This is a genomic window from Cryobacterium breve, from assembly GCF_004402375.1.
GTDB classification, from domain to species: domain Bacteria; phylum Actinomycetota; class Actinomycetes; order Actinomycetales; family Microbacteriaceae; genus Cryobacterium; species Cryobacterium breve.
This window is the reverse complement of the sequence record NZ_SOGJ01000012.1, coordinates 57,672-110,724: the sequence shown is the minus strand read 5'-3', so window position 1 is coordinate 110,724 and position 53,053 is coordinate 57,672. Positions and strand designations below refer to the sequence as shown.

At 67.1% G+C, this 53,053-nt stretch carries 69 protein-coding genes and 2 tRNA genes (2 of these 71 only partly in view); 20 read left to right on the top strand and 51 right to left on the bottom strand.

Annotation, left to right across the window (positions count from 1 at the left end; all coding sequences use genetic code 11):
• The 14 genes from E3O65_RS05475 to E3O65_RS05410 form a co-directional block, all read right to left on the bottom strand.
• Positions 1–55 carry the start of a phage tail family protein gene (locus E3O65_RS05475; protein ID WP_134362729.1) on the bottom strand. The gene continues 809 nt to the left of window position 1, outside the view, so the window shows 55 of its 864 coding nt (coding positions 1–55); it begins with the start codon at positions 53–55; the stop codon falls past the left edge of the window.
• Entirely contained in the window at positions 52–2,970 is a 2,919-nt protein-coding gene (locus E3O65_RS05470) for a phage tail tape measure protein (RefSeq protein WP_134362728.1), read from the bottom strand. Before E3O65_RS05470 ends, E3O65_RS05475 begins: the two co-directional genes overlap by 4 nt.
• Before the next feature lie 192 nt (positions 2,971–3,162).
• Positions 3,163–3,687 carry a hypothetical protein gene (locus tag E3O65_RS05465; RefSeq protein ID WP_134362727.1) on the bottom strand — a complete coding sequence of 175 codons (525 nt, stop codon included), beginning with the start codon at positions 3,685–3,687 and terminating at the stop codon, positions 3,163–3,165.
• Between the two features lie 78 nt (positions 3,688–3,765).
• A complete protein-coding gene (locus E3O65_RS05460; protein ID WP_134362726.1) occupies positions 3,766–4,512 on the bottom strand; it encodes a hypothetical protein in 747 nt (248 codons plus the stop codon).
• Between the two features lie 74 nt (positions 4,513–4,586).
• Complete coding sequence (locus E3O65_RS05455; protein WP_134362725.1) at positions 4,587–5,027, bottom strand: hypothetical protein; 441 nt, start codon at positions 5,025–5,027, stop codon at positions 4,587–4,589.
• On the bottom strand, positions 5,020–5,424 hold the full coding sequence (locus E3O65_RS05450) for a hypothetical protein (protein WP_134362724.1): 405 nt from the start codon (positions 5,422–5,424) through the stop codon (positions 5,020–5,022). The genes E3O65_RS05455 and E3O65_RS05450 overlap by 8 nt, the downstream gene beginning before the upstream one ends.
• A gap of 9 nt (positions 5,425–5,433) precedes the next feature.
• Positions 5,434–5,775: a hypothetical protein gene (locus tag E3O65_RS05445; RefSeq protein ID WP_134362723.1), complete on the bottom strand. Its 342-nt coding sequence runs from the start codon at positions 5,773–5,775 to the stop codon at positions 5,434–5,436.
• 9 nt (positions 5,776–5,784) lie between these two features.
• A complete protein-coding gene (locus tag E3O65_RS05440) occupies positions 5,785–6,204 on the bottom strand; it encodes a hypothetical protein (RefSeq protein WP_134362722.1) in 420 nt (139 codons plus the stop codon).
• A gap of 2 nt (positions 6,205–6,206) precedes the next feature.
• The gene (locus E3O65_RS05435; RefSeq protein WP_134362721.1) at positions 6,207–6,485 is read right to left on the bottom strand and encodes a hypothetical protein; all 279 of its coding nucleotides are present in this window, start codon (positions 6,483–6,485) and stop codon (positions 6,207–6,209) included.
• Positions 6,486–6,487: 2 nt separating this feature from the next.
• Positions 6,488–6,754: a hypothetical protein gene (locus E3O65_RS05430; RefSeq protein ID WP_198411706.1), complete on the bottom strand. Its 267-nt coding sequence runs from the start codon at positions 6,752–6,754 to the stop codon at positions 6,488–6,490.
• A 30-nt stretch (positions 6,755–6,784) separates the two neighbouring features.
• Positions 6,785–6,857, bottom strand: a tRNA-Met gene (locus E3O65_RS05425).
• Between the two features lie 52 nt (positions 6,858–6,909).
• Positions 6,910–7,203: a hypothetical protein gene (locus E3O65_RS05420; protein ID WP_134362720.1), complete on the bottom strand. Its 294-nt coding sequence runs from the start codon at positions 7,201–7,203 to the stop codon at positions 6,910–6,912.
• Positions 7,204–7,211: 8 nt separating this feature from the next.
• Complete coding sequence (locus E3O65_RS05415; RefSeq protein WP_134362719.1) at positions 7,212–8,216, bottom strand: major capsid protein; 1,005 nt, start codon at positions 8,214–8,216, stop codon at positions 7,212–7,214.
• Positions 8,217–8,237: 21 nt separating this feature from the next.
• Positions 8,238–8,879, bottom strand: a complete 642-nt coding sequence (locus tag E3O65_RS05410) for a hypothetical protein (RefSeq protein ID WP_134362718.1) — start codon at positions 8,877–8,879, stop codon at positions 8,238–8,240.
• A gap of 168 nt (positions 8,880–9,047) precedes the next feature.
• On the opposite strand from E3O65_RS05410, the gene E3O65_RS05405 reads away from it, so the two are divergent.
• The gene (locus tag E3O65_RS05405; protein WP_134362717.1) at positions 9,048–9,287 is read left to right on the top strand and encodes a hypothetical protein; all 240 of its coding nucleotides are present in this window, start codon (positions 9,048–9,050) and stop codon (positions 9,285–9,287) included.
• A gap of 37 nt (positions 9,288–9,324) precedes the next feature.
• Here E3O65_RS05405 and E3O65_RS05400 read toward each other — a convergent pair whose 3' ends face one another.
• Genes E3O65_RS05400 through E3O65_RS05385 form a run of 4 tightly spaced genes read right to left on the bottom strand, consistent with a single transcriptional unit; the run spans position 9,325 to position 13,939 of the window.
• Positions 9,325–10,542, bottom strand: a complete 1,218-nt coding sequence (locus E3O65_RS05400) for a phage minor capsid protein (protein WP_134362716.1) — start codon at positions 10,540–10,542, stop codon at positions 9,325–9,327.
• A gap of 10 nt (positions 10,543–10,552) precedes the next feature.
• Positions 10,553–12,151, bottom strand: coding sequence for a capsid protein (locus E3O65_RS05395; RefSeq protein WP_134362715.1), 1,599 nt, complete (start codon positions 12,149–12,151; stop codon positions 10,553–10,555).
• 8 nt (positions 12,152–12,159) lie between these two features.
• Entirely contained in the window at positions 12,160–13,452 is a 1,293-nt protein-coding gene (locus E3O65_RS05390) for a PBSX family phage terminase large subunit (RefSeq protein ID WP_134362714.1), read from the bottom strand.
• Complete coding sequence (locus E3O65_RS05385; protein ID WP_134362713.1) at positions 13,439–13,939, bottom strand: terminase gpP N-terminus-related DNA-binding protein; 501 nt, start codon at positions 13,937–13,939, stop codon at positions 13,439–13,441. Before E3O65_RS05385 ends, E3O65_RS05390 begins: the two co-directional genes overlap by 14 nt.
• Before the next feature lie 145 nt (positions 13,940–14,084).
• Between E3O65_RS05385 and E3O65_RS05380 the strand changes: the two genes are divergently transcribed.
• Positions 14,085–14,588, top strand: coding sequence for a hypothetical protein (locus E3O65_RS05380; protein ID WP_134362712.1), 504 nt, complete (start codon positions 14,085–14,087; stop codon positions 14,586–14,588).
• Between the two features lie 304 nt (positions 14,589–14,892).
• Here the strand turns inward: E3O65_RS05380 and E3O65_RS05375 are convergent, their stop codons facing one another.
• The 3 genes from E3O65_RS05375 to E3O65_RS05365 form a co-directional block, all read right to left on the bottom strand.
• Positions 14,893–15,114 (bottom strand): hypothetical protein, encoded by a 222-nt coding sequence (locus tag E3O65_RS05375; RefSeq protein ID WP_134362711.1) that lies wholly within the window; start codon positions 15,112–15,114, stop codon positions 14,893–14,895.
• Positions 15,111–15,713 carry a hypothetical protein gene (locus E3O65_RS05370; protein WP_134362710.1) on the bottom strand — a complete coding sequence of 201 codons (603 nt, stop codon included), beginning with the start codon at positions 15,711–15,713 and terminating at the stop codon, positions 15,111–15,113. Before E3O65_RS05370 ends, E3O65_RS05375 begins: the two co-directional genes overlap by 4 nt.
• A gap of 143 nt (positions 15,714–15,856) precedes the next feature.
• Positions 15,857–16,312: a hypothetical protein gene (locus E3O65_RS05365; protein WP_134362709.1), complete on the bottom strand. Its 456-nt coding sequence runs from the start codon at positions 16,310–16,312 to the stop codon at positions 15,857–15,859.
• A gap of 152 nt (positions 16,313–16,464) precedes the next feature.
• Here E3O65_RS05365 and E3O65_RS05360 point away from each other — a divergent pair, with 152 nt between their 5' ends.
• Positions 16,465–16,743, top strand: coding sequence for a hypothetical protein (locus E3O65_RS05360; protein WP_134362708.1), 279 nt, complete (start codon positions 16,465–16,467; stop codon positions 16,741–16,743).
• A gap of 5 nt (positions 16,744–16,748) precedes the next feature.
• Here E3O65_RS05360 and E3O65_RS05355 read toward each other — a convergent pair whose 3' ends face one another.
• The 24 genes from E3O65_RS05355 to E3O65_RS05255 form a co-directional block, all read right to left on the bottom strand.
• Positions 16,749–17,357: a DUF6349 family protein gene (locus E3O65_RS05355; RefSeq protein WP_134362707.1), complete on the bottom strand. Its 609-nt coding sequence runs from the start codon at positions 17,355–17,357 to the stop codon at positions 16,749–16,751.
• Complete coding sequence (locus E3O65_RS05350) at positions 17,354–17,830, bottom strand: hypothetical protein (RefSeq protein ID WP_134362706.1); 477 nt, start codon at positions 17,828–17,830, stop codon at positions 17,354–17,356. The genes E3O65_RS05355 and E3O65_RS05350 overlap by 4 nt, the downstream gene beginning before the upstream one ends.
• Positions 17,827–18,690, bottom strand: a complete 864-nt coding sequence (locus tag E3O65_RS05345) for a DNA adenine methylase (RefSeq protein WP_134362705.1) — start codon at positions 18,688–18,690, stop codon at positions 17,827–17,829. The genes E3O65_RS05350 and E3O65_RS05345 overlap by 4 nt, the downstream gene beginning before the upstream one ends.
• Before the next feature lie 63 nt (positions 18,691–18,753).
• Complete coding sequence (locus tag E3O65_RS05340; protein ID WP_134362704.1) at positions 18,754–19,257, bottom strand: single-stranded DNA-binding protein; 504 nt, start codon at positions 19,255–19,257, stop codon at positions 18,754–18,756.
• A gap of 1 nt (position 19,258) precedes the next feature.
• Positions 19,259–19,693, bottom strand: coding sequence for a hypothetical protein (locus E3O65_RS05335; protein ID WP_134362703.1), 435 nt, complete (start codon positions 19,691–19,693; stop codon positions 19,259–19,261).
• 2 nt (positions 19,694–19,695) lie between these two features.
• Positions 19,696–20,010 carry a hypothetical protein gene (locus E3O65_RS05330; RefSeq protein WP_134362702.1) on the bottom strand — a complete coding sequence of 105 codons (315 nt, stop codon included), beginning with the start codon at positions 20,008–20,010 and terminating at the stop codon, positions 19,696–19,698.
• Complete coding sequence (locus E3O65_RS05325) at positions 20,007–20,441, bottom strand: hypothetical protein (protein WP_134362701.1); 435 nt, start codon at positions 20,439–20,441, stop codon at positions 20,007–20,009. Before E3O65_RS05325 ends, E3O65_RS05330 begins: the two co-directional genes overlap by 4 nt.
• Positions 20,438–21,217: a hypothetical protein gene (locus E3O65_RS05320; RefSeq protein WP_134362700.1), complete on the bottom strand. Its 780-nt coding sequence runs from the start codon at positions 21,215–21,217 to the stop codon at positions 20,438–20,440. Before E3O65_RS05320 ends, E3O65_RS05325 begins: the two co-directional genes overlap by 4 nt.
• Positions 21,189–21,359: a hypothetical protein gene (locus E3O65_RS16620; RefSeq protein WP_166785660.1), complete on the bottom strand. Its 171-nt coding sequence runs from the start codon at positions 21,357–21,359 to the stop codon at positions 21,189–21,191. The genes E3O65_RS05320 and E3O65_RS16620 overlap by 29 nt, the downstream gene beginning before the upstream one ends.
• Positions 21,359–21,769: an HNH endonuclease gene (locus E3O65_RS05315; protein WP_134362699.1), complete on the bottom strand. Its 411-nt coding sequence runs from the start codon at positions 21,767–21,769 to the stop codon at positions 21,359–21,361. The genes E3O65_RS16620 and E3O65_RS05315 overlap by 1 nt, the downstream gene beginning before the upstream one ends.
• Positions 21,766–22,209, bottom strand: coding sequence for a hypothetical protein (locus tag E3O65_RS05310; protein WP_134362698.1), 444 nt, complete (start codon positions 22,207–22,209; stop codon positions 21,766–21,768). Before E3O65_RS05310 ends, E3O65_RS05315 begins: the two co-directional genes overlap by 4 nt.
• Entirely contained in the window at positions 22,206–22,625 is a 420-nt protein-coding gene (locus E3O65_RS05305) for a hypothetical protein (RefSeq protein ID WP_134362697.1), read from the bottom strand. The genes E3O65_RS05310 and E3O65_RS05305 overlap by 4 nt, the downstream gene beginning before the upstream one ends.
• Positions 22,618–23,544, bottom strand: a complete 927-nt coding sequence (locus tag E3O65_RS05300) for a hypothetical protein (RefSeq protein WP_134362696.1) — start codon at positions 23,542–23,544, stop codon at positions 22,618–22,620. The genes E3O65_RS05305 and E3O65_RS05300 overlap by 8 nt, the downstream gene beginning before the upstream one ends.
• Entirely contained in the window at positions 23,544–24,134 is a 591-nt protein-coding gene (locus E3O65_RS05295) for a PDDEXK family nuclease (protein WP_134362695.1), read from the bottom strand. The genes E3O65_RS05300 and E3O65_RS05295 overlap by 1 nt, the downstream gene beginning before the upstream one ends.
• Complete coding sequence (locus E3O65_RS05290) at positions 24,131–24,721, bottom strand: crossover junction endodeoxyribonuclease RuvC (RefSeq protein WP_134362694.1); 591 nt, start codon at positions 24,719–24,721, stop codon at positions 24,131–24,133. The genes E3O65_RS05295 and E3O65_RS05290 overlap by 4 nt, the downstream gene beginning before the upstream one ends.
• A complete protein-coding gene (locus E3O65_RS16615; RefSeq protein WP_166785659.1) occupies positions 24,718–24,882 on the bottom strand; it encodes a hypothetical protein in 165 nt (54 codons plus the stop codon). The genes E3O65_RS05290 and E3O65_RS16615 overlap by 4 nt, the downstream gene beginning before the upstream one ends.
• The gene (locus tag E3O65_RS05285; protein ID WP_134362693.1) at positions 24,879–26,135 is read right to left on the bottom strand and encodes an AAA family ATPase; all 1,257 of its coding nucleotides are present in this window, start codon (positions 26,133–26,135) and stop codon (positions 24,879–24,881) included. The genes E3O65_RS16615 and E3O65_RS05285 overlap by 4 nt, the downstream gene beginning before the upstream one ends.
• Positions 26,132–26,377: a hypothetical protein gene (locus E3O65_RS05280; protein WP_134362692.1), complete on the bottom strand. Its 246-nt coding sequence runs from the start codon at positions 26,375–26,377 to the stop codon at positions 26,132–26,134. The genes E3O65_RS05285 and E3O65_RS05280 overlap by 4 nt, the downstream gene beginning before the upstream one ends.
• The gene (locus E3O65_RS05275) at positions 26,371–26,610 is read right to left on the bottom strand and encodes a hypothetical protein (protein WP_134362691.1); all 240 of its coding nucleotides are present in this window, start codon (positions 26,608–26,610) and stop codon (positions 26,371–26,373) included. Before E3O65_RS05275 ends, E3O65_RS05280 begins: the two co-directional genes overlap by 7 nt.
• Positions 26,607–26,759 (bottom strand): hypothetical protein, encoded by a 153-nt coding sequence (locus tag E3O65_RS16610; protein ID WP_166785658.1) that lies wholly within the window; start codon positions 26,757–26,759, stop codon positions 26,607–26,609. Before E3O65_RS16610 ends, E3O65_RS05275 begins: the two co-directional genes overlap by 4 nt.
• The gene (locus E3O65_RS05270) at positions 26,756–26,977 is read right to left on the bottom strand and encodes a hypothetical protein (RefSeq protein WP_134362690.1); all 222 of its coding nucleotides are present in this window, start codon (positions 26,975–26,977) and stop codon (positions 26,756–26,758) included. Before E3O65_RS05270 ends, E3O65_RS16610 begins: the two co-directional genes overlap by 4 nt.
• On the bottom strand, positions 26,974–27,297 hold the full coding sequence (locus E3O65_RS05265) for a hypothetical protein (RefSeq protein ID WP_134362689.1): 324 nt from the start codon (positions 27,295–27,297) through the stop codon (positions 26,974–26,976). The genes E3O65_RS05270 and E3O65_RS05265 overlap by 4 nt, the downstream gene beginning before the upstream one ends.
• A 390-nt stretch (positions 27,298–27,687) precedes the next feature.
• The gene (locus tag E3O65_RS05260; RefSeq protein WP_134362688.1) at positions 27,688–27,888 is read right to left on the bottom strand and encodes a helix-turn-helix domain-containing protein; all 201 of its coding nucleotides are present in this window, start codon (positions 27,886–27,888) and stop codon (positions 27,688–27,690) included.
• On the bottom strand, positions 27,888–28,151 hold the full coding sequence (locus E3O65_RS05255) for a hypothetical protein (protein ID WP_134362687.1): 264 nt from the start codon (positions 28,149–28,151) through the stop codon (positions 27,888–27,890). The genes E3O65_RS05260 and E3O65_RS05255 overlap by 1 nt, the downstream gene beginning before the upstream one ends.
• Positions 28,152–28,295: 144 nt before the next feature.
• On the opposite strand from E3O65_RS05255, the gene E3O65_RS05250 reads away from it, so the two are divergent.
• The 17 genes from E3O65_RS05250 (at position 28,296) to E3O65_RS05170 (ending at position 45,922) form a co-directional block, all read left to right on the top strand.
• Positions 28,296–28,787, top strand: a complete 492-nt coding sequence (locus E3O65_RS05250; protein ID WP_134362686.1) for a helix-turn-helix domain-containing protein — start codon at positions 28,296–28,298, stop codon at positions 28,785–28,787.
• Complete coding sequence (locus E3O65_RS05245) at positions 28,768–29,163, top strand: ImmA/IrrE family metallo-endopeptidase (RefSeq protein WP_134362685.1); 396 nt, start codon at positions 28,768–28,770, stop codon at positions 29,161–29,163. Before E3O65_RS05250 ends, E3O65_RS05245 begins: the two co-directional genes overlap by 20 nt.
• Positions 29,160–30,347, top strand: coding sequence for a tyrosine-type recombinase/integrase (locus E3O65_RS05240; protein ID WP_166785657.1), 1,188 nt, complete (start codon positions 29,160–29,162; stop codon positions 30,345–30,347). The genes E3O65_RS05245 and E3O65_RS05240 overlap by 4 nt, the downstream gene beginning before the upstream one ends.
• 8 nt (positions 30,348–30,355) lie before the next feature.
• A tRNA-Ser gene (locus E3O65_RS16605) sits at positions 30,356–30,445 on the top strand.
• Between the two features lie 334 nt (positions 30,446–30,779).
• Positions 30,780–31,370 carry an ArsR family transcriptional regulator gene (locus tag E3O65_RS05235; RefSeq protein WP_166785656.1) on the top strand — a complete coding sequence of 197 codons (591 nt, stop codon included), beginning with the start codon at positions 30,780–30,782 and terminating at the stop codon, positions 31,368–31,370.
• A gap of 121 nt (positions 31,371–31,491) precedes the next feature.
• The gene (locus E3O65_RS05230) at positions 31,492–31,836 is read left to right on the top strand and encodes a HEPN domain-containing protein (protein ID WP_277870446.1); all 345 of its coding nucleotides are present in this window, start codon (positions 31,492–31,494) and stop codon (positions 31,834–31,836) included.
• Positions 31,837–32,150: 314 nt separating this feature from the next.
• Entirely contained in the window at positions 32,151–33,134 is a 984-nt protein-coding gene (locus E3O65_RS05225; RefSeq protein WP_134362681.1) for a Gfo/Idh/MocA family protein, read from the top strand.
• A 174-nt stretch (positions 33,135–33,308) separates the two neighbouring features.
• A complete protein-coding gene (locus E3O65_RS05220; RefSeq protein WP_134362680.1) occupies positions 33,309–35,600 on the top strand; it encodes a putative bifunctional diguanylate cyclase/phosphodiesterase in 2,292 nt (763 codons plus the stop codon).
• A 93-nt stretch (positions 35,601–35,693) separates the two neighbouring features.
• Positions 35,694–37,976, top strand: coding sequence for a putative bifunctional diguanylate cyclase/phosphodiesterase (locus tag E3O65_RS05215; RefSeq protein WP_134362679.1), 2,283 nt, complete (start codon positions 35,694–35,696; stop codon positions 37,974–37,976).
• 52 nt (positions 37,977–38,028) lie between these two features.
• Positions 38,029–39,441 (top strand): D-alanyl-D-alanine carboxypeptidase/D-alanyl-D-alanine-endopeptidase, encoded by a 1,413-nt coding sequence (locus E3O65_RS05210; RefSeq protein ID WP_241985792.1) that lies wholly within the window; start codon positions 38,029–38,031, stop codon positions 39,439–39,441.
• 28 nt (positions 39,442–39,469) lie between these two features.
• Positions 39,470–40,060 carry an isochorismatase family protein gene (locus E3O65_RS05205; RefSeq protein WP_134362677.1) on the top strand — a complete coding sequence of 197 codons (591 nt, stop codon included), beginning with the start codon at positions 39,470–39,472 and terminating at the stop codon, positions 40,058–40,060.
• A 189-nt stretch (positions 40,061–40,249) separates the two neighbouring features.
• A complete protein-coding gene (locus tag E3O65_RS05200) occupies positions 40,250–40,930 on the top strand; it encodes an alpha/beta fold hydrolase (RefSeq protein ID WP_241985793.1) in 681 nt (226 codons plus the stop codon).
• 428 nt (positions 40,931–41,358) lie between these two features.
• A complete protein-coding gene (locus tag E3O65_RS05190) occupies positions 41,359–42,747 on the top strand; it encodes an MFS transporter (protein WP_198411707.1) in 1,389 nt (462 codons plus the stop codon).
• Between the two features lie 147 nt (positions 42,748–42,894).
• Positions 42,895–43,734: a DUF4397 domain-containing protein gene (locus E3O65_RS05185; RefSeq protein WP_134362674.1), complete on the top strand. Its 840-nt coding sequence runs from the start codon at positions 42,895–42,897 to the stop codon at positions 43,732–43,734.
• A gap of 15 nt (positions 43,735–43,749) precedes the next feature.
• On the top strand, positions 43,750–44,406 hold the full coding sequence (locus E3O65_RS05180; protein ID WP_134362673.1) for a class F sortase: 657 nt from the start codon (positions 43,750–43,752) through the stop codon (positions 44,404–44,406).
• Positions 44,407–44,421: 15 nt separating this feature from the next.
• Complete coding sequence (locus E3O65_RS05175; protein WP_241985794.1) at positions 44,422–45,078, top strand: RNA polymerase sigma factor; 657 nt, start codon at positions 44,422–44,424, stop codon at positions 45,076–45,078.
• Positions 45,065–45,922: an anti-sigma factor domain-containing protein gene (locus tag E3O65_RS05170; RefSeq protein ID WP_134362672.1), complete on the top strand. Its 858-nt coding sequence runs from the start codon at positions 45,065–45,067 to the stop codon at positions 45,920–45,922. Before E3O65_RS05175 ends, E3O65_RS05170 begins: the two co-directional genes overlap by 14 nt.
• Positions 45,923–45,946: 24 nt before the next feature.
• Here E3O65_RS05170 and hpaD read toward each other — a convergent pair whose 3' ends face one another.
• The 6 genes from hpaD to E3O65_RS05140 form a co-directional block, all read right to left on the bottom strand.
• Entirely contained in the window at positions 45,947–47,023 is a 1,077-nt protein-coding gene (hpaD, locus tag E3O65_RS05165) for a 3,4-dihydroxyphenylacetate 2,3-dioxygenase (RefSeq protein ID WP_134362671.1), read from the bottom strand.
• A gap of 40 nt (positions 47,024–47,063) precedes the next feature.
• Positions 47,064–48,587: a 5-carboxymethyl-2-hydroxymuconate semialdehyde dehydrogenase gene (hpaE, locus tag E3O65_RS05160; protein WP_134362670.1), complete on the bottom strand. Its 1,524-nt coding sequence runs from the start codon at positions 48,585–48,587 to the stop codon at positions 47,064–47,066.
• A gap of 2 nt (positions 48,588–48,589) precedes the next feature.
• A complete protein-coding gene (gene dapA, locus E3O65_RS05155) occupies positions 48,590–49,549 on the bottom strand; it encodes a 4-hydroxy-tetrahydrodipicolinate synthase (protein ID WP_134362669.1) in 960 nt (319 codons plus the stop codon).
• A gap of 113 nt (positions 49,550–49,662) precedes the next feature.
• Positions 49,663–50,412: a GntR family transcriptional regulator gene (locus E3O65_RS05150; RefSeq protein ID WP_241985795.1), complete on the bottom strand. Its 750-nt coding sequence runs from the start codon at positions 50,410–50,412 to the stop codon at positions 49,663–49,665.
• Complete coding sequence (locus E3O65_RS05145; protein ID WP_134362755.1) at positions 50,409–51,929, bottom strand: fumarylacetoacetate hydrolase family protein; 1,521 nt, start codon at positions 51,927–51,929, stop codon at positions 50,409–50,411. Before E3O65_RS05145 ends, E3O65_RS05150 begins: the two co-directional genes overlap by 4 nt.
• A gap of 31 nt (positions 51,930–51,960) precedes the next feature.
• On the bottom strand, positions 51,961–53,053 hold the 3' portion of the coding sequence (locus tag E3O65_RS05140) for an MFS transporter (protein WP_134362668.1). It continues 254 nt past the right edge of the window; the window shows 1,093 of its 1,347 coding nt (coding positions 255–1,347); its start codon lies beyond the right edge, outside the window; it ends in the stop codon at positions 51,961–51,963.

Sequence of the window (53,053 nt, the reverse complement as noted above, 5' to 3'; positions counted from 1 at the left end):
ATCTGTCCATTTCGCCGTCTTCGGCGGTGAGCCCGCCGATGGTGAATGTCGTCATCCTGCGACCGCCTTCTTGAACTCGCGCGCTATCTGGGCCGCGAGGATCCGCGGGTCCTCATTCGGTGGGGTGGTGATGTGCTGGATGACGCTCGCCCCCGAGGTGGGCGCCTGGCGGCCGCCGCGCCGACCTCCGTCAGCGAACGACTGCGCGCCGACCGGCACCAGCTGGTAACCGAACTGGTCAGCGACGTCAGCGAGAATCGCTGTGGAGCGGCCCCGCTTCGCGCCGGCGAGGGGGATGTAGGCCTCGCCGCCCGTTTCCGGCTCTGCCCAGACCCGCATTGCGCCGGCCTTTGCGATCTGAGCGACGTGGTGCTCTCCGCCGTTCGCGAAGTAGGACACCACCCCGCCGTCAGCCTGATTGAACGTCTGCCGTGGGATGCCGCCGATGGTTCCCGAGTCGATCGCATACGACGTTGCGACGTTCCGGGGGATGCTATCCAACAGGCGCTTGTACGCCGCGGCCTTTTCCGTCGCCGCCTGAGTGTCGGCGTAGGCCGTGAACTCAGCCTTGGTAGGGATGTGCAGGATCTTGTCGCTGAGGTCCTGTGCCGCCTCGCCCGTGATGCCAAGGTCGGCAATCCGCTGGTCGATCTGTGCCTTGCTGGCTTCCAGTGATGCCCGGTAATCGCCGTACGACCCACCAGAGTCCACAACAGCCTGACCGGCCGCGCTTGCAGCAGCAGCGATCGCGTCGAGTGCGGCTTGGTTCTCCCGGCCCTTCTCAGTCGTCAGGTCGAGGTCGGTCCCGAACTCGTTGAGCGAAGGTCCGTTCTCCTTCAGTGCCGCGTCGAAGTCGTCGTAGGCTGATTCGAGCTGGCGCGCAGCTTCCCGAGCGTCGAGGTTCTTCCCGTTGAGTTCGTCGAGCTCGGCGGCCAAGTCCACGACCGAGGTAATGACAGCGTCCACGGACTCTGTGACTGCATCGTAGGATTCACCGACGCCAGCGTTCCCGTCGATAGTTTCGCCGTCAACGCCCTGCTTCTGCTCGGCGAGACGGATCGCCTCCTCGATGGATTCGTTCTCACCAGTCACTCCGTCGCGCACCTGGATGAGGGCGAGGGCGAAGTCTGATGCGCTCAGGCCTGAGTTCTCGATCGCTTTCTTGTACCGCTTGGAACCGATCTCTCCGACGTCGAGTTCTTCCTGCAGGCTCTTGAGCGCACCGACGTTTCCGGTTGCCGCATCGGTCACCAGGTCGAGGCCGATGCCCAGCTTCTCGGCGGCGTCGTAGGTCGAGTCAGACTTGAGCCACAGGAAACTCTCTTCGGCGGCGAGGTTGGCCTTGGCCATGTCGCGCGTGCTCGAAGTGATCTTCTTGCTGACGGTGTCGAGGGTGTCGCCGTAGGCCTGCGTCTTTGCCGCAGCGTCCGCATTCGCCCCACCAACTGCTGCGAGGACCAGAAGAATCGCTGTCAGTGCGAGACCGATGACGCCGCCGGCGATGGCGGTGCCCTTCATGGTTGTGTTCAGGGTGGTCAATGCAGCGCGGAACGCCACGATCTTCGGGACCGCGAGTAGGAATGTCCCCCCGAGCAGCAGGGCTGCGCCGGTGCCGATACCAAGCCACAGGACGGTGCCCTGCACCCCCTCGTCGAGGTTGCCGTACCAGTCGACGAGTCCGGAAAGGATCTGCACCATCTCGCGCAAAGCCTCGTTCGCCAGGGAGCCGGTCTTGATGAGTGCGGTGTCCATCGATCCGCCGAGGCGTTCGATGTCCCCGGTGAGATTGTCCGTGGCGATTCGTGCCTGTTCGGCGGCGTAGCCCTGATCGTCGACGTTCTCGGTCCACTCCTCGACGCCCTTGGCCCCGGAGGCGTAGAGGATGCCTGCAGCGGATGCCGCTTCAGCGCCGAAGATGGCGCCGAGGGCAGCGGAGCGGGTCTGTTCGTCGAGGCCCCCGAGTCCGGTCTTCAGCTCCTCGGCGACGCCGGCCATGCCGATGAACTTGCCCTGTGCGTCGAAAACGTTGATGCCGTACTGCTTCATCACCTCGGCGCCCTTGGCGACCGGGGCCGTCAGGGAAGATATGACCGAGCGCAGACCGGTGCCTGCCTTCTCGCCGAGCAGGCCATTTGAGGCCAACAGTGCGAGGGTCCCGACGGTGTCCTCGAGGGGGATGTTCAGGCGGGCGAAGGTAACGCCGACGTAGTCGAGGCCGAGCGCGAGGTCATCGACGGAACCCTGAGCTTTGCCCGCGCCCGCAGCGAGCAGGTCGGCGACATGCCCGGCCTGGTCACCCTTGAGCTTGAACACGGTCAGGGTGGTCGCGGCGATCTCCGCCGCCCGGGCCACGCCGAGCTGACCTGCAGCGGCGAGGGCGAGGGAACCGACGAGCGCCCCGCCGAGAATGTCGGACGTTGCCAGTCCAGCTTTGGCAAGTTCCACCTGGGCGTTGGCCGCTTCAGTGGCCGAGAACACCGAGGATGCGCCCGCTTCAAGGGCTGATTCGCCCAGTGCCTTCTGGTCCTCAGCAGACGCCATGGACGCAGCGCCGACCTGTGACATTGCCTGCCCGAATTCGGCGTACTTCTTGACTGAGATGCCAGCCATAGCGACGACAGCCGCGCCAATGCCGACCGCTGCAACACCGATGGTCTGGGCGGCATCGTCAGACTTCCGCTTCAGATCCTCGACGGACTCTGAGGTTTTCTTGACCTTGGGTGCTGCGGTGTCGGCTTCGTCACCGAGCTTCTTCGTGGCCTTGCCGGCGTCCTCGACGGGTGCTTTCGCATCCTTCGCAGCCTTGCCGGTCTTGTCGAGTGCCTCCCCGGTCGGGGCGACCTTCTTTGCGGTCCTCTCGGCAGACTCACCGAGGGCCTTTACAGCGTCATCCGCTGACCTCGCGTCTTTCTTGAAGACCTCCGAGCCGATCATCTGGATGCGGAAGCCGAGTGCGCCTGCTTCGAACATGCGCCATCACCTCTTTCTGTAGCCATGACGCCGTGTCGGCGTCGATGAGGCGGTGGATGGCGGAACGGACGTAATGCCACGTCCTCGTGTCGAGGGCGCGGTCGAGGTCCGTGATGAGGCCGTGCTGTGCGAGATCGAGTTCGACCTCACCGAAAAGCTGCGGGAGCACAAGGCCCCACAGTTCGACGCCGGTTACGCTGCGGGCTTGCCCGTCTTCGGCTTGCGTGGCTGTGAGCGCTTCGCGGCCGGCAGCTTGTCGAGCGTCGTAGTAGCCCTGCCGGTAGGCGGGGTAGGTGCCAGTTTCGGGATCAGGCTCTCCAAGACCCCACTGGGCGCGGTCTGCGTTGGAGAGATCCCCAAAGCCAGGATCAGGAGCTCGAGTGCTTTTTTTGCCCCGGCGAGACCTTCACCTGCGTTCAGGTAGGCGTTGACGCCGTCCATGCCGAGGACCGTCTGCCAGTAGAAGGCTGCGAGGAGCACCGACTCGCCCTCGTGGAGGGTGAGTTCGTCGCGTACCCGGTCGTACATGCCGGGTCCGGCGGCTTCGGCGAGGGCATCGTCCATGCTCATGGGGCTGATCGCACCCATGGCGATGTTTAGGAACGTGGCCGTGAGCGCCTGGCCGCGGCGGCCAGCGAGCGGGACGATGATGAACGGCTCTTCGAGGCCGTCGATGTTCAGCACGAGGTTACGGCCGACGAGGTTTGCGGTGGTCATGATGATGTCTCCCTGCAGAGGTTGGGTAATGAGGTGGTGCCCGGCGGCCAGCGTGGGCCGACCGCCGGGTGGGTGGTGCTACGCGCCGCGGACGTACGGGAAGCTGGCGCTGGCCCCGACCGCGTTGGTGAGGATGAGCGGCGCCGACCCTGCAGCGCCCGCGGGCACCTCAAGCACGACGATGTTCGGCTCGTTCGGGATCTGGCTGATCGACGTGACCGCGACACCGCCGATGGTCGCTGCGGTGATCGCACCCACGTTGTAGCCGCGGACGTAGATGTTCGCCGAGGCGACGGCCCCGCTGGGCAGCGCGGAGTCGAGCACCGGGACGCCCGTGCCGGCAATCGGGGAGGGGATCTCCACGACCGGCCCGTCATTGGTGAGGGTGAACGCCCACACGAACTTGTCCTTGAACCCGGTCGTGGACTTCACCGCGGTCACCGAGTAGGAACCCTCGAGGGCGATCAGGTTCTCGTCCTTCGCGTCGAAGGTCTGCGCGGACACCTTGTTCGCGGCACCGGTGGAGCGGGCGATCTTGAGCAGGGCCACGAGCCACGGCTGCGCGATGCGACCCAGGTTGTCGCGGATGCCTTCAGCGGTGAACGTGATGACCTGGTTGTAGCCGATGACCGAGACTGAGTCGGTGCCCTTCAGCCCGTAGGCCTCGCGGGCGACGGTGATGGGGGCTGGCGTGTTGACGAGGGCGTTGATGTCGCCAGCAACGTTTTCGAAGGACCCGGACCGCTTGATGCGGAGGATCTCTTCATGGGCGAGTGCGATGGTGCCAGCGGTGGGCACCTCGGCGTCAAAAATGGTTGTGGGCATGTGTTGTCTCCAATTGGGGGTGGTGTCGGGCGCGCCGACGAACCCCACGGGCGTGGGGAGTGTGAGGGGGTGGGTTACTGCGGGCGGCGGCCCTGGAACGTGAACGTCTGGAAGGTGCCGCACCGCCCGGAAGTGTCGGCGGTGACGAGCAGTTCCGAGACGAGTTCAACCCAGGCGACGTGCTCGCCGGCGGGGATGTTCGCCTTCTGGTCGAGCGCCTTCGTGATGGCCCCGGCAAGGTTCTCGGCGGCGATGGTGTTGCCCTTGATCCGGGAGTACACCTGCACGCGGTAGAGCATGTTGGCGCGGCCGTCCGGGTCGGGCTTCAGCCAGGTGAGCACGATGCAGTTGTCCGACCCGGTGGCGGTGGGGGTGGTGGGCCCGTTCGTGTAAATGCCGCGCTCGGTGGCCAGGTACACGCTGCCGTCTGACCGGTACGCGCCAAGACCCTGATCTTCGAGGTACTGGGCGAGCACCCGCTTGAACGTGACCGCATAGGATTCGGGGTCAGCCACGCTTCACCCCCGCGGCTACGATCGCGATCAGTTCGGCCTTGTTCTCCCGGGCAGGGTCGACGAGGTAGTGCGACTTCCGGCCGTTCTGGAAGTTCGAGTCGCCCATATAGTGACGGCCGAGGTTGTCGACGAGTTCCTGGTCCTCGTGCCAGCGCGCCGCATAGGGGGTGTCGTAGGTGACGAGGCTGTCGTCACCGACCGCAGCAGCGGGGACGACGGTGCCGGATGCGATCAGGGTGCCGCCACTGTTGCTGTCGAGGGGTGCTTCGGCGGCGGAGAGCGCGAGGAGGCGTTCAGCCGCGAGGTTCTGCCCCTTGACCGCGCCGAGCAGGATCTCCGCGATCGCCCCGTCCATGCCGCGGGCGATGTTGATGGTGGCGCGCATGCTTGTCGCCATGGTGACCTCCTACAGGTAGAGCTCGACGTGCGACGGGGTGCGCGGGTAGTCGAAGAACGCGGAGTCGATGACCTCGGCCTGACGCTCTCGCGCGGTGCCCTTGAACACGGTGATGAGGGAGCCGGGCAGCACGTCGTCATCGGTGAGGATGACGAGGAACGCGCTCGAGGTGACCTCCTGGCCTGCGGTCGGCGAGGTGGAGCGTCGGTCGACGATGAGCTTCGCCTTCTGCTCCACGTACGCGGGCCGCGTCAGGTCAGGAGCGGCCCACGTTGCCCCCTCTGCGCCCTCGCCGGTGAGCCGGGTGATGTCGATGCGGTGGGGAAGGTGTCGGGCGCGCAGGCGGGCCATGGGCGTCTCCTACCGGTGGTTGATGAGCGAGGACCGGATGCCCGCGTTCGTGAGGATGTCGACGGCCTTCTCACCGATGCGCTTGGTCAGTTTCTCCAGCACGGATTCGTTAGCCGCCGACGATGATGTGGTGCCGAGCGACACGGAGCCGATCTTCACCGCCCCCTGCTGGGATTCGGCGCCGGTGGGGTCATCCGTGATTTCCCAGTGCTCGACGATGGCGCACGTGGCTTCGGTGAACGCGTCGGAGACGTCGGCATCCGTGGGGTAGCCGTCCACGTCCGTGGTGTAGACCGCTAGGCGGGTGAGCTTCTCGACCTCGATGGATGCGGAGCGGAGCCGCTTGCCGAGCTTGCCGGCGTCACCCTCGAAAGGGTCCTCGGCGACGGCCGCGTAGTTGATGGCCGTGGCGTAGACGCGCTGGGCCATGGTCAGGACTTCCGGCCGCGCCCGGCGGGGTGGTTGCGCCTGACCCCAGCCGACTCCTGCTCGATGTTGTCGCCCTCGACGGCCAGGGGCAGTGCGCCCGGGGTGCCGTCGACTTCAACGTTGAACACTTCCTCGACCTCGTAGCCGTGCATGAGGTAGGCGTCGCGCAAGTTGGGGTCTTCGGTCAGGTCGACCTCGGCGTACCCGTCACGGAAGACGACACCGCCGATCCGGTCGGTGAACGTGCCCTGCTGCGGGTTCGGGTGCTTGATGCGCGCCATGGTCAGGCCTCCTCGTAGGTCGCAGCGAAGATGTCCGGCTTGCACGGGTAGAACTCGCCCTGGACGCCCTTGATGATGAAGTCGTTCAGGCTCGCCGTAATCGGACCCTCAAGCGTTTCGATGATGATCTTGCGACCGACCGGGGTGAACGTGCACACCCCACCGTGACTGCGAATCCACGCGAGAGTCGATGCAGCACCCTGCACGTCGCAGTTGGTCCATTGCATGGCCTCGATGACGACGGGCTTCTTGCGGTACTTCGGTGCCACGGTGGACCTCCTGGGTTGAGTGTGGGGTTGTCGCTCCCGCAGGGTTCGAACCTGCGACATCGCGGTTATGGGCCGCGCGCTCTGCCGACTGAGCTAGAGAGCGGGGGTGCCGGCCCCGAAGCGGTGGAAGACGCCTCGGGACCAGCGGGTGCGGACTACTCCGCGGGGACCACGACGAGCTTTGCGAGCACGTCGGGCTTGTTCTTCGCGTCGCCCAGGTCGATGTCCTTGCTCACGGCGTAGGCCTTGAGCTGGGCGGCGGTCCATTCGAGCGACGGCTCACCCTCGGGGATGACGACAGCCTCTGCCGCGCCCTCCTCGATGGTGTAGCCCTGACGGCCGAAGTACGCGAGCGCAGCCTCGTCCTTCGTTTCGCCGACGCCATCTGTGAAGACGACCCCGACGACCTTGCCGTTGAACCCCTTGACGGGGGTAGTGATGGTTGCCATGTGTCCTCCTACTGGACCTTGATGTTGCGCCACACGGCGGCGGCCTTGGTTGCCTTCAGCGCGACACCGATCGGGCCGAGCTCGACCTCTCCGCGCTTGACCGCACCGGCGGTCGTGAAGTCGGGCAGCCACACGGAGGCGATGGAGCCGCCGATGGTGGAGATGCCGTGGAAGCCGTCGAGGCCGACACGGTAGGCGTACAGGTCGGTCAGGCCGGTCTGTGCGACGGTGGCGACGGTGGCCGCACGGATGGGGATGATGGGGCTGGAGGTGCCAGCCTTGTCACCTGCGTCAGCGAAGATGATGTCGCCGTACGACTCGCGAACGACCGGGCGGCCGTTCGCGTTGAGGAGCCCCTCGATGGGGTTCTTCGTGTACTGGCCGGCGCGACGGGCCGCAGCACGCACGCGCGCCAGAACCTTCGCATTGCCGATGATGACCGAGGGGGCACCATCGAGCAGGGCCAGGAATTCGTCGATGTCGTCGAGCGCCTTGTGCTCGGCCCGGGCGTTCGTGTCGAAGTCCGTCCAGTTCGTGACCAGTGCCGACCGGAACTCGGTGGAGGATCCCACGAGCGCCTTGTCGAGGCCATCGAAGCCGTTGGCGTCGGTCGCCGTGTCGCCGTTGATGACGAGGTCGGCGAACTTGGCATTCGTCGACTTCACCTTCTGGGCGATGTTCAGCGTGATGCTGCCGGATGCCGCGGCACCGAGCTTCGCAACCACGCGGTCGACGCCGAACGAGCCACCCATGACAGCGAGGCTCGTGACGTACGGTGTGGTGGTCACGTTCTGGTCGGTGTACTCGCTGTTGATCGCGCGAGTGTCGGCGGTCGCCTGGGTGATCAGACGCCGGTAGCCGTAGGCGAGGGTGTCGCCGCCGCCGGCCGGGTTCACGACGTCGTCGAAGATCAGCGAGTCGGGGATGACACCGGTCTTGCGGAACTCGTCGATCACCGACAGGTCGAGGTCAGTGGAGGCGTTGTTCTTGCCCTCAGCAAGGGAAATAGCCATGGTGGCTCCTTAGTAGTTCGGTTACCCGCCGAGCGCTGTTTTCACAGCGGCTTCGAGGGAGGTTGGCGTTGCGGATGGGTGGCCGCCCTGGTGTCCGCCGCCACTCGAGGCGGGGAGTGCAGGTCCGGACCGAAACGCCGAGTTCTTCTCGAGCGCGTCTGTGATCGCTTGGTTCACGGCGGCCTGATCATTCAGGTCGACGGCGGCGAAAGTCTTAGTGAAGCTGGAGGAGTCCAGCAGGAGATCCGCGTTGGCGCCCAGCTTGGGGGCGGCGAGGATCAGGCGGTTCGTGCGGGCGAGTTCGTCCCGGGCCGAGGCGGCAGCGTCACGCTCGGCGTTGGCGGTGGCGAGGGATGCGGCGGCCGTCTCGGATGCGATGCGGTAGCCCTTGGCTTCCTCACGCAGTTCGCGCACGTACTTGTCGGGGTCGCCGTTGTAGTTCACCGGAGCAGGTGCAGCCGGCGCCGGGGTTGCAGGCGGTGCGACAGGTGTGGGCGGGGCCGCGACGGGTGCTGGGGCTGCAACCGGGGGAGCGGCGGGCGGCGGGGTGTTGCCACCCTCGCCCTCGCCGAAGCGGATGCCGCGCAGGTCGTGGAGTGTGCGGCCGATGATGGCCATGCCGTCGCTGTTGCGGGCGGCGGGGTGTGCGAGGTGCTTGAACATGCGGTGAGCCTCCAGCTCGTGGGGTGCTGGCCTCTGCCAGCGGTACGCCCGGCCCTGCGCCGGTCGTTGATCCCCACCCCGCCCTGTACAGGCAGAGCGGGGTGGGTGTGTGGGTGGCGAGCGCGCCAGGCGGAACTTCTGTCGTTTGACGTCGATATGGTGATCGACATGAGCCAATCCATCGAATCCCTGCACGCCATGAGCGATGCAGAAGTTATTGCCGAGCACGATGCCGTCGCGAAGAGCACATCCGTGGGAACGGCTTACTGGATGGATGAGCTGGAGCGCCGTTCGCGAGATCGTTCGACAGCCGCAAGCAACCGCCTCGCAACCGCCTCGTTCTGGCTATCAATCGTGAGCACCGTGATTGCCGTTGTTGCAGTGGCGGTGTCTCTCTCCCGCGGCTGAGGTCCGGTGGGGATTTGGTCAACTCAGCGGATGCGGGCTACTTGCCCTGGGCGAAGTGCAGCTGCTCGCGGAACGATGCCCGCGGGCGGCCAGTGGCGGCGAGGTGCTCGCGTATCTGGCCCTGCTTGGCCTTGATCTTCGCGGTGGCCTTCGCTCGAGCTGCGGCATCCGGGGCGATCGACTGGGCGCGCTTGGCAGCGCGAATGTCACGCTCGATGGAGCGCTGCATCTCGCGGTCTGCTTCGGCCTGCGCGCTGTACTCCTGCCCTGCCTGGGGGATGCTGAGCCCAGGGAGGTACGCGGTGGCCTTGTGCCTGCAGTTGGGGTGCATTAGTCCGGCGCTGCGGGCAGCGTCGAGGGTCGCAGCGATCGTCACGATGACGCGTTCGTCTTTCGTGGCGTGCTGCACCTCGACGTCGTCCCTGGTGCCGTCCGTGGATAGGATCTTCCCCACCCACGGGGCACACTTCGAACAGGAGTCGAGGCCGCCCTGCACGGTGACCAGGTTCACGCCCTGCTGCTGCATGCGCCACACGCCGGCGTCGTTGAATACCCGGTTCACGGCGGTGCGCCCGGCCATCTCGGCGTAGGAGCCGATGCGCCAGTTGCGGCCCGCCTTGTCGGTGAACCCGGTGATGCCCTCGGCGAGGAACTGCTGCACGCTGGCCTGCTGCATGCGCAAGCTCGTCGTCGCCCCGAGGAGAGTGTTCGTCGCCGTGAACGAGATGATGCGCTGGTAGGCGTCCTGTGGGTAGCGGGCGATCCTCAGCGCCATGGCCTCCAGCCGTGAGGTGAGGTCCATGGTCAGCATCGTCGACGCCTGCGAGGAGGTGCCGCTGATCGCTGACGTGGCGGGCAGCCAAGTGGCCATGCCCAGCCGGGCAGCGGCGGCCGCCTCGCCCTCCTGCCAGGCGAGCGTGATGACGTCGAGCGCCATCTGCTTCGTCTTCAGCTTCCCCGCCATCTGCGCCGCCAGGTACTGCAGGTCGCGGATCGTCTGCGCCCGGTGCGCGGCGAGTTCTGCGAGGGCACGGTTCCGGGCGATCGAGCGGGACAATAGCCCGCCCATGTGATCGCTCATCGTCGTGGTGCGCACGATCTCCTGCAGCTCCAAGTCCCGGTACGCGCGGACGGCGACCTGACGGATCAGTTCGTCTTCCGCCCCCGCGAACCGGGCAGCGAGTTCGGCGCCCATCTCCTCAATGAGGTCGTTCGCGGGGAGGCCGGCCGAGTCGGGCAGATACTGCGGGGACATGAGCTACCCCCTACGGTGTCGGCTCTTCCTGGTCGGGCGGGTTGATCGGCTCGAACCCGGTGAACGTTGCCGGGTCAGGGACCGTCCCGCGGTCCGTGCGGATCCGTTCTGTCTCCTCGTCGACCTGGGCGTCAGTCCAGTCCGCGTTCGCCAGCTCCACCTTGCGGCGAGTGGACGCAGCACCAGCAGCATCGAGTAGCTGGATGGTGCGGGCGAGCTTCTCCGGGTCGATCTGCGACACGTCAGGGAAGACCACTGTGGGCCTCTCGAAGTATCCGCCACCCTTCCCAGGGAAGAGGATGCCGTCGAGCTCCAGTGCCACTGCTGACTGTTCAGCGATCGCAACCTTGTCGTACAGGGTCTTCTTGGCCCGGGTGCGCTCAGACGCCTTGTCGCGATCGTTGACCTCGGTAGCTGTCTGCGCAGACCCCGACGAGTAGTCACCCCATGCGGACTGGGAGAACCCAGACGCGCGGAGGATCTCACGGTAGAGGGCGAACGCTGTGGCCTCGTGCTCGTCGACACGGATGTCGAACTGCACCTTCTCCATGGCCAGCTTGCCGACCTCGCCCGGCATGTTCAGCCCGGCGAATGCCTCTTGACCCATGTCGAACGAACCACCAGCGCCGATGCCGTTGGACTGCAGCGCCGCATCGGGGACGAGAATCTTGCCGCCGCCGAGCTTCAGGTCGCGCATCCACGACGACATGCACTCGTCGAGCGCGTCGAACAGGGGGTGCAGGCCTGCGTAGTCGGAACGGCCAGCGAATGCCAGCTCGCCCTTCTTCCGCCACGACCTGGTTGGCATGTTCAGGTTGTACGACGCGGTGAGCCCAGTGATGCCCGTGAGGATAGCCGAGTCACCGTCGACCATCTTGGCGAGGTACGCCGTCTCGGGTCGCTCCTCGAGAGGGATGCGCCGGCCGACGTTGTCCGCGGTGCCCTGATACAGGGCGTGCTCGATCCTGCCGGGCTCGTGCCGCTCCAGGTGACGCCAGAACACGCTCCCGGACTGGTACTCCGTCCACATGGTGCAGGCGATCAGCTTCCCCTTGCGGAACTCGGGGACGACCACGTCGACCGCAGTGCATTCGAGCCACACGTGGTCGGCGACGTCGGTATCCCACGCTGAGGTGATGACCGTGGCCCCGAGCGCTGACTTCAGCTCACCCATGGTGTTGAACATGGCGTGTGCTGCGTCGCTGTTCGCGATCAGGTCGAGGCGCTGCTGCTCCTTCGACGGGCCCGCCACCAGTATTGACGCGGACGCCCCGGAGACCTCGGCGACAGCGAGCTGCACCTCAGGCGGTTCCGAGAACAGCAGGTCAGACGACAAGGTCGACAGGTCAGCGGCCGCGGGAATGTGCAGGCGCGTCCGGGTCTGGCCCGCAGGCACCGGCCGGCCCCAGAACATGCGCGACGCAGTGCCGACGATGCCGCCCCGCATCGGGGTGCCGCGGCGGGAGTAGTCGCCTTGCTCGGCACGCCGGTAGATCTTCTCCAGCGCGTCAGTGTCGCCCAGATACCACGCCTCGTTCTCCGCGTACGCACGGTACGCGAGATCCCAAGGTGCGGGGGGCCATGCGGTGTTGGCTGCAGGAAGCGCCATGATGCCTCCTATGCGGCGTGGGTTGTGACTTGGTGGTGCCAAATGTTTTTGGTCGAATGGACGATGTAGCGGGATCCGTCGAGGTAGTGGTCGTCTTCCTTGACCACTTCGTCTTCGCCCTTGTTCGTGGCCTTCTCGGACCAGCGGTATTCGGTGACTTCGTTCTGCCAGCCCGGGCACCGGTCGGTGACGAGCAGCTGGTCGTTGTCGAGGGCGTTGCCGATGGTGGCGATGCCGGCGAGGACACTGTTGTCAGCGGCCCAGGGTGCAAGTCCCTGACCTTGGAGGTCGTTGTGCAGCTGCACCCGGAAGGATGCGGCAGCCGGGTCGAGCATGATGAACCGCGGCCGGAGAGTCGACGGGTAAGGGGTGTGCGCCTTCGGCAGCCAGGCGCGAAAGCGGCGCGACAGGTCCGCGTCCGTGAGGCGCTGGCCGGTCTGCTTCGAGTCGTAGCCCCACTCGTCCATGAGCACCAGCCGCGGCTTCTGCTCAGCGGTGAGGCCGAGCATCAGCGCCGTGGTGGCGTTCGTGGTTCCGTAGTCCATGCCGATGCCGAGGATGTCCTGCATGGGCGGCATCAGGTCGAAGGGGATGCTGTGGCGTTTCGGGTCCCACATTGGGTAGACAGCGCCGGCGGCGTTCGTCCACTCGCCCTTGATCATCCGGTCGAAGAACACTCCGGAGAACGAGGCGCGCATGTCGGCCTTGTACTCCTCGGACAGGTTTGGGTTATCGTCCATCGTGAAGTGGAACGACACGAGGTTCTTCGTGGCCGCCTCAAGGATCCACTTTTTGCGGATCCAATGGTTCATGCTGGCCGGGTTCATGGTGGCGAGGAGTCGGGCGCCGTCGACACGGAGCCGGCTGATCAGCATGTTCCAGAATTCCTCGGGCAGCAGCGCCGCCTCATCGACGTAGGCGAGAGCCACAGTGGCACCCTGGATGCGTCCGACCGCCTTGGCGTCCTTCGCACCGATGAGCAGCACCTCGCGGCCCAGGATCGTCGCCGACGTCGCGCCCGGGGTGTAGATGACCTGGTTGGCGATGACCGATCCGAAGATGGCCGTGTTCTGAAACAGCACGAACACGTTCTGGTAGATCGTCTGCAGTGACCCACCCACGATGATGATGATGCCGTTTCGCGGGGCCACGACGATCGCCAGCAGGAACGCGAACAGGGACGCTACCGTTTTGCCCGCCGACACCGACCCGAACCAGAGCGCCAACTTCCGGTCCATCGCATCCACGATGGAGAGGATCTGAGCCTTCGACACCAGCCGTTCAATGTCACTCAGGTTCACTGGGCGTCTCGGAACGGTACTTCTCCGCGGCAGCCTTGAAACCGTCCGCGATCTGGTCGAGCACACCGACCGCCTGCTCGAGGCCGCCGTTGTCCTTCTCGACGATGCGGGTGAGCTTGTCGAACGTGATCCCGGCCGTGACGACGATGGAGCGCTTCACCTCGACAGGAGCCGAGGTCAGCGTGTGTTCCTCGTACGTGTTGTCCTTGCCGCCGAAATTGTAGACCAGGTACTCGTCATCGATCTGGTCGAGCATCGTCTCCGAAGCGGAGAGCATCTTCTCAGCGAGGCGGATGCGTGCAGCAGCGAGGTCGATCGTGTGAGCCTTCACGGCTGCCTCGGTCGCGGAGCGGTCGAATTCGAGCCCGGCGGCCTTCGCCCAGCGTGTGATGGTCGCGGGATCAAGGTCGAGCTGCCGGGCGATCTCGTTACGGGACAGACCCGAAACGAACAGCGACCGAGCCAGAGCGCGTGTTTGATCGTTCATTGGTGAACGCGGCACAGGTCATCACCTCGGTTCGCCACCTCTTGTGGCTGCGGGAGAGGCGTAGAGCCTCGGATGTCAGTGGGTACTGGGAAGATGTGATCGGCTCCGTGCGCTGTGCTCGGGTGCCTGCTGAAGGGTGAACTGAATGCTGTATCTCGTCATGCCGAATCGTCGGATGAAGTGGACCGCCAATGTCGGGCAGAACGTCCTGGACCTCGCTGGCACAAACGGGAAGGACCTAGGGCTGCTCGACTGGTGGGAGGACGCTGACAGCAGTGCGGACGACAAGGTTGTCCGTGTGGCGCTGAGGTACGGAATCGCAAGCAGCGTTGGGGTCATCCTTGATGCGGGGCATGTCGTGCAGGTTCGGCGCCCCTCGGAGATGCGGGAGCTCTTTCGAGAGAGCGAGGCCGTGCGCACGAAGGCTTCCCCACAGATGGAAGCAGTGGACCAGTTCATTGAGGAGAACATGTCTCCCGGGTGGATTCAGGCCGGCGTCGAACTCAACGAGCGCGTCGCGGAGAGCATGAAGCAGTCACTGGCTGAGGCGATGGCCGACGCGGATGCGGAGATCTCAGCTCGCGAGCCAATCGACGCTCTGGTGGCTCACTGGGTGTCACTCGGTGGAGCCGTGCCGGATCCCCTGTGATCATGGATCGCTGAGCTACGGGTGCGGTTCCGCACAGGTACGCCTCGTCCGGAAAGGTGCGGCACATCCTGGAACGTTCTTTTCCCGAGGATTGCTTGGGCTAGGCCGCTGAGTGCCTGTTGCTCGTTTCTCGCGCGGTGAGCTACCGCCCCAGAGCTTCCCAACCCTGCAAGCCTCGTTAATGCAGAAAGCCCCGGACCGGTGAGGGTCCGGGGCTCCTTCCACAAAGCAAAAGGCACTCGCCGTGGGGGACGGGGAATGCCTGTAAGGCACAGCCTAGTGCCAAGGGGTGACATCGTGTGAACTATTCTTGCGGCGAGTTGCCGCCGTTCTTGCGGTTCGGGTTAGCCAGGATGCGGGCGCGGAACTCGGTCATCAGGTCAGCGTGGTCGATGACGACAACCCCAGCGACCTCCCGGCACCGGAGGCCGTCGCGCAGCCAACGCTTGACCGTCCGGGTGCTGCGGTTCACCCGGAGGGCGGCGGCCTTGATCGTGTAGTTCGCCTGGTTGACGATCTGCGTCATGCCACCTCCGCGATCGCCTCGAGGTACCTGGCGAACGCCTTGGTGTCCGGCTCGACGACGTGCATGCAGCGGCCGCACATCACGGCCACGTCCTCGTTGAGCAGGTCCGGGGGCTTCACGAATATCTCGTGCTCCCCGCACACCGGGCACTCCCGCTTGTCCGCTTTGCGGATGGGCCGAGCTTCGACGCCGTACATGCTGCAGAGCGACCTCACCCCGCGGGCATCCTCGTGGCCGATCACGATGTCATCGTGAAAGGCCGCCGCCGAGGTGCTGGCCGCGATGACCTCGAGGCGGTCGAGCAGCCAGTCGCCCAACCAGGACGCGTACAGGTGCGCGGCTTCCACCGACACGGGCTTAGACCCTTGCACCTCCCTGCCGTTCGCCCACGAGGGGACTACGACCGGATCGACGTGCAGCTCGTCGGCGAACACGTCACACCAGGACCGCAGCTTGGCGAACAGCGCATCGGACGCGTCGAGCGGGCCCAGGTTGAGCGGCGCCGGCGCTTCACCTCCACCACCGGACACTCTCTCGGAGTAGTCGGCGGCACCGAGGCTGAACAGTTGCGCCCGCATGTTGGCCATGAGGTCGGGCACGAGCTTGAGCGCCCCTGTGAGCCGGTAGAAGCACGAGTTGCACAGATGCCCGTGTTTCGCAGGCTTGGGGCGTGCTGCCTCATCCTCGTCGGCGGGGGGCCATGTGCAGCCTCTCGCGCAAGGGGGCATTTCCTCGGGGTCGATCATTGGTTGCTCCCGTCATCGCTGTACATGGGTTGTGCGGTGTAGTGCTCGGACTGGCGTGCGAGGTCTGCCCGGTGCTCGGCGGCGAGGTCGGGCGGCGGCATGAGGGTTTCGAGCACCCAGAATGCGCTCATGTCGCAGTCGTCGTCGCAGTCGTCCAATCCTTCGCGGGCGGAATCCGCGACCGTCTTGATCACCGCGAGGGCCGCGCCGAGGTCAGCCGTGAGCCGGTGCTGCGCCGCGAGCAGATCCGCGTTGACGGCCCGGGATGCATCCCGCTCGGCGATTGCCCTGGCGAGATCCGTCGTGCACACCTCGTGGTCGTCGACGATGCCGGGCCGCGCATCCCATCCCGCGCCGAAACTGGTGGCCGCCATCGCCATCTGCACCGGGGTCAACAGCCCCGACCAGTCTTCGATCCTCGCCGCGATTGCGGCCTCACGTGTGATTGTCATGCTTTCCTCTCTGAAAATTTGGTGGTCATGCTTGAGGGCGGCGGCCACGTAGACATACGCGCCGCCGACCCTGCGCAGGGATGATGCGGCCGCCGTGATAGTCGGCCAGGTGGGGACGGTCGTCACGCGACCACCACCGATAGAGTGCGGGGATGACCAACTTGAAGATCGTCGAACCCAGTACCGTTCCTGCTGCGGGCATCGTTGACGGGGCACCTCACGCCATCGTCGTCGACTACAGCCATATCGAGACCGCTGCGGCGACAGCTAGGCGCGCATACGAGGGAGCGTCTGACTCGGCGTCGGCGATTCGCGAACTTTCTGACTCGGTGTTCGCGCTGTCGGGGATATTGGCGGAGATCGTCGCCGGCCTCCACAATCGCGAGATCGCCGTCATTAACTACCCGGTTGAGGGCGCCCACCTCGACTAGCCCTCTCACCGGTCGGCACCGAGCGCCGTGAAACTGATGTCGTAACCGCCCCATGGGGAGTAACCGGGCACGTGCCGACTGCCGGGGTATTCGCGTTCGGTGATGACCGGAGCACCCGGAACCATCCACGCTTTCGGATAGTCGACGGCGGTCAGCAGCCGCGGGAACTGATTGTTGCGGTCGCTCGCGGTGTTCGGCGACTGAACAACGGGCAGGTCGCGCCACCCGGGCCAGGCGTGGTCATGCCACTCCTCGACCGCGGGCGACTCGTCCTCACGGATCGTCGACACCCAACCGCACTCGCACACGGCGCGCACCACCCGGGAGCTGACGCACGAGCACGAAATCCGGTAGTGCGCCTCGCAGCCCAGCGCCGCCGCGAACACCGACATGCCGTGATTCGGGGTCGCGCCCAGCCCCTGCCATGTGCCGCTTCGCCACATGTGCGACAGCGCCAGGCAGTTGAAGTTTCCGAAGTCAGCCCGGTATCGCTCGAAAGCTTCGTTGAGCTGGTCGATGCCGAACGCCTCCACCGTGAAGTGCAGCGGGGCGGCCCCGGCATACGCGGGCTTCTCGATCAGATCATCGAAGTCCCACCCGAGTTGGCCGCTCATTCGTAGGTCACCTTCTGATGCCGCGGGGTCACGTCGTGGTCCTGCTGCGCCCGCCAGTACGCTGTCTGCCGTGCTCGCCGCACCGCCTGGCAAGACGGCCCGCCGGCTTCCGCGTTCGGGCAGTCTTCCTTGCACCCCTTGTCGGCCCCGTAGCGGGTGCCGTGTTTGATCGGCTTAGCGATACGGCCACCAGGACGCGCCCGAGACTTGCGCGGCTTCGGCGCCGCTTTCACCTTCACGGGTCGCACCGCCTTCTCCTTCGCCGTCTCCGCGACCAGCCGGGCCACTTTCGGCTTCGCATAGCTGGCCTTCTCCGTCGTCGCCGTGCCGTTGTCGACCGCCCGCATGTACTCCCAGTCACCGGCGTACCGGGTCTTAGCTTCCGTGCACGTCATCAGCGGCGTGTGGTGGTGCGCGCAGTTGGCCCCGCGGCATCCTTCGTCGTAGCCGGTGGGGGTTCCGTGGGGGGTCATGAGGCGATCCCTTCGAGGTCGAATGACTGCTGCGAGTCGAGCATCGGGTCGATTAGCTCGCGGTTTGACCAGAGCACTTCGGTTCTGGCCGATGAGTCGGCGTCGACGTTGCCCTGCCCTGTGTAGGCGGCGATCTTCACCTGGTACCAGTCCGGGAACAGTTCGTCGTAGAGGGGCGATGAGTAGCCGGACAGGATCACCGTGGCGCTGCACTCTCTGAGTGCGTCAGCCATGTCCCGGTGTTCGGTGTCTTTCTTCATCTCGTGCCGATAGGCGTTCGTGGTTCCGCGCACCATCGCTGGGTACGGCGGATCGACGTACAGCAGCGCGCCCTTGAACTTGCCGTAAGCCTCGATCACTTCGAGTGCCGGGCGATTCTCAAGGGTCACGTTCCGCAGCCGCTCGACTGCCGGGGCGATCCGGCGCACGTACCCGTCGAGGTACTTGACCAGCGAGAGTGACGTTCCCTTTGGGTCGATGTTGTAGCGAAAGCCAGTCGGCATCAGTTGTCCGCCGCGCCGCTGTGTGAGCGCCACCCACACGCGGCGGGCCCGCTCGATGTCGTCGAGCCCGTCACGGTCCTTGGACAGCAGCGACTCCGAGCGCGAGTGCGGAGTCAGTGCACACGCCCGCTCCATCTCGTCGGGCCGCTCCCGGAGCACCCTCCAGAACGTCATAATGTCGCCGTCGATGTCGTTGACCGTTTCAAGCATCGAGGCGGGCTTAGCCATCAGCACCGACAGCCCGCCACAGTATGGCTCGACATAGTGCCCGTGCGGCGGGAACAGGGACACGATCTTCTCTGCGATTCGCTGCTTGCCGCCGAAGTACGGGAATGGAGGACGCGGAAGGTCGCTCATAGTGTCTCTTCTCTGTTGAGTTGTTGGGGCGGGGGCGACGTGTGCCGCCCCCGCGGGTGGTGCTTAGAAGGGTGTTTCGTCGCTGAAGTTGCCCGGAGTGTTCCAGACATCGCCGCCCGTGTTCGCAGCCGGAGCCGAGGCCGCCCAAGGCTCATCGTTCCCACCGGCTGCCGGGGGTTGGCCGCCGCGGGGCGAGTTGCCCGAGGTTGCCCGGGTGAGCTGCGCGGTCGCGTACTTGAGCGAGGGGCCGATCTCGTCGATCTCCAGCTCCATCGACGTGCGCTTCTCGCCCTCCTTCGTTTCGTAGGACCGCTGCTTCAGGCGGCCGGTCGCAATGACCCGTGTGCCCTTCGTCAGCGACCCGGCGACGTGCTCGGCGAACTCACGCCAGACCGAGGCCCGGAGGAACAGGCTCTCGCCGTCCTTCCACTCGCTGGTGGCCCGGTCGAAGTTGCGGGGGGTGGAGGCGATCGTGAAGTTCGCCACCGCCAGACCGTTCTGCGTGTACCGCAGCTCCGGGTCCGAGGTGAGGTTTCCGATTACTGTCAAAACCGTCTCGCCGGCCATGTCATGCCTTCCTTGTGCGGATGAGTCCGCGTTCGTGCCGAGCCGCCTTGCGCCGCTCGGACTGCTTCGTGCTGTTGATTCGGCGGCATTCCAGGCACAGCCTCTCGGTGTACCCGTCGTGCCGCAGCTTGATGCGGACGTTGCCATCGACGAGCGCGTGCCCGTTGATGCATTCGGCCTGGTTATAGCGGCCGCCGCGTGTTCGACCGCGCGCCACGGCGTCGGCAACGTTCTCCGCCTGCGTGCCATCGAGCAGGTGGCTCGGCTCGATGCACGGCGGGTTATCGCATGTGTGCCGAGCCATGCCGACAACCGGCCTGCCGAGCTTCTCGGCGAGGGCCGCCCTGTGGGCCAGCCGAGACCCGTTCACCGCCTTGGTCAGAACCCCATAGCCGCCAGCGTTCCGCGTGCCCGTGAACTCATCGCACGCAGTCATGTTCAGTGCGCTTTCTCTTGGGATTTCCGGCCGCGGGGATCGTTGACCGGGAGGTGCATTTGGTTGCGTTGGTAGCTCACTCGGCCCTGCTTCACGCCGAGGTTCTCCGCGATCTGCCGGTCGTTCTTGCCGAGCCCGTGCAACCGCCGAATGTCATCGAGCATCTGCACGATGGTGACCGGCGCCGGGGCGGGCTTCAGCGCGTGCGTGACCAGCTGCTCGACCAGGTGGTGCGCCTGGACGCTTCGCTTGCTGGCGATCTTCAGCAGCGCCCGGTACTGCTCGTCGGTGACGTTCACCGGGAGCTGCACGCTCATGCGCGCCGCCCGACCGTGCCGACGTCGACCGGCGACCCGGGCCCCTGGTCGAGGGCAAACCGTTCAGCAGCAGCCCGGCGCTCGATCTCGCGCAGGTTGAACAGCGCCTCACGTGCCCGCTCAGGCAGGCGCTCCCGTGCCGGCCAGGACTTCTCGATCAGCCCGCGAGCCTTCGCCGAGCGCACGTCAGCCTCGATCGCTGCCGCCGTGTTCCGGCCAGAGTCAGCGACCGACGCCAGAATGTGCCGGACACTGAACGTCTCCTTGGCGAGCGGCCCGACGAAGTGGGCGAGCGTTGCAGCCTTGGCTTCCTCGAAGTCGACCTGCTCGAGGACGAGATGCCACGCGCTCGTGGTCACCCGGTCCACGGTGATGAACCGGTCGAACCCGCTGGCGATTGTCAGGATCTGCCCGACTTGGACGATGTTCATGCTGTGAGTCCTCTCTGCTGCTGCGCCTGCTCGCGGGCCAGTTGCGCCACGAAGTCGAGGTTCTGATCGGTGCGCGTCGGCTTGCGCTCGCCCTGCTGCGCGGAAGGCAGTTCGTCCGTCCATCGCTCGTGACCGATCCACACACCCAGCGCGGGGGTGAATCGCTTATCGGTGGTCGCCGCATAGGCGTCACCGAATCGGACGATATGAGCGGCCAGTGCCTCGGAGTCGATCCGCTTGGCCGCTGCCTTGAACTTCTCGAGGGCCGCTTTCCGCTCGACCTTCTTCGGCCAGTGAAGATAGGCGGCATCGAACACACTCTCCGCGCTCGGCAGAGCGTGTGTTATTACGGTTCTCTTCTCTTCTCTCTGGTTCTCTTCTCTTAACGCTGAGCTCTGGTGAGACTCGGCGTAACTCACCGGAGTTTTAGTGAGTATCAGTGAGTCCTGATGAGCGCAGGCGGGGCAGCGGGTCTTCCATCGCGGGTCTGTTTTCTGCCACGGCCCGAACGACGGCATCCACAGATACGTCTTGCCCTCAGCCTCGACACGGGACACACGCCCGTTGCGCATGACCTCGGCCAGGAGCTCGTCGGCGTCCACCGGGTCGGCAGGCAGGATCTTGAGCTTCAGGCCCAGCGCGTCGTCGGGCAGGTGGCCCTTGTCGCAGTACGCGAAGTTCCACAAACCGATGTAGAACAGCCGCGCAAACGGCGAGAGCCGGATCATATTGCCGTCGGTCCAGAAGTCAGGGGTGATGACTCTGCCTCTTGCCACTTGGTTTTCCTCCTTCCTTCTCGTCGAAGTCGCCCCGCTCGATCGCCGTCGCCAGCCCGGTTAGGACCGCGTAGACGATGAGCTTGGGGTGCTCGGCCTTCTTCTTGATGTGCGCGAGTAGCGCCTTCTTGTCGAGGGCCATCAGTAGATGACCCCGTCGCCGCTGCGCCGCCGTGCCGACTCGGCCTCGGTGATGACCACCCAGCCGCCCACGTCATCCAGCAGCACCCACGACAGGACCCCGGACACCCAGCGGCGAGCCGGCCACTCAGCGGGGACAGCCCAGCCAGGGACCGCCCAGCCCTCTGCGATCGCCTCGGCCGGGTGCGATGTCGCCCAGCCGTGACAGCCGAGCGTCCCGGTGCCCCCGAGGATCTGCAGGTTCGCGGTCGTTGTCTGCCCGCCCTGGGACCGGTTCTTGCGGTGGTCCCGGTTCGACGGGCCGCACCCTGCACGGCAGCGCTGGCACGTGTCGCGGTCGCGGAGCGTGGCGAGCTCGTAGGCGTCGGCCTCGTCAGCCTTGGAGGGCTTCGGGACCTTCGGGCAGATCATGCGTCCACCGTGTAGCCATTGCCTCGGCAGGCCGAGCAGAGAGCAGCCCCGCTATGGCAGTCGACGGCTCGGCATGTTCCGCCGCACCTATGCCCGGTGCCGTTGCACTTGACGCAGGTATCGCCGCGACCACTTCCGTCGCAAGTGGCGCACTTCACGCCACCATCCAGAACGCGCCGCATCTCTGCGTAGGTTCGCGGCGCTCTGCCATTGGTCGCCGTGTCCATCTCGATCTGCAGAAGCGCGACCAGCTTGTCCCACTCGGGCAGCAGGCGATCCCAGGAGATCGACCGGCCAGCCATGCGGGTGCGCAGCTGCTCCGTGGTCAGGCGTCCGGAGCAGTAGTCGATGCATCGGCGCAGGTCGCCCGGGTCCCATGGGTGATCGGTCCCGCTGCCAGCAATGGCCTGAGCGGATAGCCCCAGTGTGTAGTAGCTCACCGCTGGAACCCCCCGGCCATGTACGCGGCCGACTGGACCTTGTTCAGATTCAAGAACCCGTAGAGCTTCGAGGTCAGCGCCTTCTGCAGTTCCTCGGCGGCGTGCAAGATCTCCTTGGCGTCGTCGAAGTCGTTCTTCTGCTGCATGGTGGCAAGGTCAGCTTCCGCCCGCTGCCGGGTGACGCTGCGTTCGCTCGACCGCATGAGCGCCTTGGCCCGCGCCGAGATGAACTCGCGCTCGGCGGCGTACCGTCTGGCCCAGAGTTCCTTGATGATCGGGACGGCGTTCTCGAGGCGGTCGCCCACCTCGCGGATCAGCTGCTCCAGCTCGAGGGGGCCGACCGGCTGATAATTGACCAGGTCAGCGTCGGGGATGGTGGAGACTTCCCCTGACTGCTGGTTCGTGAACTCAACCATCGGTGGCCTGCGCTTCGAACTCGGCGGCGCTCTCGCGCTCGTAACGCTCCGCCTCCGTCTCCTCGGTGGCCGGCTCGTCGTCGACCACCTCGGCGTCGACGATGTTCTCATCCGGCGCCGCTTCGGCGGGGGCCGTTTCCTCGCCCCGGCTGATCTCCCCGCTGCGGGCCAGGAACAGCGCCCGGTTGGCCGCGTACTCGTCGGCGGCGTTGGCCCGGTCCCTGATCTCCTTGAGCTCGGCGAGTGTGGTCACAGCGGCCACGAGTGCCGCCCAGTCCTCGGTTGGCTCGGGCTTGTCGACGGTGGCGACCATCTCGCCGCCCTCGCTGACGAGCGCGCCCATCTCCTCCGGGGTGTACTGGACACCCATCAGACAATCTTCAGCACCCTCCCGGGCAACCTCGCCGATCGCACGCGCCTTGCACAGCGCCTCCGTGTATGACTCCCAGGGGAGCGCACTGCCACTCTTCGAGCGAGCATTGACCGCCCACTTCCCCTGCTGTTGCTCGTACTTGCAGAGGCCAGCGCGGGCGGCGCGGGCGGGAGTCCACGACACCTCGTAGGTGAAGTCGGGGTCATCGGATCGGGTGAGCCGGGCCGTGGCCACGAAGTCGCCGCCCTCGACGGTGCCCGCGGTGGACACGCGCAGCTTGTGTCCCGCCTTGCGGATCAGCCCGGACATCAGCGCCGGGGAGATTGTGGCCCTGCCCTCGATCACGTTGATGCCCGCGATTGCTGCCATCGGGTGAATGCCGAGCATCGCGCCCGTCTCGCAGACGAGCAAAACCTTGCCAGGTGACGGCTTGCCGGCGGCGTGCAAACCCCTGGGGATCAGTTCGCCCGCCGAGGAGAGCGTCTGCACGTAGCGCATCTTCTCGTCGAGGCCCGCGGCCTCGTACTGGGTGATTTCCTTGCTCATCACATACCTCTTTCAAATTCGAGCGCGGCGGTGATCCGCGCGGATAGTTCAATTGCGATCGGCAGCAGCCCGGCGAGCACGTCGGCGACGTCGGCGGGGTAGATGCGCAGGCTCTTGGGATCCTCGGTGCGCATCTCGCCGTTGACGATCTCGGCCCAGATGAAGTCGGTGTACAGGACTTCGGGGCCGACGCAGTACTGCTGGAATGCGACCTGCCTGAGTTCGCCGGGGGTGGGCCCGTAGACGATGCGGTCGTGTTTGGCCTTCACCTCGGCGAGCACGATGCCTGCAGGGGTGACGAGCAGCCCGTCTGGGGTGGCTGCGAGGCCGGGGATACTCTCGGCGTGGATCAGGAGAGTGTTCTGCGGGATGCCCGCCCAGGCGAGCATGAGCGGCTCCCAGAGGTTCCCCGACTCGGTGAACCGGTTGCCGCTGAAGGTGGAGCGTTTGAGCTTGGCCGCCGTGTAGACGTCGATGGACTCGGGACGGGCGAGCTTGGCTGCGTCCGATGCGCCGACGATCGGCTCACGGGCGAGCAGCCACGCCTCCCGGTCTGTCGAGTCTGCGAGGATCCGGTCGAGGTAGGTCACGCGGCCCACCTCACGGCATCCATCGCCGCCCGATTCAGCACCGGCAGCGCCGCCTCCGTGATCACGCCCAGGCTGCGCGCCCCCATCGCGGCGAGCACCACAGCGTCGGCGACGTTGTTGTCTGTCACGTCGGCGTTGGCGTACCGCTTCACGACGGAGGCGAGAACCTGATCCTTCGATGCGTTGCCCTTGCCCGTGGCATACTTCTTGAGCCCGCCCGGTGTGACCTCGACCACGTTGTGCCGGGCTTGCATGGCGTCCTGGACGACCATCCACCAGAGGCCCGAGCGGTCATGGTGCGAACCGCCCGTCTGGGAGTAGGCGGGCTGCTCGATGACGACGAGCGCACCGCGGGGCACGACCTCCATGATTTGCACAGTGATGTCGTAGAGGCGGCACCAGCGCTCGAGGAGGCTGGTACCCTTCTTGCCGGTGGACTTGATGAGGCCGGTCCTGAATCCGTCCGTGCCGTAGATGGCCCAGCCGGTGCCGGTGAGGGACAGGTCGAGGCCGATCACCCAGTCGCGCCGCTCGGGTGCTGCGTGGATTGCAGCGGTGAGCCCGTCGATGCTGCCGAGGGCGCTCACAGCCCGCGCCCCTGGAGCGCTGCGGTGTTCTCGTCGAGGGCTTCCGCGTTGACGAGCAGCGCGTACACCTGAGCCTTGGCGAGGTGCTCGGCCCTGAGTGCGGCGTTGCTGATCTGCTCGGCTTCCCTGAGGTGCTCGATGGCGAGGTCGGTGAAGTTCATGCGGACACCGGAATCTGGACGCTGAAACCGACCGACTCGGACGTACCACTGATGCGCTCCATGACCACGAAGTAGCCGCGCTCCTCCGCGAGCTTCCGAACCTCGGCGAGGCTCACGTCGTCGAGGTCGTTCCCCGACTTCATGACCACGATCTTCAGCTTCGGGTCGCCGCTCGTTGCCAGGTCGAACGCGATCGAGTCCTGACGGGCCGTGTTGAGCTGCTTGAACGGCACCCCATCGAAGAGGATCGAGTCGTCACCGAGGCTCAGCCCTGCGGGGAAGTCAGCGGCGGCAAGACCGTCAGCCTTCGTCTTGTCGATGTCGGCCATGCTCGCGTTCAGCGCGGCCTCCTCGGCGGTGCGGTCGGCGAGCTCTGCGGCAATGGCGGCCCGGGCAGCCTGGGCGCGCACCTTGGCATTTGTCTCGTCGATGCTGGCGAGCTGCTCGGTGACGGCGTCGGGCGACTTGCGCTTGGCGGCCTCGGCTGCATCGGCGAGATCAGCGGCGAGGTCGGCGGCCGTCTTGTAGTCCGCCTTGGCCTGAGCGAGCGCCGCGGCGAGTTCCTTGCCGCGCTCGGTGATCTCGGCAAGGGAGTCGGCGGCGGCAGCGCACGCGGCCGCCTTCTGGTCGACCTCGGCATTGTGCTCGCGGATCGCGTCGAGCTCCTTGACGAGCGCCCCGGCCGACACCTCCTCGGTGGGCACGGTCGCGTCGGCCGGCGCCGCACCTTTGAGTCTCGCGGCTGCCTCGCCCTTCTTGCGCGTGACATCCGTGCGGGAATCAAAGAACCCTTTCCGCTTGGCGTCGATCTCGGCGAGGTCGAACGGGAGCGTCACCTTCGACAGCAGCATCTGGCGCTGCTCCTTGTCGCTGAGCTTCACGAAGTCGTTCGGGTCGAACAGCACGCCGCCCGTGATGTCGGCGACGAACTCTTTCCCGCTGGGGTACTTGGCCCCGTCGAGGGCGTAGGCGCTGAGTACGCCCGGCCCGTCCTTCGGGTACTCGCGGACGATGCGGCCATCGGTGAGCAGGATCTCGACCCGGGCGCGGTTGGCCTTGTTGTTCACCGGGTTCGGGATGAGCCGGGTGCCCTGCGGGTCGAAGCACTCCTCGAGTGCGTGGATGAAGCTGGACTTGCCGGAACCGTTGGGCCCGGCGATGATCTGCAGGCTGCCCGTGGGGAAGAGTTCGATCGTCCCCTCGATGCCCATGAAGTCGGTGACGGTGATCTTCTCGATGTTCTGCTGGGTCATGGTGTGTTGCCTTTCGGGAGTGATACGACGATGACGGCGGGGACGCAGAGGACCAGGCCGAAGAGGGTGAATGGGATGGACCAGAGGAAAGCGGCGCCGGTGAAGACCCACAGGCAGCCGAGGACGAACAGGATGATGACGAGGCGGGCGACCCGCTCGGGGGTGAGCAGACGGCCGATGAGCCTGAACAGGGTGAGCGCGAACCGGGCGGCCAGCATGGCGGCGGTCTTGATGTTCAGCACGGGTGGACCTGCACTTCAGCGAACCGCACCGTCTCGCGGGTCCATTCAGGCAGCGGGTCAGGCCTGCCGTCGTCGGCTTGGACGTGTGCGATCTGAACGCCGCCGTCGAGAATGTGGAGGATCCAGCCGAACCCGTCCGGGCCGATGTCGTGGCGCGGCTTGTAGAGGCGCACTCGGTCGCCGACCTTCAGCGGCGGGCGCGGCTTCGGCTTGCCGGACAGGAGGACGGTCACGAGGTCACCGCCTGGCGGGGGTCGAGGGTTTCGGCGGCCGTCATCGACGGGGCAGCCCCGCTCGGTGCCACCTCGTGGGGCCAGATGCACTCATCGACCAGCGGGTGAACGTTCACGTGGGCGGCGTTCTCGCACCAGACGGCGCTCATGCCCGCCACACACCCAGGATCGAGGCGACCAGGGCCACCGTGATGACGATGACGCACGCGCTCAATGAGGCGGCCATGATGATCGCGGCCGCCCGGAAGTCGGTCTCAGGGATCGGCGCCGACGGGGTGTAGTCAGTGTTGGGCATGTCCCAGTAGTCGAGCTGGGACAGTTCGGGGTTGGGATCTTCTGCGATCCACGTGCTGCGTCGGCGGCTCATGCGGCCACGCCCCAGACGTTGACCTGACGCTTCGTGCGGCCGGCGCGCTTCTCGCCGGTCCACACGATCGCATCGTCCTTGGTCAGTCCAGACCGGCGCTTGCGGGGGCTGTCGAAGTCGGCCACCACGTAGTCGGGCTGCTGGAAGTAGGCGGTGGTCAGTTCGTGATCCGTCATGGGCCGGTCGGTGATGAGTCGGAGCACGATGGCCTTGACCAGGAGGCGGTTCTCGTTGCTGTCTGCTGCGGCGTGAGAGGTGAGCGGGTCGGCGGGTCGGGCTCTCACCGTGTCGTTCCCGGTGATGGTGGGTACAGTTGCCATTGCGTTCCTTTCGTGGTGCGTGGTGTGGGGCCATCCGTTCGTGCGGCTGGCCCCTTTTTCGTGAGTGGTGGTTGAGTGCGACGCCGGGACTGCACACCCGGACGACCCTCGAAGGGCTCGCCGCTGAGTGGTTACGATCAACGCCACTCGCGCCTGCTGGTCCCCGAGGCTTAGTCGGTCCCAGCGCGGGCATCCATTCCCGCTCCCTCCCGCTTTGCTGTGCGGTGGGCACCCCTGCATTTCTTCGGGGTTTCGCTGTGTAGTTGTCAAGGTGCTGCGAGCCCCCATCCCGACACCGCCTCGCGGCAGCATCTGGCATTGGGCAAGCTCAGGGCGCGTTTGGGCACGCCGGTGGATGCCCCTCTGGTCGAGGGGCGAGAATGTGGAGGTTTAGACGGGCCCGAACGTGCGGGCGTCTATGAACTTCTGCAGGTCGTCCGCGCGAATGCGCTGGTGCGGCCTGGTGTCACCAAACTCCACGACGCGGAGCTTGCCTGCTTTGATCTGGTCATAAACCCAGACCCGGGACATGTCGAGCTGCGTAGCAGCGGCGGCAACGGAGTAGAGGCGAACTGCCTCGACTGCGCTCATTACGCGACCTTCTCGGCGCTGACGACCTGGAACAACGAGGCCATAGAGGCGTGCGGGAAAGCCAGCATTACCCGGGCGATGAATCCATTGGACGGATGTACGTCTCCGTTGCTGACCCGCCAGAGAGTGACCGGGTTTACCCCGATGATCCTGGCGAGTTCCACCTCAGAGACGATGCCGTTTGCACGGCGCAATTCGTCCAGCTGGGCCCGGTTGAGCACGAGAGCCGCCTGGGCTCTGGCTGATTTGGTAGCTGATTGCATGTTGGCAAGACTACGGGTGTCTTGCGCTATTGCATGATTATTCCATTCATGCATTGCGCGTGTCGCGGCCACTTCCGCGTGATTCCGGGGGTGCACTTATGCAAACACATTGCACGCGCGCAATGATTGGGATAGTTTGGGGCCATGACCACGAGAGTTGATTGGCCCCAATACCTGCGGACCATCACGGATAACGCCGCTGGCGCCCGAATTGCTGAGCGCGCAGGCATCCCCGAATCCACCATCAGCCGGTGGCTGGCCGGAAAAGTCGAACCGCGGCCCCGCCAGGTGGTCGAAGTGGCCCGCGCCTACGATGTGCACCCACTCCAGGCGCTCATCGCAGCCGGCTACCTCGACGATGGAGACATGGATCTGCCCATGGTTATGGCACCGCAGCTGCAGCTCCGCGAATTCACCGACCTGGAACTGGCCAGGGAGACGATCCGGCGCATAGAGGACCAGGTCTGGAACTCCGCCGTCCTCACCCAGCCTCTCGACGAAAACCACCCGGCCATGCAAGACCGAGGCAATGTCACACGCATGCGCCACACTCCTACCGAGGACGAAGCCGAGCAACTCGGCGCCGTTGCAAAACCGGGGGAGACGGTAATCGAGATTGACGAATTCGACGACTGATGTTTACGACCCGCACGGGCACGCCGACCAGCTTGGCCTCACCGTCGCCTACCAGCACTTGCGGGTCAACTGCGGCATGTACATCCCCGGCCGCCAGATCATCCTCCTGCGCCGCGGCATGAGAGTCGCAACGGAGCGGAGCGTGCTCGCGCACGAGATCGCCCACCACCTCGCCGACGACCGCCACACGGACGGTGTGTGGTCGCTGCGACAGGAACGCCGAGCCGACCTCTCCGCATCGCGCCGACTCATCCCCGCCGACCGCCTCCGCCAGCTCGCGCAATGGTCGAGCGACCCGCGGGAGTGGGCCATCGACCTCCAGGTGACCGGAGACATCCTGCTCGCATACCTCAACGGACAGAAGGACAGCGCATGAGAGCGGCAAAGGGTGAAGGCTCCATGTCGAAGACGGACAAGGGGTGGCGCGGCTACGTGACCGTGGCCGGCAAGCGCAAGTACACCCGCTACCACAAGACGAAAGCACTGTGCGCCCAGGAGAAGCGTGAGCTCCTCAACCGCCGCGACGACGGCAAGCTCGTTGCGGGCAAGGTGCCCACCGTGGCGGCATGGATGGACCACTGGCTTGAGAACGTCGCCAAGCACCGCCCGACGACGTACGCGATGGACCGGTGGGTGACGGACTCCAAGATCGTTCCCGAGCTGGGGTCGATCAAGCTGGACAAGCTGACGACTGAGCGCCTCGAGGAGTGGGTGACGTCGCTGAACGTCGCAGCGTCGTCGCAGCGCCGCTATCTGGCCCCGCTGAAGTCGGCGCTGAACGTGGCGCTCGACCGCGGGCAGATCGGTTTCAACCCTGCACTCCGCGTCAAGCTCGACCCGATCGGCAAGCCCAACACGACCGCGTTCTCCCGCGAGGACCGGGACGCGATCCTCACGGCCGCCACCGGCCGGAACCGGGCCCGCTGGCACCTCGCGGTCAAGCTCGGGCTCAGGCCTGCCGAAGTGCTCGGCCTCACCTGGCAGGACTTCGACGACAAGACGGGCGCGCTCGCGGTCAGCCACCAGCTGCTCCGCGTAAAGGGCCTCGGATTCATCTACCAGGACGCACCGAAGTCGGAGGCGGGGGAGCGGCGGATCATCCTGCCCAAGACCATCGCCGCGCTCCTGCGCACGCACCGCACCGAGCAGCTCCTACTCATGGCCGAGATGGGCGCCGAGTGGAAGGGGTGGGAGTACGACGGCCGGCCGGTCGCGCTCATGTTCCCCCAGCCGAACGGTGGCCCGATCGGACCGGGCGTGGACACTAAAGCATGGCGGGCGCTACTCATGTCTGCAGGGCTCTCCGAGACGAGGCGATACCAGTCCCGGCACACCGCGGCCACGCACATGATCGCGGACTCAGGAGGCGACGTTGCGGTGACGGCGAAGATCCTCGGCCACGCTGACGCAGCGTTCACCTACCGCGTCTACGTGCACCCGCTTGAGGAACGTGAGCAGGCTCTCATGGCGAAGATGGACGAGCCGTCTGCACCCTATGTTGCACCCTATGGCGATTACCCCAGCGAACATGAGCGAACAGTGGAGGCCTCAGATCGTTGATTTCGCGGGCCGACTTTACTCCGGCGAACACCCGCGAGCTTCATAAAATATCCCTCGTAATGAGAAGGTCATCAGTTCGATTCTGATAGGCGGCTCCATCTCAAGCAGGCAGCCAGGTCATTCGCTGCTCGTCGTTGCTGTGCGTCGCCGTGAGTTGCCGTTCCGAAGCCGTGAGTTGCTGTACGTCGCCGTTCCGAAGCCGTTGGTAGTCACGTAACCGCGGAGATTTTGGAGAAACGCCGGTCAGTCGGGCGTGACATCCGGCGTGTCGCGAAAATCTCCGCAGTTAGCAACACCGGGTGCCGCCACGGATGCCCCGGCGAACCCGGCGAACCCGGCGAACCCGGCGAACCCGGCGAACCCGGCGAACCCTGCGAGCCCGGCGGCGACCCGCTCTCGTTTATCCGGATACGCGACAGTATTATCGCGTATGTGAATATTAAGGCACCAACTCTCGCGCCGCTGTTCCGGTCAGACGCGCAGGGTGAAATCCTCGCCCGGCTCTTCTTGAACCCCGACCGATCGTTCACGATCTCTGACCTCGCCCGCGCTGCGCATACGCCGTACTCGAGCGCGCACCGCGAAGTCTCCCGAATCGCGAAGATGGGCCTTGCCTCCACGAGCAAGCGCGGCCAAGCCGTCGAGGTTCGGGCCCGCCGGGACACGCCGGCGTTTCGCCCTCTCGCCGAACTGCTCGGCCTCACCTATGGTCCCGCTGTCGTGATCCCACACCACCTCGCCGGTATCGTCGGAATCGATGCGGCCTTCCTCTACGGTTCGTGGGCAGCGAGACGCGCGGGCGAGCCCGGTGATGCCCCGGGCGACATCGATCTTCTGATCGTGGGCAACCCCCCACGCGGCCAGGTCTACGAGGCATCCCGCACCGCCGGCATCACGCTCGCTCGCGCAGTGAACCCCCGTATTGTCAGCGCCGCGGCATGGAAGGCAGCCGACACCGATCCGTTCCTCCGCACACTCAGCGAACGTCCCCTCGTGCACCTTGACCTGCTGGAGACCTCCTGATGATCGATCGGTGGGATCGTGGCCGGGTCGAGATTGATCGACTCGTTGACTGAAGTCGACTCACCCGTGTCGTCGCCAACCGCGATCTCGTTGAAAGTCACCTGGTGCAGGCCCGTACCTCATTGCTGTTGCAACGCTCCGCGACCTCGACCCGGCCGGCGCGTTTACGCTCACCTACGATGCGGCGAGACTCGCGCTCGCCGCGATGCTGGTCAACCAGGGGCTCAAACCCCGAGGTGAGGGAGCGCATGCCGTGCTGCTCGAGGTGGCGGTCGCTCAGCTGGAGCCCCCTCGCCCGAGCGAGATCCGCGAGTTCGATTGGATGCGGCGACTCCGAAACGACACGCAGTACCCCGACATCGGCCGCGCCTCGGCAACGGTTGACGACGTGGATCAAGCGATTCCGGCGGCACGGGCGATTGTGGATCGTGCAGCGCGGCTGATCGAGCTGATGCCACCCTGCTGAGGCCACGACCGGGGCCGACGGGGCATCCGTTGTCACGCAAATGCGGAGATTTTCGGGACACGCCGGTTGTGGCACCCGGCTGAGCGGCGTGTCGCGAAAATCTCCGCAGTTAGCCACCGCGTGTGTCGCCACGGATGTCCGGCGAGCCCCCGCCAGGCCCCCCGCCAGGCCTCCCGCGAGGTGGCCCGCCAGGCCCCCCGCCAGGCCCCCCGCCAGGCCTTCCGCGAGGTGGCCCGCCAGGCCCCCGCGAGGCCCGCCGCAGAATCAACGGTCGGGACCCCGGTCGGGCGGCCCTCAATCGCTAGGCTGATGCCATGACCGACGCAATCCGCTGGGGAATCCTGGCCACGGGCGGGATCGCCCACGAATTCACCAACGACCTCGTGCTGAACGGTTTTCAGGTGCAGGCGGTCGGTTCCCGATCGCAGGCGTCAGCGGAGGCCTTCGCGGCCGAGTTCGGCATCCCCACGGCGCATGCGAGCTACGAGGCCCTAGCTGCCGACCCGGATGTCGACATCATTTACATCTCGACCCCGCATCCGTTTCACGCGGCGAACGCCAAGCTCGCTCTGAATGCCGGAAAGCACGTTCTGATCGAGAAGCCGATCACCCTGAACGGCGCCGAGGCACGCGAGATCGTCGACCTCGGCGCGAGCCTCGGGCTGCTCGTGCTCGAGGGCATGTGGACCCGGTTCCTGCCGCACATGGTGCGCATCCGCGAGATCCTCGCCGAAGGAACCCTCGGCGACGTGCGCACACTGATCGCCGACCACACTCAGGACCTGCCGGATGACCCGGCGCACCGACTGAACGCCATGCACCTCGGCGGCGGCGCGCTCCTCGACCTCGGCATCTACCCGCTCACGTTCGCGTCCGAACTGTTCGGGCGCCCCGAGACCATCCAGGCGAGCGCGACGTTCAAGGCCACGGGCGCCGACGCGCAGGTCGCCACCACCTTCCGCTATGCGGGCGGGCAGATCGCCCAGACCCTGTCGGCGAGCAACGCGACAGGCCCGAACACTGCCACAATTCTCGGAACCCTGGGCCGGATCGACATCGACCGGGTCTGGTACTCGCCCACCGACTTCCGGGTGCTGAACAGTGCCAACGAGGTCATCGAGACCTTCACCGCCGAGATCAACGGGCGCGGCATGCACTATCAGGCGGCGGAGGCGGAACTGCTGATCCGGGCCGGAAAGATCTCGAGCGACATCCTGCCGGTCGAGGAGCTGGTGGCGATCATGGAGACCCTTGACGAGGTACGCGCGCAGATTGGGCTGCGCTACCCCGGCGAGTAGCCGCCGCCCCCGGGACCGCACCGCAGGGGTCTTCGTCGCGCCGACACCGGTGCGCGGTGCACGGGCCGGAAGCCGGCCACCGCTATTGTTTCCAGTACAAGCGGGAATGGGCACGGTGGTTCCCCGCAGTCCTCGCAGTCAAACCCCCTGACCCGAATCGTGCCAACCCGAACCATGTCTGCTCTCCACCCCCGCCGCGCCCACGCCTGGCTCCTGTGGCTCCTCGGAACGCTCGTGGCCTGTGCCGTCGTCGCGCCTCTGCTGACCGGCCTCGGGCTGCCCGTCGCCGTGGGAGCCGTTGCGAACGTGCTCGCCCAGTGGGTCACGGCCGTGGTGTGCTGGGTGGAAGTGCGGCGAGTCGGCCGAGGACGCTACCTGGAGCCGCTGGTGGCAGCAGCCGTCACCGTGTTCGCGGCCGGCTACACGGGCCATCTGGTCACGCTCGGCGGGGCGCCGGCGCTTCCGTTCCCGTCTCTGGCGGATGCGGGACACCTCCTCGTCAACCCGCTGATCCTGGCCGCCCTGTTCGTTCTGGTCTACCGCCAGCTGCGCACCCTGTCCTGGGCCGTGACGCTGGACAGCGCGGTGGGCGTGTTCGGCGCCGCCGCCGTGCTGTCGGTCGTGCTCGGCCCGGTTCTGCAAACCGATGGCGGGATGCCCTCGGTAGCCGCCCTCGTCGCCGTGGCCTACCCCTCGTGGGACCTCACCATGATGGCCGTCGTCGCCGGGATCGCCGCCGCCCGCGGCCTCACCGTCGGCCGCAACTGGAATCTGTTGATCCTGGGCCTGTTCATCTTCACCATCACCGACACCCTGTTCGCGTTCCGGGTCACGGGCCCCGGCTTCACCATCGGCACCCCGCTTGACCTGGGCTGGACGGTCGGCCTTGCTCTGATCGCGGTCTGGCTGCGCAGTTACACTCTCCCGTCGAGCGAACCAGGCCGTCCCGTGCGCGGCGCGTGGGCGATGGTGGTGCCGTCGATCGCCACGGGCTGCGGTCTGGTGGTGCTCGTCACGGCCAGCCGGATCGACGTTCCCATCACCGCGGTGCTGCTGGCCAGCCTGGCACTCGTGGGGGCGTCGATCCGCACGGCACTCGCCTTCAGGGAGCTGGGCCGCATGGTCAATCTGCGCGCCCAGTCCCGCACCGACGACCTCACCGGGCTGCCCAACCGGCGGTCACTGTACGCCGACGTTCCCGGATTGCTGGCCGGCGGCCACCGGCGCGCGCTGCTGGTGCTCGACCTGGACCGGTTCAAGGAAGTCAACGACAGTCTTGGCCACGACGCAGGGGACCGCCTGCTGGTGCAGGTCGGCGAGCGGCTGACCGCCCAGCTGGGGCCGAACGACCTGCTCGCCCGGCTCGGCGGGGACGAATTCGCGATCCTTCTCGACGGTGCGGAGGCGGCGGACGCCGAGACGGCGGCGGTCACCGTGCTCGACGCCCTGGCGGTGCCGTTCACCCTGGCCGGGATCGCCCTGACGACCACGGCCAGCATCGGGATCGCGCTGTACCCGGCCCAGGGCGAGGACCTCACGGTGCTGCTGCGCAAGGCCGACATGGCGATGTACAAGGCCAAGTCCGCCCGCACCGGGCACCACGTCTACCGGAGCGTCGACGACAGTCACGGTGACACGCGCCTACGCACTCTGGAGGAGCTGCGCAACGCTCTGACGGAGAACGAACTGGTGCTGCACTTCCAGCCCAAGATCGAGCTGGCCACCGGCGCCGTGCAGGGCGTTGAGGCACTCGTGCGGTGGCAGCATCCGACGCGGGGCCTGTTGTATCCGGATGCCTTCCTGGAGTTGGCTGAGGAATCGGGTCTCATGCCCGACCTCACCCAGGTCGTGCTGGCCCAGGCCCTCGACCAGGCGGCGCGCTGGCAGGCGCAGGGCACGCCGTTGTCGGTGGCCGTGAACTTCTCGGGCAGCTCTCTGGTGGACGAAAACCTGCCCGAACGGATCGGCGCCATGCTCCTGGTCCGCGCCCTGCCAGCCTCGGCGCTGCAGGTCGAGGTGACCGAGGACTTTCTGATGGCCGACCGGGCCCGAGCCCACGACATCCTCAGCCGGCTGCGCCTGCGGGGCGTGCGCATCGCCGTGGACGATTTCGGCACCGGGTACAGTTCCCTGGCCTACCTGCGCGACCTGCCCATCGACCAACTCAAGCTGGACCGGTCGTTCGTGTCGCCGATGACCAATGATCCGCGCGCGGCCGCGCTGGTCTCATCGACCGTCATCCTGGCCCATAGTCTCGGCCTGAGCATGGTGGCCGAAGGGATCGAAGACGCGGAGGCGTATGCGGCTCTCGCCCGCTTCGGCTGCGATCAGGGCCAGGGCTACTACATGTCGCGCCCGGTGCCGGCCGTCGATTTCGATGTGTGGCTCACCCAACGCCATCCGGAGGCCCAGGCCCTCTGGTGTGACGGGGGCGACGCGGTTCCGCTCACCCTACCCGCCGTGTGATGCCACCCCCCTTCTGGGGTGAAAGTAGGCACTCCTGCTGGCACTTCGGCCCACGCGGGCTCCGCTAGCGTTGTGGAAACGGCAGGGGGGCCTATGCACGCTACCGCGCACACGGGCCGTCCGGACTCCCGTGACGGTCGCCGCCGTGCCGATCGCTGGCTGCTCGGAAGCACCTGGCTGCTCCTGATCACCTACGTGGTGTGCCTACTGGTCGGTGGTTTCGGTGCGCTGATCACGGGCGGGCTCTGGGTGATCACCGAGCTGACTCCTGCCCTGATCTGCTGGATCGCCGTGTCCCGCGCCACCAGGGAGCGGATGCCGCTGGTCCTGGCCGCGTCAGCCGTCACCATTTTCGGGCTCGCCAATACCTACTTTCTCCTCGGGGGAGCGGAAACGCTGCCGTATCCGTCGTTCGCCGACCTGGGCTACATGCTGTTCTATGCGCTGCTGCTGGCGGGGCTGGTGGTTTTGGTGCATCGTCAGCTGCTTCCGATGCCCCGGTCCGTGCTCATGGACGGTGCCCTGGGCTCGCTCGGGGCGGCATCCGTGTTGGCTGTTCTGATGGCGCCGACCTTCGAATCCGCGGTGGCCGGCCCTCCGTCCCTGGCCATCGTGGTGGCCGTCAGCTACCCCCTGTTCGACCTCGTCCTGGTCTCGGTCATCATAGGGATCGCCGCGGCCCGCGGGCTCAACCTGGGGCGCCGGTGGTTTTTCCTCGCGCTGGGCCTGGTGATCTTCACGGTGAGCGACGCCGTCTACGCGTTCCAGGTCGCCGCCGACTCCTACGTGTTCGGCACCCCGCTGGACGCCGGCTGGGCCATCGGCCTCACCCTGACGGCTGCCTGGATCTGGGATTTGGCGCACACGGGGACCGTCGGCGGTCGGGCCCTGAGCGGGGCGTGGACGCTGGCCGTTCCGGGCCTGGCGTCGGTGGCGGGGATGACGGTGCTCGTGCTGGGCACCCAGGTGCCGATCTCCACCTCGGCCGTGGTCCTCGCCGGAGTGACCCTGGTGGTCGGCGCCGTGCGCACCCAACTCGCATCCCGCCAACTCGGACGGATGGCTGACCTTCGCCGCCAGGCGCGCACCGACGACCTGACCGGGCTGCCGAACCGGCGGGCCCTCTACGCCGAGGCAGCCGGTTACCTGTACCCGGCGAGCGACACCCGCTGTGCGCTGCTGCTGCTGGACTTGGACCGGTTCAAGGAAGTGAACGACAGCCTCGGCCACGACGCCGGCGACCTACTGCTGGTGCAGGTGGGCTCCCGCCTGAACGGGGAACTGCGGCCCGGGGACCTGCTCGCCCGCCTCGGCGGGGACGAGTTCGCGATCATGCTGCGCGATGCCGGCCACGATCAGGCGGTGGAGGTGGCGGAGAAGCTGCAGGCCGTTCTGGCCCGGCCGTTCACCCTCGAGGGCATCGCGATCGAGACCAACGTCAGCATCGGCATCGCCCTGTTCCCCGACCAGGGCGACACCCTCAAGGTGCTTCTGCGCAAGGCCGACATGGCCATGTACAAGGCCAAGGCCACGACCTCGCGCAGCGGGCACCACGTCTTCACCTGCACCGACGACATGCACGGCGATTCCCGGCTACGGATGCTGGAAGACTTGCGGCGTGCCTTCGCCTCCGACGAGCTCGTTCTGCACTACCAGCCCAAGGTCGAACTCGGCACCGGCCACGTGCACGGCGTGGAGGCGCTCGTGCGCTGGCAGCACCCGACCCGAGGTCTGCTGCCCCCCGATGCGTTCCTGCCCCTGGCCGAAGACGCCGGGCTCATGCGTGAGCTGACCCGGATCGTGCTGGTCAAAGCGCTCGATCAGGCCCTGGCCTGGCGGGTCGAGGGTCGGCCCCTGACCGTCGCGGTGAATATGTCCGCCAGCTCGCTGATCGAGGCCGACCTGCCCGAAAGCATCAGCGCCATGGTGCAGATGCGCGGCTTGGCGCCGTCCGACCTGATGCTGGAGATCACCGAGGACTTCCTGATGGAAGACCGGGCCCGGGCGCGGGAGATCCTGTGGCGCCTGCGCGAGAGCGGGATCCGCATCGCGGTGGACGATTTCGGTACCGGTTACAGTTCCCTGGCCTATCTCAGGGACCTCCCGATCGACGAGCTCAAGCTCGACAAGTCTTTCGTCTTCCCCATGGCGGACGACGAGAGAGCCGCCGCCCTGGTGGCCTCCATCGTCGAACTTGCGCACAGTCTCGGCGTGCGGATGGTGGCCGAGGGTGTCGAGGATGCGATCGCCTACGCCGCGCTGATCGGCTACGGCTGCGACGAGGCGCAGGGGTTCTACATCTCACGCCCGCTGCCGGCCGCCGCGCTGGCCTCCTGGTTCAGGGCCCGGCAGGCCGCCATAACCGCCACGGGCTAGCCGCCGCGCCCGAGTGAGGGTGCCTCACATGCGCGGCAGGTACAGTGCTCGGGTGGAAGAACTGACGCCCCTGCGCACACGAGTCACGGCTGTCGCCGTCGCGGTGCTGCTGCTGGGCACCGGAGCCTTCGCTGCCGGGGCCGCGACCCGTGCCCCGGAGGCGGCCGCCACGGCATCCGTCGCCGCGGTGAAATCGAACGACAGCCTGACCACGCCGACCCTTGCCCCCGGACGCCCGGTGCCCGCCGACGCCTCCGCGGCCAGCGCCTTGCGCACCTGCTCGGTCGCGGCTCTCGCCGCCGACCCGAGGTTGGCGAACTTTCAGGCTCAGGTGCGGAACGCCACCACCGGCGAGGTGCTCTTCGACCGCGGCGGCAGCACACCGTCACGCACCGCGAGCGTGCTGAAGGTGCTGACCAGCGCCGCCGCGCTCGACGTGCTCGGACCGGACCACCGGGTCAGGACCACCGTCGTCGCCGGCAGCGAGCCAGGCTCGGTCGTTCTGATCGGCGGGGGAGACGTGACCCTGACCCGGCTGCCCACCGGCACCGAGTCCGTCTATCCCGGCGCCGCCCACCTCGACGATCTCGCCCACCAGACCCTCGCCGCCTGGCAGGCCAACCCGGTCAACCCGCCGATCACCTCGCTCGTGCTGGACTCCTCGCTCTTCGATGGCCCCGGCTGGGAACCGAGCTGGGACGAGCTGGAACGCAACGCCGGGTCGATGCCCGACGTGACCGCCCTCCAGGTCGACGGCGATCGGGACGACCCGTCGCGGCACACCTCGGCCCGCAGCACCGACCCGGTCGGACGTGCCGGGCAGGCCTTCGCCGATGCGCTCGGCGGCGACGTGAAGATCAGCCGCGGCACCGCCCCGGCCGGGGCTGCCGCGCTCGCCACGGTGCAGTCCCAACCCGTGTCTGTGCTGATCGGGCAGTCGTTGATCGTGTCGGACAACGCGCTCGCCGAGATGCTCGCCCGACTCGTTGCGGTGGAATCGGGGGCCGGCAACACCTTCGGCGCCCTGCAGGAGTCGATCGTCACCGCGCTCGACTCCTACGGCGTCGACACGACCGGGATCGTCATCCGGGACGGCTCGGGTCTCAGCGACGACAACGCCGTCCCGCCGGCCTACCTCGCCCGACTGTTCGTGAAGATCAACGCGCGCGATGGCAACCTCGGCGTGATCTTCGACGGGCTGCCGGTGGCCGGCGGACCCACCGGGTCGCTGTCCTACAGCGACCGATTCACGGGAGACAACGCGGTGGCCGACGGTGCCGTCTTCGCCAAGACGGGCTGGATCGATACCGGCTACACGCTGTCCGGCGTCATCCGGGCGGCCGACGGCACGCCGCTCACCTTCGCCGTTTACGCCCTTGGGGATGTGAGCGATAATGCGAAGCAGGCGCTCGACACCATTGCCGCGGGATTCTTCCGCTGTGGCGGCAACCTGTCGAACTCCTGAACTCAACCGGCGAGAGAAGGAGTAGTCCGTGACCAGGGCCCTGTTCATCATCGACGTTCAAAATGACTTCACCGAGGGCGGGGCCCTCGCAGTGGAGGGTGGGTCTGCGGTGGCCGCGGGGATCAGCGCGCTGCTCCTGGAACATCCGGAGGCCTATGACGTGATCTTCGCCTCCCGAGACTGGCACGACCCCGACAGTGACAACGGCGGCCACTTCGCGCGGGAGGGAGAACCCGACTACACGGAGACCTGGCCCGTGCACTGCGTAGCGGACACCCTCGGCGCGGAGTACCACCCGTCGCTGCTGGTAGCGGACACGACCATCCACATTCGCAAGGGCCAGGGGGAGGCCGGCTATTCGATCTTCGACGGCGTCTCCGAGGGAGGCGAGAAGACGGGCGAACTGCTGATCGCCAACGGGGTAACCGACATCGACATCGTCGGGCTGGCCACCGACCACTGCGTTCGCGCCTCGGGCCTGGACGCCCTCGAACACGGTCAGCACGTGCGCGTGCTGACCGACCTGGTCGCCGGTGTCGCCCGGGAATCGAGCAACGCCGCCCTGGCCGAGCTGGGCCACGCCGGCGCCCTCCTCGTCACCTCCGACGTGGTCGCCTAGGTGGGTGCGGGAGGGCCGGCGGGCGTGACCGGAATGGTCGGATCGGGCGGGTCAGCGGGATCGGGCGGGTCGGGTGGGTTTGGCGGGTCGGGTGGGTCGGCTGGTTTCGCCGGATCGGCTGATTCGACGTCCGCGGGCGGAGTGCTCTTCGCCCGTCGCCTAGACGGTGTTCGGATAGCCTACGGTTTTGTGCCCGGGGACCGCCCGGTGCTGCTCGTGCACGGGTTCGCGTCCACGGCGCAGGTCACCTGGGCTGGCACTGGCTGGGTGCGGGCCGTGCAGGATGCGGGCCGCGGCGTAATCACACCCGATCTGCGCGGGCACGGCCGGAGCGACAAGCCGCATCGGGTCGACGACTACCTGCCTCGGCAGCTGGCCGCTGACCTCGTCGTGGTGCTCGACGCCCTGGGGCTCGAGCAGGTGGACGTGATCGCCTACTCGATGGGCGCGCGCGTGGCGGCGGCGCTCGCGCGGCTGGCTCCGGATCGGGTGCACCACCTGGTGCTCGGTGGGGCCGGGCCTGACGAACTGTTCGAGACGTGGCATCCGGATGCCGTGCGCCGGTTCGTGACCGATGGCACCGTTTCCGCAGACCCGTCGATCGCGGCCGTACTCGGAGCAGCGATCACCGCCGGCGCCGATCGTGAGGCCCTCGTGGCCTGCGTCGGCGGGGTGGCCGGTTCCTCGCTCGACGTGCCGGCCGAGATTCCCGTGCTCTACGTCGCGGGCGGCGCCGATTCCATCCCGGCAGGCGTTGCAGAGGTCGCCCGCGCGCGCGGATCCGAGTACCTCGAACTGGCGGGCCGGGACCACGTGAACACGCTCACCTCTCGCGAGTTCAAGCGGGCGGCGCTGCACTTTCTGGACTGAGCCCCCGCCCCTGACGAATTCGACGGAGATTTTGCCCATATCGCCCTCAACACCTCCGGAAACTGGCATTTCTCCCAAAATCTCCGTCGAATTCGTTCGTTCCACGGGGCGGAGCGCGTGGTGCCTGTCCCAACCGCAGACGAGCCGCTTCGCCCCGGGCAGAGGCTGCAGCGCTGCAACCGGCGGGTGGCGGGTGGCGGGGCTAACTCAGGAGATCTGACCGGGCGGGGCCGGACATCCGTGCGGGTTGCGCACTGGTCTGGGGCGGCAGGGCCACCCAGATAACGGATGTCCTGAGTTGGCCACACGGGCAGGCTCGGCCTTGGGCCCTGCCCTGCCGGGCTCGGCCTTGCCGGGGCTGCCTCCCGTAGGCTGGAGAAGAAGGGGCCTCGCTGGCGAGCCCGTTGAATGCCGACCGGGGGACCGTCATGACAATCGACATCCAGGATGCGATGGCGTCGGGCACCGGGACAGGTGCGGGCACGACAGGCGCGGGCATCGGGACAGGTGCGGGCACGACAGGCGCGGGCACCGGGACAGGCGCCAGCACCGAGAGCAAGACCCAGGGCAGACGATTCTGGCTGGCACCGGCCGCCGCGATTTTCGCCGTTGCCTGGGGTGGCAACGAATTCACCCCGCTGCTGGTGATGTACCGGCAGGACGACGGGTTCTCGAACCAGCTCGCGAACCTGCTGCTCGGCGCCTACGTGCTCGGCATCATCCCGGCCCTGCTCATCGCCGGTCCGCTGTCCGACCGGTTCGGCCGCCGGCCGCTGATGCTGCCCGCACCGTGGATCGCAATCGCCGGGAGTGTGCTGCTGGCCGTCTCGGCAGGCAACGTTCCCCTGCTGCTGGCCGGCCGCATCCTATCCGGGGTCGCCCTGGGCCTGGCCATGGCCGTGGGCACCAGCTGGGTGAAGGAACTTTCCGCCAAACCCTTCGATCGGGGAGCCGACCTGGCCTCTGGTGCGCGGCGGGCGACCATAGCCCTGTCGCTCGGCTTCGCCCTCGGCGCGGCGAGCTCCGGCGTGTTGGCCCAGTGGGCGCCCTTCCCCGGCATGCTGCCCTACGCGGCGCACACGGTCATCGCCATGGTGTTCGGCCTGCTACTGCTGCGCACCCCGGAGTCCCAGGGGCTGCGCACCCCGGAGTCCCAGGGGCTGCGCACCCCGGAGTCCCAGGGGCTGCGCACCCCGCCTGGCGCGCTGCTGCCCGCCCGCCCGGCCACCTCGCCCTACCCGCGGTTCCTGCTTCTGATCGTGCCGGTGGCCCCCTGGGTTTTCGGCACGGCCACGACCGCCTACGCCGTCCTGCCGGCACTCGCCGCCGCCGAGATCCCGTCTGCCCCGGTGGCGTTCGCGGCGCTGCTCTGCGTGGTGGCCCTCGTCGCGGGCGCGTCGCTGCAGCTGTTCAGCCATCGGATCACCGCGGGCCACAACGCCCGGGGCATCATGCTCGCGCTGATGCTGACCATCGGTTCTCTGCTGCTCGCATCCGTGGCCGTGAGCCCGCCGCGGCTCTGGCTGATCCTGCCGGCTGCGGCCCTGCTCGGCGCCGCCTACGGACTGATGATGGTGTCAGGGCTGCAGGAGGTGCAGCGGATCGCGCCGCCCGACCACCTCGCCCGGCTGACCGCGATCTACTACGGCATCACCTACCTGGGGTTCTTCGTGCCGCTGGCTCTGTCCCTGCTTGAGCCCTGGCTGGGGTACCCCGTGATGTTCGCCGGTGGGGCCGGGGTCTCGGCCCTCTCTCTGGTGCTGGTGCTGGTGATCTTCCGTCGAGACCTATCACTGCACAGCGCGGCAACGAAATAGCGCGACAAGACACGCGACGAAGTATCGTTCAGAATATTTCCATGCACGTGCATCCGTTGACCGCTCCCGAGGAGAAGTGAGTGTAAGAGCGGCATTCAGCCTCTCTCGAGAGTGACCCACTCGCAGACCCATAAGCAGGAGGAAACGATGCACAAGTCCCTCAAGATCGGAATGACGGCCGGCGCCCTCGGCGCCCTTGTTGCTCTCGGCGGTCTCGCACCGGCGCAGGCAGCGGAGGACGTCGCGAAGCTGTCCGTGCTCCACGGAGTCCCCGGCCTCACGGTCGACGTGTACGTGAACGACAAGCTGACCCTGGACGACTTCAAGCCGGGCGACCTGGCCGGCCCACTCGATCTGCCGGCCGGCACCTACAAGGTGGCCATCACCGCGTCAGACGCAGCGGATGCCAGTGCGCCCGCCATCGGGCCGGTCGACCTCCCGCTCGAGGCCGGCAAGAACTACACCGCCGCCGCGCACCTCGACGAAGCCGGAAAACCTACGGCGACACTGTTCACCAACGACATTTCGCAGCTCGCCGCCGGAGATGGCCGCCTGACGGTTCGCCACGTGGCAGCAGCCCCCGCGGTGGATGTCCTCGCCAACGGAGCCGCCGCGATCACCGCCCTGGTGAACCCGAAGGAATCCGTGCTCACGTTGCCGGCCGGCACTATCTCGGCCGCCGTCGCCGCAACCGGAACGACCGACCCGGTGATCGGCCCGGCAGACGTCAACGTCGCCGAGGGCACGAACACGATTGTCTACGCGTGGGGCAGCCTGACCGACAAGAACCTCGCCCTGGCCGTTCAGACCATTGACGGACTTCACTCCAACCCGGACAGCATCCCTGCCGGTGAGGCCGGTCTTGTCGCCACCAACCAGGCGGACGGCTCCACGGGTCTCATGGTCGGTGGCTTTGCCGCCGTGCTGATGGGCCTGATCGCCGCAGGCGTCGTCGGCGTGCGTCGCCTGTCCGCCGTTCGCCGCTAGCAGAGGGATCGTGCGATGAGAGCCACAGTGGGCACCTTCACAGCGCTCGCTGTGGCTCTTGTCCTGCTCACGGGGTGCACCACCGCCCCGAGCACAACCTCCTCCACGGCCTACGTGCCGCCGACTTCAGCCGCCCCGGCGCCGAAGCCGGAGCCCGCGCCCGCCCCCGAGGACCTGGTGCCGACCGTCAGTTCGGCCCTGGACCAGAACCAGGCTCCGAGGGCCCTGGCGCCCCAGCGCATCCGTGTCGAGTCGCTTGCAATCGACATGGCGATCGAGCCCGTGGGCCTGGCCGCCGATGGGGCGATGGAATTGCCCAGGGACCCGTCGGTCGCCGCCTGGTACCGCTTCGGACCGTCACCGGCCAGTGCCGCCGGGGCGACCGTCGTCGCCGCCCATGTCGACTCTTTGGTCTACGACATCGGGCCGTTCGCCGAGCTGGCCTCGGCGGCTGCCGGCACCGAGATTGTGGTGACCACCGAAGACGGCCAGGAGCGGCGCTACGCGGTGGAATCCGTTCAAACAGTGACCAAAGCGGATGTCCCCTGGGACTCGATCTTCGACCGCGCCGGCCCCGGCCGGCTCACACTCGTCACCTGCGGCGGCGAGTTCGACTACGACGCCCGCAGCTATCTGTCGAACGTGATCGTTTCGGCGAATCCAATCGCATGATCCAGAGGTGTGGCTATGCTGGCCGTCACGGTGGTCGAGGCTCGCTCTCCGGCGGAGCCTGACATGTACGACCTCCCGATGCGCTCACCAACAGGGGGACACCGATACGACGTGACGGCTATCACCGACGACGAGGACCACGCCCAGCTTGTACTGGCATTTCGGGCGGGAGACGAACGTGCGCTTGCCGAGGCCTACGCCCGATGGTCATCCCTCGTCTACACGATCGCCGTGCGCTCACTCGGCGACGCGGGCGAGGCTGAGGACGTCACCCAGAAGGTCTTCATCGCCGCCTGGAAGGGGCGCGACGGATTCGATGCGTCGCGGTCGCCGTTGCCGGCTTGGCTCGTCGGAATCACCCGGCACACCGTGGCGGATGCCCATGAGGCCCGTTCCCGCAGGCGCCGCGTTGAAGAGGCCGTCGTCGTCGACACCGAGCGGAGCCAAGCGGATGAGTCGGCGGATGTGGCGGACCGCGTCCTGATCCGCGACGAACTGCGCCGGCTCGGACCGGTTCCGCAACAGGTGATGCAGCTGGCGTTCTATGACGATCTCACGCACACCCAAATCGCCGATAGCCTCGGATTGCCGCTCGGCACCGTGAAAAGTCATATCCGTCGAAGTCTCTCGAGGCTGCGCACCAGATTGGAGGCGAACGATGACACACATTGACCGGGACGATCTCGCGCTCATTGCCATGGCGGAGTTCGACCTCACCGACCCCGAACGTCAACACCTCGCGGAATGCCCCGAGTGCTCCCTGGAACTCATCGCCCTGCAGCACACCGCCGCCGTCGGCCGGTCCGCGCGCAGCGTGGAGCTCGTCGAGCCCTCTGGGTCGGCCTGGGCCGGGATCCACTCCGCCCTCGGACTGTCCGATGCCGTTGCCGCGACGCCCCGACTGAACGACTCCACCGAGCCTGCCGCGGTGCTCGAGCCTGTCCCGACGGTCAACGCACCTGCCACTGCCAGCGCACCCGCCACTGCCAGCGCACCCGCCACTGCCAGCGCCTCCGCCTCCGTCACCGACATCGGCTCGGCTTCCGGCCTGCGCCGCAGCCGCCCCCGCCGCCGGCACAGCTGGATGCCCGTGGCCGTGGCTGCAGGCGTGGCCGGCCTGCTCGGCGGGCTCGGCGGCGGCATCTGGTGGCAGTCCGTGCAACAGCAGGCGCCCGAGCCGGTGGCGCTCGCCGAGGCGCAACTCGATCCGTTCCCCGGTTGGGACGCCACCGGCAGCGCCTACGTAGCGAAGACCGCGGACGGTCACCGTGAGGTGGTGCTCGACGTCACCGGGGTGAACGGCGATTCGGATCTGCGTGAGGTCTGGTTGATCAAGGCCGACGCTTCCGGACTCATCAGTATTGGCCTGCTCGACGGCGAGTCCGGGCACTTCGCCATCCCCGACGGTGTCGACCTGTCCCAGTACCCGCTCGTCGACGTCTCCGCGGAACCCGACGACGGCGACCCGCAGCACTCCGGCGACTCGATCCTGCGCGGAGAACTCCGTACGGTCTGATCATCGCCTACGCCAGCGCCGGGATCAGAGCGTGTTGCCGAGTTTGAAGCCGTGCTCCACGTCGTCCCTGCGGGTGTACGAGAACCCGTCGGCGCCGACTGTGACGGCCATCTCGCTGGACTCGGTGCGGACGATGACCGGCTGAGGGTTGCCGTCGAGGTCGAGCACCAGCGAGGCATCCGTGTACCAACTCGGCACGACGGCGTTGCCCCACCAGTCGCGGCGTTGGTTGTCGTGCACGTCCCAGGTGACGACGGGGTTGTCGGGGTCGCCGGTGTAGTAGTCCTGAGTGTAGATCTCCACCCGGTGGCCGTCGGGGTCGCGCAGGTAGAGGTAGAACGCGTTCGAGACGCCGTGGCGTCCGGGACCGCGCTCGATCACGTCGGACATCCGCAGGGCGCCGAGTTTGTCGCAAATGTAGATGATGTTGTGCTTCTCGTGCGTGGAGAAGGCGATGTGGTGCATCCGCGGGCCGTCGCCGCCGGTGAGGGCGGTGTCGTGCACGGTGTCCTTGCGGCGCATCCAGGCCGCGTACGTGACGCCGTCCTCGTCCTGGATGTCTTCGGTGACGCGGAAGCCGAGGTCCTCGAGGTAGCCGCGGCCACGGCCCACGTCGGGCGTGACCTGGTTGAAGTGGTCCAGGCGCACGAGGGCGCCGGGGCCGTGCAGGTCGTAACGCCAGGCGAGGCGTTCGACGTGGTCGACCGAGTAGAAGAACTCGTACGGGAAGCCGAGCGGATCTTCGACGCGCACGGAGTCGCCGACGCCCTTCACGAAACCGTTCGTGCGACGTTCGGTGCGGCAGCCGAGCTCCTGGTACCAGGACTCGGCCAGACCGACGTCTTCGGGGGCACGCACGCGGAACGCCATCGCGGCGACCGCGGCCACGGGGCCCTGGCGCAGCACCAGGTTGTGGTGGATGAACTCCTCGAAGCTGCGCAGGTAGATCTCGGTGTCGCTCTCCTCGGTCACGACGAGGCCGAGCACATCCACGTAGAACGCGCGCGAGCGGGCAAGGTCGGTGACGACGATGTCCATATAGGCGCAGCGCAGGATGTCCGGCGGGGTCGCGGTGGGCGTGGGGATGGGGGTGCTGGTCATGGAATCCTCCTCATTGAGTTTCAGTGCGTGTGGGTGAGTGTCAGTGAGCGCCGAAGCGGGCGGTGTGCACCGATCCGAGGGTCACGTGCACGGCCTGCTGCTCGGTGTAGAAATCGATCGAGCGGTAGCCGCCCTCGTGGCCGAGGCCCGAGGCTTTGACCCCGCCGAACGGGGTGCGCAGGTCCCGCACATTGTGCGAGTTGAGCCAGACCATGCCGGCCTCGATCGACTGGGCGAAGGTGTGCGCCCGAGTGAGGTTGCTGGTCCAGATGTAGGCAGCCAGGCCGTACTTCACGCCGTTGGCCAGCTCGAGGGCCTCCGCGTCGGTGTCGAACGGTGTGATCGCCACGACCGGTCCGAAGATCTCCTCCTGAAAGATGCGGGCCGTGGGGGCGACATCTGCGAACACGGTCGGGGAGACGTAGTTGCCCTCCGGAAGGTTCTCCGGGCGTCCGCCGCCGGCGAGCAGGCGACCCTCGCCCTTACCGATCTCCACGTAGCTCATCACCTTGGCGTAGTGCTCGGGGTGCACGAGGGCGCCGACCTCGGTTCTCGGGTCGTGCGGGTCGCCGACCACGATGTTCTTCGCGCGGGCCGCATAGCGCGCGCAGAACTCGTCGTAGATGGGGCGTTCGACCAGGATGCGGCTGCTCGCCGTGCACCGCTCGCCGTTGAGCGAGAACACCCCGAACAGGGTCGAGTCCAGTGCGGCCTCGAGGTCGGCGTCGGCGAAGACCACGGCGGGGGACTTGCCGCCGAGCTCCATCGACATTCCCTTGAGGTTCGCGGCGCAGTTGCGGTAGATGGTCTGGCCCGTGGTGGTCTCGCCCGTGAACGAGATCAGGGGGACATCCGGATGCTTGACCAACGCGTCACCGGCCTCCTCACCGAGCCCATTGACCAGGTTGAACACCCCGTCGGGCAGTCCGGCCTCGCGGAAGATCTCGGCCCACAGGCTCGCCGACAGCGGCGTGAACTCGGCCGGCTTGAGCACGACCGTGCAGCCGGAGGCCAGCGCGGGGGCGAGCTTCCAGCTCTCCAGCATGAAGGGGGTGTTCCATGGGGTGATCAGTCCGGCCACGCCGACCGGCTTGCGGAAGACGTAGTTGATCTGGCTGCCGGGCACCTGGTAGGTGTCGTCGGTCTGCGCCACGATCAGGTCGGCGAAGAAGCGGAAGTTCTCGGCCGCGCGCTTCGCCTGGCCGAGGGCCTGGGTGATCGGCAGGCCGGTGTCGAACGTCTCGAGTTCGGCGAGGCGGGCATCCTGAGCCTCGACGGCGTCGGCGATCCGGTTCAGGATGCGGGACCGTTCGCGCGGCTTCATGCCCGGCCACGGCCCGTTCACGAAAGCGTCGGTCGCGGCGGCGACAGCGTGGTCCACGTCTTCCTTCTGGCCGGCCGCGGCGGTGGCGTAGGTCTGGTTCGACACCGGGTCGAGCACGTCGAAGGTGGCGCCGGAGACACTGTCGACGAACCGGCCGCCGATGAAGTGTTGGATGACGGTCGGCAGGTTCTCCGGCACGTGCCGGCTGCGCGGTGTGGTTGCGGTCTCGTTCTCGGTCATGGTCAGGCCGCCTTCGGGGTGAAGCCGGCGACCGTGAAGCCGTCGACGGGGGAGAGATACTGTTCGCCCGCGGACAGGAGCGTCTTCATGGTGGCGATGCCCGCATCCGTCGGGGTGATCAATGGCGGGCGCACGAAACCGCTCTCGATCAGGCCGCGCTGTTCGAGCACCCATTTGCCCGGTGCCGGGTTGGTCTCGACGAAGAGAAGGTCGACGAGCGGGTGCAGGCCGTAGTGGATGCGACGGGCCGTCTCGATGTCGCCGGCCATCCACGCGTTGTACATCTCGACGTGCGCGACCGGGGCGATGTTGCTCGTGGCGCTGATGTAGCCCACGCCGCCGAGAGCCAGCAGGGGCAGGCAGAGCAGCTCGATTCCGCTCCAGACCAGCAGGTCAGGGCCACAGAGCTGCAGCACCCGGGAGAAGTGCTCGAAGTCTTTCGTGGTCTCCTTGACGCCGACGAAATTGTCGAAATCGCGGTAGAGGCGGGCAATGGTCTCCGGGGCGATATCCACGGCGGTGCGGCTGGGCACGTTGTAGGCGACGATCGGCAGGTCCGGGAACTCCTCGGCGACGGTCTTGTACCAGACGTACAGGGCTTGCTGGGTGGGACGGGCGTAGTAGGGGGTGATGACCAGGGCGGCATCGATGCCGGCATCCCGGGCCGCCGCGGTGAGCTCGAGGGTCTCGTCGAGCTTGGCGGAGCCGGTGCCGGGCATGAACGGCACCCGGTCGTCGATCGCGGTGGCCACGGTGCGGATCGCGGCCGCGCGCTCGGCGATGGTCTGGGAGCTGGGCTCGCCCGTGGAGCCGCCGAGCGAGATGCCGTGCGTGCCGGACGCGAGCTGCCAGTTGACGAGGTTGGTGAGGCCGGCGTGGTCGACGGCGCCGTCGGCCGTGAACGGGCTCATCAGGGGTGCGATGGAGCCCTTGATCTGGCTTGGGTCGGTGCGGAACTTCATTGTTCTTCCTTTCGAAGGCAACGGATGCGTTCGCGACTGTTGCCCGATCGGGCAACTGTCCCGGTGTGCGGGCAACGGTCGTTCGTTACGCGAACAGTTGCGGGACTGGCAACTTAGAGGGTGGGGGCGGGGGTGTGCTGCTGGGCGAGGAACGCGGTAAGGGTGCCGAGCCGGTGCTCGCGAGCGGCGAGCTCGATCTGCAGCGAATCGGCCCCGTTCTCGATCAGGTCGAGCAGGGCGGTGTGCTCGGCGACGGACTCGTGTGCCCGGCCGGGCACGAAGCTGAAAGTGGATTCACGCAGCGTGCCGAGCCGGCTCCAGCCCCGCTGCACCAGGTCGAGGATGTGGGCGTTGCTGCAGGCCTCGAACAGGGCCGAGTGGAACTCGCGGTTCAGGCTGGTGAAGCGCACCGGGTCGAAGTGGTGCAGGCATCCGGCCATCTCTGTGTTGATCGCTCGGGCGCGCAGCAGCGTGCCCGCGTCGAGCCGCGGCGCCGAGAGGGCCGTGGCGTAGCCCTCGACGAGGGCCAGGGTCTGCATCGTGTGGGTGTACTCGGTGGCGTCGAGCATGGCCACCTGCGCGCCGACGTTGCGCTCGAACGTGACCAGGCCTTCCGCCTCCAGTAGACGGATGGCCTCCCGCACCGGTACGGTGCTGACCCCGATTTCCCGGGCGATCTGGCCCAGCACCAGGCGGTAGCCCGGGCTGAAACTGCCGTCGGTGATGCGCGCCCGGATCCACTGGTGTGCGAGCTGGGCCTTGCTCAGCGAGGCGTTCACCGCTGCGGTGGACGAGCCGGTGCCGACCGTCGATTCGCTCGTGGACGCGTCTGCCCCGACCGGTGTTCCCATCGAAACCGTCATTCCTGCTCCTCCTGCCAGACCCCATAGCGGGCCTTCCATTCTGCGTTCATCGGGTAGAGCCCGTCGACGCCGTGCCCGGCCGCGACCATCGCGGCGATGAAGGTCTCCTCGCGCTCCTGCACGATCGCGGCGGCGACCACTTCCTCGACCAGGTGCGGCGGCATCACGAGCAGTCCGTCGGCGTCCCCGACGATCACGTCGCCGGGCTGCACGGATGCCCCGCCGCAGGCGACCGTCAGGTCGGTGTCCCACGGAACGTGGCGGCGCCCGAGCACGGCAGGGTGCGGTCCGGCGTGGTAGGTGGGGATCTCCAGGGCGGCGACGGCCGCGAGGTCGCGCACACCGCCATCCGTCACGATGCCGGCGGCGCCCCGCACTTGGGCGCGCAAGGCGAGGATGTCGCCGACCGTGCCCGTGCCGCGCTCGCCGCGGGCCTCGATCACGAGCACGTCGTCCGGCCCGAGCGAGTCGAACGCGCGCTTCTGCGCGTTGTAACCGCCGCCGTGCGATTCGAACAGGTCCTCCCGGGCCGGGACGTACCGCAGGGTGCGGGCCCGTCCCACGAGGCGGGTCGCCGGGCGGGTCGAGCCCAGGCCGTCGATCGACACTGAGTTGAGCCCGCGCTTGCGCAACTGGGCGCTGAGGGTGGCGGTGCCGACGCTGTTGATCCGGGCCTTCAGCTTCTCGGTGAGGGCGAAGGGCGCCGGTTCGGGTTTCGGTGCGGTAACGGATGCCCGCTGTAGCCCGGCCGCCTCCGCCGAACCCCACGCTTCGGTGCGTTGTAGGTCGTCGATCTGCGGGCCGGCGCCGAACGCGCCGAACGGCACCGTGCCCTGGCGAATCGGGGTGACGAGGCGGCCGGTGCCGGGCGCGCCGGGGGTGCCCGGGGCATCCACTTCGACCTCGACGGTGTCGCCGGGCACGACGACCGACGATCCGGCCGGCGTGCCGGTGAGGATCAGGTCGCCGGGCTCGAGGGTGAGCAGCTGCGAGAGGTCGGCGACGAGCCGACCGAAGCTGAAGAGCAGGTCGGCGGTCGTGTCCTCCTGGGTGAGTGTGCCGTTGACCCAGGTGCGGATACGCAGGGCCGCCGGGTCGAGCCCGGCGCTCGAAAGCATCGTCGGACCGACGGGAGTGAAGCCGTCGGCGCCCTTCGAGCGCAGGTTCGAGCCCTTGTCGGCGGAGCGCAGGTCGTACACGCCGAAGTCGTTCGCGGCCGTCACGTGCGAGACCGCCGCCCAGCCTTCCTCGGGCGAGACGCCGCGGGTGCGGCGACCGATCACCAGGGCGATCTCGCCTTCGAACACCAACAGCTCGCATCCGTCTGGGCGTTCCACCGGGGCGCCGCTGGAATTCAGCGACGACGCCGGCTTGAGGAAGTACGACGGCTGCTCCGGCGTGCGGCCGCGCTGAGCAGCCCGGCTCGGGTAGTTGAGGTGCACGGCGATGATCTTGCCCGGCGTGACGAGCAGCGGCGTGGTGCCGGTGCTGTCAGTGCTGACGCTCGCGGCGCCCATGGAGGTCGGATTCGGCATGAGGGGCAGCTTTCTAATCGTGCTGGGAGATCCCGAGCGGGACCCCGCGGGTTTCCTTCACCAGGGAGACGGCTACGAAGGAAATCGTAGCCAGCACCATGATGTAGATGCCGATCGACGGCGACCAGGCGGTCTTGTCAAGGAGCAGCTGCGCGATCAGCGGTGCGAAAGCCCCACCCAGGATGGCACCGAGCGCGTAGCCGATGGACACACCCGAGTAGCGCACCTGTGCGGGGAACATCTCCGCGTACAGCGCTGCTTGTGGGCCGTAGGAGAAGCCGAGCCCGCTGGCCAGAACGACAAGCGCCACCGCGAACCAGAGGATGTCGCCGGTATCGATGAGCAGGAACATTGGGACGGCCCAGACGAAGAGCCAGAGGTAACCGAGCTGGAAGGTGCGGATGCGTCCGATCTTGTCGGACAGCATCCCGCCGTACATCGTCGAGGCCAGCCAGAACACCGCCGCGATGGTACTGGCGAGCAGCACGGGGGAGCGTTCCATGCCCAGGCCGCCGGCCTCGACGGGCTTGGTGGCATAGGAGGAGAAGAATGCGATCAGCAGGTAGCCCGCGGCGTTGTTGGCGATGAAGATCAGCGCGGTCAGGATGACCTGGCGCGAGTGGGTGGTGAACAACTGGCGGAGCGGGGCGGCCGATTCCTTCTTGCGGTCTTGCATCTCCTTGAAGACGGGACTCTCGTCGACCGAGCGGCGAATGACGAAGCCGACCACGATCAACAGCACGGAGACGAGGAACGGAATGCGCCAACCCCAGGCGAGGAAGGCCTCGTCGCTCATCGAACTGGTCACCAGGAGCATGACGCCGGTGGCCAAAATGAGGCCGGTCGGCACACCGATCTGGGGGTAGGCGCCGAAGAAGCCGCGCTTGGCGACCGGGGCATGCTCGACGGACATCAGGGCGGCGCCACCCCACTCGCCGCCGGCGGAGAAGCCCTGCAGGATGCGCAGCACGATGAGTAGGATAGGCGCCCAGACGCCGATCTGATCGAAGGTCGGCAGGAGGCCGATCAGTGCCGTGGCGGCACCCATGATGACGAGGGTCAGCACCAGCATGGCCTTGCGGCCGAGGCGGTCACCCAGGTGGCCG

Bases quoted from the DNA above. Each gene is read 5' to 3' on its own strand.
- hpaD (WP_134362671.1), bottom strand. From the start codon at position 47,023: ATGACCAGCACCCCCATCCCCACGCCCACCGCGACCCCGCCGGACATC.
- E3O65_RS05440 (WP_134362722.1), bottom strand. From the start codon at position 6,204: ATGGCCCAGCGCGTCTACGCCACGGCCATCAACTACGCGGCCGTCGCC.
- E3O65_RS16615 (WP_166785659.1), bottom strand. From the start codon at position 24,882: ATGAACTTCACCGACCTCGCCATCGAGCACCTCAGGGAAGCCGAGCAG.
- E3O65_RS05415 (WP_134362719.1), bottom strand. From the start codon at position 8,216: ATGGCTATTTCCCTTGCTGAGGGCAAGAACAACGCCTCCACTGACCTC.
- E3O65_RS05220 (WP_134362680.1), top strand. From the start codon at position 33,309: ATGTCTGCTCTCCACCCCCGCCGCGCCCACGCCTGGCTCCTGTGGCTC.
- E3O65_RS05335 (WP_134362703.1), bottom strand. From the start codon at position 19,693: ATGACTGCGTGCGATGAGTTCACGGGCACGCGGAACGCTGGCGGCTAT.
- E3O65_RS05260 (WP_134362688.1), bottom strand. From the start codon at position 27,888: ATGAGCGCAGTCGAGGCAGTTCGCCTCTACTCCGTTGCCGCCGCTGCT.
- dapA (WP_134362669.1), bottom strand. From the start codon at position 49,549: ATGAAGTTCCGCACCGACCCAAGCCAGATCAAGGGCTCCATCGCACCC.
- E3O65_RS05185 (WP_134362674.1), top strand. From the start codon at position 42,895: ATGCACAAGTCCCTCAAGATCGGAATGACGGCCGGCGCCCTCGGCGCC.
- E3O65_RS05460 (WP_134362726.1), bottom strand. From the start codon at position 4,512: ATGCCCACAACCATTTTTGACGCCGAGGTGCCCACCGCTGGCACCATC.
- E3O65_RS05465 (WP_134362727.1), bottom strand. From the start codon at position 3,687: ATGACCACCGCAAACCTCGTCGGCCGTAACCTCGTGCTGAACATCGAC.
- E3O65_RS05190 (WP_198411707.1), top strand. From the start codon at position 41,359: ATGACAATCGACATCCAGGATGCGATGGCGTCGGGCACCGGGACAGGT.
- E3O65_RS05445 (WP_134362723.1), bottom strand. From the start codon at position 5,775: ATGGCCCGCCTGCGCGCCCGACACCTTCCCCACCGCATCGACATCACC.
- E3O65_RS05180 (WP_134362673.1), top strand. From the start codon at position 43,750: ATGAGAGCCACAGTGGGCACCTTCACAGCGCTCGCTGTGGCTCTTGTC.
- E3O65_RS05225 (WP_134362681.1), top strand. From the start codon at position 32,151: ATGACCGACGCAATCCGCTGGGGAATCCTGGCCACGGGCGGGATCGCC.
- E3O65_RS05270 (WP_134362690.1), bottom strand. From the start codon at position 26,977: ATGAGCCGCCGACGCAGCACGTGGATCGCAGAAGATCCCAACCCCGAA.
- E3O65_RS05395 (WP_134362715.1), bottom strand. From the start codon at position 12,151: ATGGCGCTTCCTGCAGCCAACACCGCATGGCCCCCCGCACCTTGGGAT.
- E3O65_RS05420 (WP_134362720.1), bottom strand. From the start codon at position 7,203: ATGGCAACCATCACTACCCCCGTCAAGGGGTTCAACGGCAAGGTCGTC.
- E3O65_RS05265 (WP_134362689.1), bottom strand. From the start codon at position 27,297: ATGGCAACTGTACCCACCATCACCGGGAACGACACGGTGAGAGCCCGA.
- E3O65_RS05330 (WP_134362702.1), bottom strand. From the start codon at position 20,010: ATGAGCGTGCAGCTCCCGGTGAACGTCACCGACGAGCAGTACCGGGCG.
- E3O65_RS05410 (WP_134362718.1), bottom strand. From the start codon at position 8,879: ATGTTCAAGCACCTCGCACACCCCGCCGCCCGCAACAGCGACGGCATG.
- E3O65_RS05435 (WP_134362721.1), bottom strand. From the start codon at position 6,485: ATGGCGCGCATCAAGCACCCGAACCCGCAGCAGGGCACGTTCACCGAC.
- E3O65_RS05145 (WP_134362755.1), bottom strand. From the start codon at position 51,929: ATGGGCGCCGCGAGCGTCAGCACTGACAGCACCGGCACCACGCCGCTG.
- E3O65_RS05340 (WP_134362704.1), bottom strand. From the start codon at position 19,257: ATGGCCGGCGAGACGGTTTTGACAGTAATCGGAAACCTCACCTCGGAC.
- E3O65_RS05355 (WP_134362707.1), bottom strand. From the start codon at position 17,357: ATGAGCGGCCAACTCGGGTGGGACTTCGATGATCTGATCGAGAAGCCC.
- E3O65_RS05350 (WP_134362706.1), bottom strand. From the start codon at position 17,830: ATGACCCCCCACGGAACCCCCACCGGCTACGACGAAGGATGCCGCGGG.
- E3O65_RS05300 (WP_134362696.1), bottom strand. From the start codon at position 23,544: ATGAGCAAGGAAATCACCCAGTACGAGGCCGCGGGCCTCGACGAGAAG.
- E3O65_RS05170 (WP_134362672.1), top strand. From the start codon at position 45,065: ATGACACACATTGACCGGGACGATCTCGCGCTCATTGCCATGGCGGAG.
- E3O65_RS05450 (WP_134362724.1), bottom strand. From the start codon at position 5,424: ATGGCGACAAGCATGCGCGCCACCATCAACATCGCCCGCGGCATGGAC.
- E3O65_RS05240 (WP_166785657.1), top strand. From the start codon at position 29,160: ATGAGAGCGGCAAAGGGTGAAGGCTCCATGTCGAAGACGGACAAGGGG.
- E3O65_RS16610 (WP_166785658.1), bottom strand. From the start codon at position 26,759: ATGAGCGCCGTCTGGTGCGAGAACGCCGCCCACGTGAACGTTCACCCG.
- E3O65_RS05150 (WP_241985795.1), bottom strand. From the start codon at position 50,412: ATGACGGTTTCGATGGGAACACCGGTCGGGGCAGACGCGTCCACGAGC.
- E3O65_RS05250 (WP_134362686.1), top strand. From the start codon at position 28,296: ATGACCACGAGAGTTGATTGGCCCCAATACCTGCGGACCATCACGGAT.
- E3O65_RS05405 (WP_134362717.1), top strand. From the start codon at position 9,048: ATGAGCCAATCCATCGAATCCCTGCACGCCATGAGCGATGCAGAAGTT.
- E3O65_RS05365 (WP_134362709.1), bottom strand. From the start codon at position 16,312: ATGACAATCACACGTGAGGCCGCAATCGCGGCGAGGATCGAAGACTGG.
- E3O65_RS05385 (WP_134362713.1), bottom strand. From the start codon at position 13,939: ATGAACGATCAAACACGCGCTCTGGCTCGGTCGCTGTTCGTTTCGGGT.
- E3O65_RS05255 (WP_134362687.1), bottom strand. From the start codon at position 28,151: ATGCAATCAGCTACCAAATCAGCCAGAGCCCAGGCGGCTCTCGTGCTC.
- E3O65_RS05360 (WP_134362708.1), top strand. From the start codon at position 16,465: ATGACCAACTTGAAGATCGTCGAACCCAGTACCGTTCCTGCTGCGGGC.
- hpaE (WP_134362670.1), bottom strand. From the start codon at position 48,587: ATGACCGAGAACGAGACCGCAACCACACCGCGCAGCCGGCACGTGCCG.
- E3O65_RS16620 (WP_166785660.1), bottom strand. From the start codon at position 21,359: ATGGCCCTCGACAAGAAGGCGCTACTCGCGCACATCAAGAAGAAGGCC.
- E3O65_RS05175 (WP_241985794.1), top strand. From the start codon at position 44,422: ATGCTGGCCGTCACGGTGGTCGAGGCTCGCTCTCCGGCGGAGCCTGAC.
- E3O65_RS05285 (WP_134362693.1), bottom strand. From the start codon at position 26,135: ATGACCCAGCAGAACATCGAGAAGATCACCGTCACCGACTTCATGGGC.
- E3O65_RS05470 (WP_134362728.1), bottom strand. From the start codon at position 2,970: ATGTTCGAAGCAGGCGCACTCGGCTTCCGCATCCAGATGATCGGCTCG.
- E3O65_RS05325 (WP_134362701.1), bottom strand. From the start codon at position 20,441: ATGAACATCGTCCAAGTCGGGCAGATCCTGACAATCGCCAGCGGGTTC.
- E3O65_RS05380 (WP_134362712.1), top strand. From the start codon at position 14,085: ATGCTGTATCTCGTCATGCCGAATCGTCGGATGAAGTGGACCGCCAAT.
- E3O65_RS05400 (WP_134362716.1), bottom strand. From the start codon at position 10,542: ATGTCCCCGCAGTATCTGCCCGACTCGGCCGGCCTCCCCGCGAACGAC.
- E3O65_RS05315 (WP_134362699.1), bottom strand. From the start codon at position 21,769: ATGATCTGCCCGAAGGTCCCGAAGCCCTCCAAGGCTGACGAGGCCGAC.
- E3O65_RS05375 (WP_134362711.1), bottom strand. From the start codon at position 15,114: ATGACGCAGATCGTCAACCAGGCGAACTACACGATCAAGGCCGCCGCC.
- E3O65_RS05345 (WP_134362705.1), bottom strand. From the start codon at position 18,690: ATGAGCGACCTTCCGCGTCCTCCATTCCCGTACTTCGGCGGCAAGCAG.
- E3O65_RS05215 (WP_134362679.1), top strand. From the start codon at position 35,694: ATGCACGCTACCGCGCACACGGGCCGTCCGGACTCCCGTGACGGTCGC.
- E3O65_RS05305 (WP_134362697.1), bottom strand. From the start codon at position 22,625: ATGGTTGAGTTCACGAACCAGCAGTCAGGGGAAGTCTCCACCATCCCC.